Annotated in this window: 48 protein-coding genes and 3 pseudogenes (1 of these 51 only partly in view); 28 read left to right on the top strand and 23 right to left on the bottom strand. The window is 73.2% G+C overall.

Annotation, left to right across the window (positions count from 1 at the left end):
• Positions 1 to 1,276 carry the 5' portion of a DEAD/DEAH box helicase gene (locus tag HCJ93_RS17655; protein ID WP_167996685.1) on the bottom strand. The gene continues 248 nt to the left of window position 1, outside the view, so only the first 1,276 of its 1,524 coding nucleotides appear in the window; the start codon lies at positions 1,274 to 1,276; its stop codon lies beyond the left edge, outside the window.
• Between the two features lie 177 nt (positions 1,277 to 1,453).
• The gene (locus HCJ93_RS17650) at positions 1,454 to 1,657 is read right to left on the bottom strand and encodes a cold-shock protein (RefSeq protein WP_167996684.1); all 204 of its coding nucleotides are present in this window, start codon (positions 1,655 to 1,657) and stop codon (positions 1,454 to 1,456) included.
• A gap of 452 nt (positions 1,658 to 2,109) precedes the next feature.
• On the opposite strand from HCJ93_RS17650, the gene HCJ93_RS17645 reads away from it, so the two are divergent.
• Positions 2,110 to 2,472 (top strand): MerR family transcriptional regulator, encoded by a 363-nt coding sequence (locus HCJ93_RS17645; protein ID WP_167996683.1) that lies wholly within the window; start codon positions 2,110 to 2,112, stop codon positions 2,470 to 2,472.
• 196 nt (positions 2,473 to 2,668) lie between these two features.
• Positions 2,669 to 2,872, top strand: a complete 204-nt coding sequence (locus HCJ93_RS17640) for a cold-shock protein (RefSeq protein ID WP_167996682.1) — start codon at positions 2,669 to 2,671, stop codon at positions 2,870 to 2,872.
• Positions 2,873 to 2,982: 110 nt separating this feature from the next.
• Here HCJ93_RS17640 and HCJ93_RS17635 read toward each other — a convergent pair whose 3' ends face one another.
• Positions 2,983 to 3,573 (bottom strand): sugar O-acetyltransferase, encoded by a 591-nt coding sequence (locus HCJ93_RS17635; RefSeq protein WP_167996681.1) that lies wholly within the window; start codon positions 3,571 to 3,573, stop codon positions 2,983 to 2,985.
• Positions 3,574 to 3,640: 67 nt separating this feature from the next.
• A complete protein-coding gene (locus HCJ93_RS17630) occupies positions 3,641 to 5,062 on the bottom strand; it encodes a Gfo/Idh/MocA family protein (protein WP_167996680.1) in 1,422 nt (473 codons plus the stop codon).
• 272 nt (positions 5,063 to 5,334) lie between these two features.
• Here HCJ93_RS17630 and HCJ93_RS17625 point away from each other — a divergent pair.
• The 4 genes and pseudogenes from HCJ93_RS17625 (at position 5,335) to HCJ93_RS17610 (ending at position 9,723) form a co-directional block, all read left to right on the top strand.
• A pseudogene (locus HCJ93_RS17625) lies at positions 5,335 to 6,026 on the top strand (SOS response-associated peptidase).
• A 122-nt stretch (positions 6,027 to 6,148) separates the two neighbouring features.
• On the top strand, positions 6,149 to 7,384 hold the full coding sequence (locus tag HCJ93_RS17620; protein ID WP_309141431.1) for an FAD-dependent oxidoreductase: 1,236 nt from the start codon (positions 6,149 to 6,151) through the stop codon (positions 7,382 to 7,384).
• Positions 7,381 to 8,019: pseudogene (locus HCJ93_RS29545) on the top strand (class I SAM-dependent methyltransferase); the annotation flags it as partial. The gene HCJ93_RS17620 and the pseudogene HCJ93_RS29545, both read left to right, overlap by 4 nt.
• A 123-nt stretch (positions 8,020 to 8,142) precedes the next feature.
• Entirely contained in the window at positions 8,143 to 9,723 is a 1,581-nt protein-coding gene (locus HCJ93_RS17610) for an FAD-dependent oxidoreductase (RefSeq protein WP_167996749.1), read from the top strand.
• A gap of 54 nt (positions 9,724 to 9,777) precedes the next feature.
• Here the strand turns inward: HCJ93_RS17610 and HCJ93_RS17605 are convergent, their stop codons facing one another.
• From HCJ93_RS17605 to HCJ93_RS17580, 6 genes are all read right to left on the bottom strand, one after another.
• Positions 9,778 to 10,818 (bottom strand): DUF5914 domain-containing protein, encoded by a 1,041-nt coding sequence (locus tag HCJ93_RS17605; protein WP_373563589.1) that lies wholly within the window; start codon positions 10,816 to 10,818, stop codon positions 9,778 to 9,780.
• A gap of 4 nt (positions 10,819 to 10,822) precedes the next feature.
• Positions 10,823 to 11,839, bottom strand: coding sequence for a phytoene/squalene synthase family protein (locus HCJ93_RS17600; RefSeq protein ID WP_167996678.1), 1,017 nt, complete (start codon positions 11,837 to 11,839; stop codon positions 10,823 to 10,825).
• On the bottom strand, positions 11,826 to 13,466 hold the full coding sequence (crtI, locus tag HCJ93_RS17595; protein WP_167996677.1) for a phytoene desaturase family protein: 1,641 nt from the start codon (positions 13,464 to 13,466) through the stop codon (positions 11,826 to 11,828). Before crtI ends, HCJ93_RS17600 begins: the two co-directional genes overlap by 14 nt.
• Entirely contained in the window at positions 13,463 to 14,635 is a 1,173-nt protein-coding gene (locus tag HCJ93_RS17590) for a polyprenyl synthetase family protein (protein ID WP_167996676.1), read from the bottom strand. Before HCJ93_RS17590 ends, crtI begins: the two co-directional genes overlap by 4 nt.
• Before the next feature lie 198 nt (positions 14,636 to 14,833).
• On the bottom strand, positions 14,834 to 16,207 hold the full coding sequence (locus HCJ93_RS17585) for a cryptochrome/photolyase family protein (RefSeq protein ID WP_167996675.1): 1,374 nt from the start codon (positions 16,205 to 16,207) through the stop codon (positions 14,834 to 14,836).
• A 75-nt stretch (positions 16,208 to 16,282) separates the two neighbouring features.
• The gene (locus HCJ93_RS17580; protein WP_167996674.1) at positions 16,283 to 17,836 is read right to left on the bottom strand and encodes an SDR family oxidoreductase; all 1,554 of its coding nucleotides are present in this window, start codon (positions 17,834 to 17,836) and stop codon (positions 16,283 to 16,285) included.
• 365 nt (positions 17,837 to 18,201) lie between these two features.
• Between HCJ93_RS17580 and HCJ93_RS17575 the strand changes: the two genes are divergently transcribed.
• The 3 genes from HCJ93_RS17575 to HCJ93_RS17565 all read left to right on the top strand — a co-directional run bounded on the left by HCJ93_RS17575 (position 18,202) and on the right by HCJ93_RS17565 (position 20,580).
• Positions 18,202 to 18,747, top strand: coding sequence for a DUF2243 domain-containing protein (locus HCJ93_RS17575; protein WP_167996673.1), 546 nt, complete (start codon positions 18,202 to 18,204; stop codon positions 18,745 to 18,747).
• Positions 18,744 to 19,571, top strand: coding sequence for a cytochrome c oxidase assembly protein (locus tag HCJ93_RS17570; protein WP_167996672.1), 828 nt, complete (start codon positions 18,744 to 18,746; stop codon positions 19,569 to 19,571). Before HCJ93_RS17575 ends, HCJ93_RS17570 begins: the two co-directional genes overlap by 4 nt.
• 115 nt (positions 19,572 to 19,686) lie before the next feature.
• Positions 19,687 to 20,580 carry a DMT family transporter gene (locus tag HCJ93_RS17565; RefSeq protein ID WP_167996671.1) on the top strand — a complete coding sequence of 298 codons (894 nt, stop codon included), beginning with the start codon at positions 19,687 to 19,689 and terminating at the stop codon, positions 20,578 to 20,580.
• A gap of 33 nt (positions 20,581 to 20,613) precedes the next feature.
• Here HCJ93_RS17565 and HCJ93_RS17560 read toward each other — a convergent pair.
• The 3 genes and pseudogenes from HCJ93_RS17560 to HCJ93_RS17550 all read right to left on the bottom strand — a co-directional run bounded on the left by HCJ93_RS17560 (position 20,614) and on the right by HCJ93_RS17550 (position 25,477).
• A pseudogene (locus tag HCJ93_RS17560) lies at positions 20,614 to 22,102 on the bottom strand (MFS transporter).
• 481 nt (positions 22,103 to 22,583) lie between these two features.
• Positions 22,584 to 23,405 carry a class I SAM-dependent methyltransferase gene (locus tag HCJ93_RS17555; protein WP_167996670.1) on the bottom strand — a complete coding sequence of 274 codons (822 nt, stop codon included), beginning with the start codon at positions 23,403 to 23,405 and terminating at the stop codon, positions 22,584 to 22,586.
• 41 nt (positions 23,406 to 23,446) lie between these two features.
• Entirely contained in the window at positions 23,447 to 25,477 is a 2,031-nt protein-coding gene (locus tag HCJ93_RS17550; protein WP_167996669.1) for an ATP-binding SpoIIE family protein phosphatase, read from the bottom strand.
• Between the two features lie 222 nt (positions 25,478 to 25,699).
• On the opposite strand from HCJ93_RS17550, the gene HCJ93_RS17545 reads away from it, so the two are divergent.
• The 3 genes from HCJ93_RS17545 to HCJ93_RS17535 are packed head-to-tail and all read left to right on the top strand — an operon-like array spanning position 25,700 to position 28,186.
• The gene (locus HCJ93_RS17545; RefSeq protein ID WP_167996668.1) at positions 25,700 to 27,193 is read left to right on the top strand and encodes an APC family permease; all 1,494 of its coding nucleotides are present in this window, start codon (positions 25,700 to 25,702) and stop codon (positions 27,191 to 27,193) included.
• Between the two features lies 1 nt (position 27,194).
• On the top strand, positions 27,195 to 27,620 hold the full coding sequence (locus HCJ93_RS17540; protein WP_167996667.1) for a universal stress protein: 426 nt from the start codon (positions 27,195 to 27,197) through the stop codon (positions 27,618 to 27,620).
• A 56-nt stretch (positions 27,621 to 27,676) separates the two neighbouring features.
• Positions 27,677 to 28,186 carry a hypothetical protein gene (locus HCJ93_RS17535; protein WP_167996666.1) on the top strand — a complete coding sequence of 170 codons (510 nt, stop codon included), beginning with the start codon at positions 27,677 to 27,679 and terminating at the stop codon, positions 28,184 to 28,186.
• 73 nt (positions 28,187 to 28,259) lie between these two features.
• On the opposite strand, the gene HCJ93_RS17530 is transcribed toward HCJ93_RS17535, so the two are convergent.
• Positions 28,260 to 28,445: a hypothetical protein gene (locus HCJ93_RS17530; RefSeq protein ID WP_167996665.1), complete on the bottom strand. Its 186-nt coding sequence runs from the start codon at positions 28,443 to 28,445 to the stop codon at positions 28,260 to 28,262.
• A 76-nt stretch (positions 28,446 to 28,521) separates the two neighbouring features.
• Between HCJ93_RS17530 and HCJ93_RS17525 the strand changes: the two genes are divergently transcribed.
• From HCJ93_RS17525 to HCJ93_RS17515, 3 genes are all read left to right on the top strand, one after another.
• Positions 28,522 to 28,905: a hypothetical protein gene (locus HCJ93_RS17525; protein ID WP_167996664.1), complete on the top strand. Its 384-nt coding sequence runs from the start codon at positions 28,522 to 28,524 to the stop codon at positions 28,903 to 28,905.
• 726 nt (positions 28,906 to 29,631) lie between these two features.
• On the top strand, positions 29,632 to 30,852 hold the full coding sequence (locus tag HCJ93_RS17520; protein WP_167996663.1) for a glycoside hydrolase family 64 protein: 1,221 nt from the start codon (positions 29,632 to 29,634) through the stop codon (positions 30,850 to 30,852).
• A 436-nt stretch (positions 30,853 to 31,288) separates the two neighbouring features.
• Positions 31,289 to 31,933, top strand: coding sequence for a hypothetical protein (locus HCJ93_RS17515; protein WP_240967667.1), 645 nt, complete (start codon positions 31,289 to 31,291; stop codon positions 31,931 to 31,933).
• Positions 31,934 to 32,047: 114 nt separating this feature from the next.
• Here HCJ93_RS17515 and HCJ93_RS17510 read toward each other — a convergent pair whose 3' ends face one another.
• On the bottom strand, positions 32,048 to 32,905 hold the full coding sequence (locus tag HCJ93_RS17510; protein ID WP_167996661.1) for an NAD(P)H-binding protein: 858 nt from the start codon (positions 32,903 to 32,905) through the stop codon (positions 32,048 to 32,050).
• 227 nt (positions 32,906 to 33,132) lie between these two features.
• Complete coding sequence (locus HCJ93_RS17505) at positions 33,133 to 33,345, bottom strand: hypothetical protein (RefSeq protein WP_167996660.1); 213 nt, start codon at positions 33,343 to 33,345, stop codon at positions 33,133 to 33,135.
• A 158-nt stretch (positions 33,346 to 33,503) separates the two neighbouring features.
• Between HCJ93_RS17505 and HCJ93_RS17500 the strand changes: the two genes are divergently transcribed.
• The 6 genes from HCJ93_RS17500 to HCJ93_RS17475 all read left to right on the top strand — a co-directional run bounded on the left by HCJ93_RS17500 (position 33,504) and on the right by HCJ93_RS17475 (position 39,916).
• Positions 33,504 to 33,827: a J domain-containing protein gene (locus HCJ93_RS17500; protein WP_167996659.1), complete on the top strand. Its 324-nt coding sequence runs from the start codon at positions 33,504 to 33,506 to the stop codon at positions 33,825 to 33,827.
• 57 nt (positions 33,828 to 33,884) lie between these two features.
• Positions 33,885 to 35,753: a molecular chaperone DnaK gene (dnaK, locus tag HCJ93_RS17495; protein ID WP_167996658.1), complete on the top strand. Its 1,869-nt coding sequence runs from the start codon at positions 33,885 to 33,887 to the stop codon at positions 35,751 to 35,753.
• A 2-nt stretch (positions 35,754 to 35,755) separates the two neighbouring features.
• Complete coding sequence (gene grpE, locus HCJ93_RS17490; RefSeq protein WP_167996657.1) at positions 35,756 to 36,694, top strand: nucleotide exchange factor GrpE; 939 nt, start codon at positions 35,756 to 35,758, stop codon at positions 36,692 to 36,694.
• Positions 36,695 to 36,803: 109 nt separating this feature from the next.
• Complete coding sequence (locus HCJ93_RS17485; protein ID WP_167996656.1) at positions 36,804 to 37,268, top strand: PPOX class F420-dependent oxidoreductase; 465 nt, start codon at positions 36,804 to 36,806, stop codon at positions 37,266 to 37,268.
• Between the two features lie 76 nt (positions 37,269 to 37,344).
• Complete coding sequence (locus tag HCJ93_RS17480; RefSeq protein ID WP_167996655.1) at positions 37,345 to 38,874, top strand: MFS transporter; 1,530 nt, start codon at positions 37,345 to 37,347, stop codon at positions 38,872 to 38,874.
• Positions 38,875 to 39,025: 151 nt separating this feature from the next.
• Complete coding sequence (locus HCJ93_RS17475) at positions 39,026 to 39,916, top strand: endonuclease/exonuclease/phosphatase family protein (protein WP_167996654.1); 891 nt, start codon at positions 39,026 to 39,028, stop codon at positions 39,914 to 39,916.
• Between the two features lie 39 nt (positions 39,917 to 39,955).
• On the opposite strand, the gene HCJ93_RS17470 is transcribed toward HCJ93_RS17475, so the two are convergent.
• The 4 genes from HCJ93_RS17470 to HCJ93_RS17455 all read right to left on the bottom strand — a co-directional run bounded on the left by HCJ93_RS17470 (position 39,956) and on the right by HCJ93_RS17455 (position 43,711).
• On the bottom strand, positions 39,956 to 40,288 hold the full coding sequence (locus HCJ93_RS17470) for a putative quinol monooxygenase (RefSeq protein ID WP_167996653.1): 333 nt from the start codon (positions 40,286 to 40,288) through the stop codon (positions 39,956 to 39,958).
• 64 nt (positions 40,289 to 40,352) lie between these two features.
• Positions 40,353 to 41,525, bottom strand: coding sequence for an anhydro-N-acetylmuramic acid kinase (locus HCJ93_RS17465; protein ID WP_167996652.1), 1,173 nt, complete (start codon positions 41,523 to 41,525; stop codon positions 40,353 to 40,355).
• Positions 41,526 to 41,554: 29 nt separating this feature from the next.
• Positions 41,555 to 42,997 carry an MFS transporter gene (locus tag HCJ93_RS17460; protein ID WP_167996651.1) on the bottom strand — a complete coding sequence of 481 codons (1,443 nt, stop codon included), beginning with the start codon at positions 42,995 to 42,997 and terminating at the stop codon, positions 41,555 to 41,557.
• Positions 42,998 to 43,129: 132 nt separating this feature from the next.
• On the bottom strand, positions 43,130 to 43,711 hold the full coding sequence (locus tag HCJ93_RS17455) for a dihydrofolate reductase family protein (protein ID WP_167996650.1): 582 nt from the start codon (positions 43,709 to 43,711) through the stop codon (positions 43,130 to 43,132).
• Positions 43,712 to 43,899: 188 nt separating this feature from the next.
• Here HCJ93_RS17455 and HCJ93_RS17450 point away from each other — a divergent pair, with 188 nt between their 5' ends.
• Both HCJ93_RS17450 and HCJ93_RS17445 read left to right on the top strand, forming a co-directional pair.
• A complete protein-coding gene (locus HCJ93_RS17450) occupies positions 43,900 to 45,939 on the top strand; it encodes a SpoIIE family protein phosphatase (protein WP_309141429.1) in 2,040 nt (679 codons plus the stop codon).
• A 133-nt stretch (positions 45,940 to 46,072) separates the two neighbouring features.
• Positions 46,073 to 46,867 (top strand): NAD-dependent epimerase/dehydratase family protein, encoded by a 795-nt coding sequence (locus HCJ93_RS17445; RefSeq protein ID WP_206317584.1) that lies wholly within the window; start codon positions 46,073 to 46,075, stop codon positions 46,865 to 46,867.
• A 119-nt stretch (positions 46,868 to 46,986) separates the two neighbouring features.
• Here the strand turns inward: HCJ93_RS17445 and HCJ93_RS17440 are convergent, their stop codons facing one another.
• Complete coding sequence (locus HCJ93_RS17440) at positions 46,987 to 47,871, bottom strand: LysR family transcriptional regulator (protein ID WP_167996648.1); 885 nt, start codon at positions 47,869 to 47,871, stop codon at positions 46,987 to 46,989.
• 96 nt (positions 47,872 to 47,967) lie between these two features.
• Between HCJ93_RS17440 and HCJ93_RS17435 the strand changes: the two genes are divergently transcribed.
• The 4 genes from HCJ93_RS17435 to HCJ93_RS17420 all read left to right on the top strand — a co-directional run bounded on the left by HCJ93_RS17435 (position 47,968) and on the right by HCJ93_RS17420 (position 53,219).
• Positions 47,968 to 49,296: a nuclear transport factor 2 family protein gene (locus HCJ93_RS17435; protein WP_167996647.1), complete on the top strand. Its 1,329-nt coding sequence runs from the start codon at positions 47,968 to 47,970 to the stop codon at positions 49,294 to 49,296.
• A gap of 188 nt (positions 49,297 to 49,484) precedes the next feature.
• Entirely contained in the window at positions 49,485 to 50,822 is a 1,338-nt protein-coding gene (locus HCJ93_RS17430) for a ferredoxin reductase family protein (protein ID WP_206317594.1), read from the top strand.
• A gap of 216 nt (positions 50,823 to 51,038) precedes the next feature.
• On the top strand, positions 51,039 to 52,046 hold the full coding sequence (locus HCJ93_RS17425; protein ID WP_206317579.1) for an NADP-dependent oxidoreductase: 1,008 nt from the start codon (positions 51,039 to 51,041) through the stop codon (positions 52,044 to 52,046).
• Positions 52,047 to 52,115: 69 nt separating this feature from the next.
• Positions 52,116 to 53,219, top strand: a complete 1,104-nt coding sequence (locus tag HCJ93_RS17420; protein WP_167996646.1) for an AI-2E family transporter — start codon at positions 52,116 to 52,118, stop codon at positions 53,217 to 53,219.
• Positions 53,220 to 53,294: 75 nt separating this feature from the next.
• Here the strand turns inward: HCJ93_RS17420 and HCJ93_RS17415 are convergent, their stop codons facing one another.
• The gene (locus tag HCJ93_RS17415; RefSeq protein ID WP_167996645.1) at positions 53,295 to 53,993 is read right to left on the bottom strand and encodes a hypothetical protein; all 699 of its coding nucleotides are present in this window, start codon (positions 53,991 to 53,993) and stop codon (positions 53,295 to 53,297) included.
• Between the two features lie 86 nt (positions 53,994 to 54,079).
• On the bottom strand, positions 54,080 to 54,820 hold the full coding sequence (locus HCJ93_RS17410) for a class I SAM-dependent methyltransferase (protein WP_167996644.1): 741 nt from the start codon (positions 54,818 to 54,820) through the stop codon (positions 54,080 to 54,082).
• A 244-nt stretch (positions 54,821 to 55,064) separates the two neighbouring features.
• Here HCJ93_RS17410 and HCJ93_RS17405 point away from each other — a divergent pair, with 244 nt between their 5' ends.
• Positions 55,065 to 55,811: a dienelactone hydrolase family protein gene (locus HCJ93_RS17405; RefSeq protein WP_167996744.1), complete on the top strand. Its 747-nt coding sequence runs from the start codon at positions 55,065 to 55,067 to the stop codon at positions 55,809 to 55,811.
• The last annotated feature ends 70 nt before the right edge of the window (positions 55,812 to 55,881 follow it).

Genomic DNA, 55,881 nt, shown 5'->3' with positions numbered 1-55,881 from the left:
CCATGGCCATCAGACGGCTCATGTCGCGCTGCTGATCCGGTGTCACCAGAGTGACCACGCTGCCGGACTCGCCGGCACGAGCGGTGCGGCCGCCCCGGTGCAGATAGTCCTTGGGGTCGGTGGGCGGATCGACGTTGACCACCAGGTCCAGGTTGTCGATGTGGATGCCGCGGGCCGCCACATCGGTGGCCACCAGCACGGTGACCTGTCCGCTCTTGAACTGGGTGAGCGTGCGGGTGCGCTGGGGCTGGGACTTGCCGCCGTGCAGGGCCGCGGCGCGCACTCCGCTGCTCAGCAGGTGCTTGGTCAGCCGGTCGGCCGCCCGCTTGGTGTCCAGGAACATGATGACCCGGCCGTCCCGCGCCGCGATCTCGGTGGTGGTGCGCCGCTTGTCGGTGTCCTGCACGTGCAGCACGTGGTGCTCCATCGTGGTGACCGCGCCCGCGGACGGGTCCACCGAGTGCACCACGGGGTCGTGCAGGTAGCGGCGGACCAGCCGGTCGACGTTGCGGTCGAGGGTCGCCGAGAACAGCATGCGCTGCCCGCCGGGCCGAACCTGGTCGAGAAGCGCGGTGACCTGCGGCATGAAGCCCATGTCGGTCATCTGGTCGGCCTCGTCGAGCACGGTGACGGCGACCTCGTCCAGCCGGCAGTCGCCCCGGTCGATCAGATCCTTCAGCCGTCCCGGCGTGGCCACCACGACCTCGGCCCCGGCGCGCAGCGCGTCGGCCTGCCTGCCGATCGACATGCCGCCGACCACGGTCGTCATCCGCAGGCGCGTGGCGCGGGCGTAGGGCGTGAGGGATTCGGTGACCTGCTGGGCCAGCTCACGGGTGGGTACCAGGACCAGTGCCAGGGGCTGCCGGGCCTCGGCGCGACGGCCCGCGGTGCGGGCCAGCAGCGCCAGGCCGAAGGCGAGCGTCTTGCCCGAGCCGGTGCGGCCCCGTCCGAGGACGTCACGACCGGCCAGCGAGTTGGGCAGGGTCGCGGCCTGGATCGGGAACGGGACGGTCACGCCCTCGTGGCCCAGGGCGTCGAGCAACGGGGCGGGCAGGTCGAGTGCCGCGAACGACTCGACGGCGGGCAGGGCCGGTGTCTTGGTGACCGGCTGGGCGAACTCCGCCTGCGGTGCGGTGCGCTGACGTCCGACGCCGCCTGCGCGGCGTGGCGCGCCGGACCGGCCGGTGCGGCCGGATGCGCTGCTGCCGGCCGCGGTGCGGCGGCCTGCGAAGCCCCCGGAGGGGGCGGATGTGCGGGATGTGCGTGCTCGGCTCATGCGAGACCTTCAGACTTCCTCGATGCGGCACGTATCAAGGAAGTCGCGCGTGAGGCCGCGCGGAGACTCGCGAGAACGAACCGGGGTGAAGGGCGCCCTCGGGGCGCCCGAAAAGGGATCGAGCCGGGGTCCGCACCCGAAGGTGCGGCCCGGCTGCGATGTGCGTGTGCGGGTGGATCAGGCGGGAACGATGTTCTCGGCCGCGGGACCCTTCTGGCCCTGCGCGATGTCGAAGCTCACCTTCTGGCCCTCGTGAAGCTCACGGAAGCCCTGCGCGGCGATGGCCGAGTAGTGGGCGAAGACGTCGGCGCCGCCGCCGTCCTGCTCGATGAAACCGAAGCCCTTTTCCGCGTTGAACCACTTGACGGTACCGGTTGCCATTTTTTCTCCTTCGGAACGGTGTCGGGACTCCTCTGAGTACGGAACCCCGGTCGCCGTGATGATCACCCGTCGGAAAACGTTTCCGGCAACCACTACTGCAACTGATCCCGACACTATCACGCGGTAATCGATGTGGCACGGTCGGCAATGTCACTGCCGACCGGCGCAGATCGAGGACGCCGCGCGGGAATATTCCGGAGTCCGGCCGGAAATTCCGCCGCCAGGCGGCCGGATATTTCCGGTCCGGTCCTCGCCGGGGGTTCGGAGGTCCGCCGGGCGCGCAGGCGCGTACGGACCGATCACCGGGCAGGTCGCCGGGCCGGAGCGGGCGGTCGCGCCCCGGTCCCGCCCGCCCCGGCAGAAAAGCTGCAGCCGCGACTAGAGTTGTCGTGCGGGAGGGAACCGCCCTCCCGCGGCGGGCCACAGACCCCGTGGCCCGCGGAAAGGCGCGCATGCCCTCGGAGCACAGGCCGGACACCGACGCCCGGCCGCCGGCCGGCGACCGGCTCGACGACGACCACTACCCGGCGTACACGATGGGCAGGGCCGCCGAACTGATCGGTGCCACGCCCGCCTTCCTGCGCGCCCTCGGCGAGACGGGTCTGATCACTCCCAGCAGGTCGGGAGGCGGTCACCGCCGCTATTCGCGTCACCAGCTGCGCATCGCGGCACGGGTCCGCGAACTCGTCGACCAGGGCACGCCGATCGAGGCCGCCGGCCGCATCGTCGACCTCGAGGACCAGCTGGAGGCTGCCCGCCGGGCGCAGGGGCGGCCGCGGGACGCGGCGGACAGCCGCGACGGAACGCGCGAGTGAGAAATCTGTACTCGCCGGACCAGAAATGTGCCGCCGCCGCCGCGGAAAACGGCGGCACGGAAATTCGTGCTAGGCTCGACCCCGTTGCAGTTGTGGTTGCCCTTTGCGTCAGCGGTTTCATCCCGGGCAGGTAATCATCGACAGCGATGTGAGGGCCCGCACGGTGTGGGCCTGAAACTGTCTAGGAGTATGAATTATGGCCACCGGTACTGTGAAGTGGTTCAACGCGGAAAAGGGCTTCGGCTTCATCGCGCAGGACGGCGGCGGCGCCGACGTCTTCGCCCACTACTCGAACATCGCCACCCAGGGCTTCCGTGAGCTGCACGAGGGCCAGAAGGTGAGCTTCGACGTCACCCAGGGCCAGAAGGGCCCCCAGGCGGAGAACATCGTTCCCGCCTGACACACGTCGCGCTCCCGCACGGAGCACTCAGGAGGCCCGCACCCGCGACCGGGGTGCGGGCCTCCTGCCGTTCACGGCCCCGCCGGTGAAGCGGCGAAACGCTCCCTCCCTCAAAGGGTGCGGACCGGGCGTGCGGGGTTGCCGACCGCGACCACGCCCGAGGGAACGTCCTTGGTCACCACCGCACCGGCTCCGATGACGGAGTCCTCGCCGATGGTCACACCGGGCAGGACGATGGCCCCGCCGCCCAGCCAGACGTTGTCGCCGATGGTGATGGGCCGGGCGGCCTCCAGCTTGTCCCGCCGGGGCCGGGGCTCCAGCGGATGCGTCGGGGTGAGCAACTGCACGCCCGGCCCGATCTGGCAGTCCTCGCCGATGGTGATGGCCGCGACGTCGAGCGCGGTCAGGTTGTAGTTGACGAAGGTGCGCGCCCCGATGGTGATGTTGCTGCCGTAGTCGACATGCAGCGGGGGCCGCACATGCGCCTGATCACCCAGCCGGCCGAGCAGCTCCGCGAGGATCGGGCGCGCCGCCTCCGCGTCCTCGGCGTAGGCGGCCTGGTAGCGGGCGGCCAGCCGGACGGCCCGCTGCTGTCTGCGGGCGATCTCAGGATCGTCGGCGATGTAGAGATCGCCCGCCAGCATGCGCTCGAGTTGTGTGCGCGGGTCGCCCGCGAAGTGGTCCGTGTCGTCCGTCGCCATGCCCGGCACGCTACCGACAAGCGCACCGGGAGGGCCTCGGCGGGCCCGGGGGGAGCGCTGGACGTCCTCAGCCGACGGGCGGCATCTCTGCGGGCTCCGAGTCGAGCCCCGGCCGGCGCTCGCGCCAGGCGCCGCGGGTGAAGTCCGGGATCGCGACCGGCCTGCCGCCCCCGGCCAGTGAGGCGGCGCTCAGCGGCACCGCCGAGCACCAGGCCGCCGAGTCGTACACATCGATGTCCGGTACGAGTCCCGCACGCATCAGCTGCACGGTGCGCCACTGCAGGATGTAGTCCATGCCGCCGTGGCCGCCGTTGTTCGCCGCGTCGTCCCCCACCTTCTGCCACAGCCAGTGGTCGAACTCCTTGCGGTAGCTCTCGAAGTCCCGCCAGGTGTGCCCGCTGTGATCCGGCTCGAGGTAGATCCGGGCACCCGTCGGCGCCGGGCCGGCGTAGTCCTCGACGATCCCCCGGCTCCCGGCGAGCGAGTTGATCCGGCTGTAGGGGCGCGGCGAACTCACATCGTGCTCCGCTCGGATGATCCGGCCCTGCGCCGTCTCGATCAGGCAGGTGATCAGATCGCCGTTGATGTACGTCTCCCTCCAGGACGGATGCCCCTTCGGAACGAAGCGTTCGCGGTAGTCGGCGAGGCCGCGCGGCTCGGTCGCGGTGGCTCGCAGGGTGACCATGCGGTCGCCCCGGTTGACGTCCATCGCCGCCGCGATGGGGGCCAGCCCGTGCATGGGGTAGAGGGACGCGGTACTGCGGGTGTGCCACAGCCGCCGCCAGGAGTCGGTGTAGTACGTGTCGGAGAACAGCAGTTCGCGCAGGTCGTGCAGATAGCCCCCGTGCCCGTTGGTGATCTCGCCGAAGAGACCGGCGTGCGCCATCCGCAGCATGGCCAGCTCGTTGCGCCCGTAGCTGCAGTTCTCCGCCAGCAGCAGATGCCTGCGGGTGCGCTCCGAGGTGTCCACCAGGTCCCACAGCTGGCGCAGCTCGGTGGCGATGGGCAGTTCCACCACCGCGTGCCGGCCGCTCAGCAGAGCCGCCCGGCCGTGCTCGTAGTGGAACTCCCACGGCGTGGCCACGTACACCAGGTCGATGTCGTCCCGCTGCAGCATGCGCGAGTACGAGTCGGCCGATCCGCCGTACTCGGCGGGGCGCGGCTCTCCCTTGCTCTCCAGCCGGTCGGCGGCGCGCGTCGCCCGGTCGGCGCGGATGTCGCAGACGGCGGTGACCGTGCAGCCCGGCACGGCCGCCCAGCCCGTCACCATGCCCGAGCCCCGGTTGCCCAGACCGATCATGGCGACCCGGACGGTCCGGTGGACGTCGAACGGCACGCCGATCATCGACTTCTGGCCCGGTCTGCGGCCCGGTGCCGCGCCGGTCGCGGCCGCGGCGGCCGGAGCGGCGGAGACACCGGCCGCGAGCGCGCCGGTGGCGACGGCGCCGCCCAGCAGAAGCCGGCGGGAGACAGCGGCGATCTCGGACATGACGGCAACACTCCTCGATGGGCGGCCTGCATCACTGTCGGTGGAAGACTCTGCGGGCTTGGTGATGTCATGTCAATATGTGCTCGATAGGAAGCCGTTTCGCGCACAACTGAGCAACCAGAGGAGGTGAGCGGGCGTCACTTCGGTTGCGGAGGACGGTCCGGGCACCGGCGCGGGTGTCCGAGGGCGACCCGCCGGAGCAACGGTGAACCGATCGCCTGACACGGCCGCCGTGCCGCGGCGACGGGCCGCGCCGGTGGCACAGTGACCGTATGTGCGGCCGATACGTAGCCACCCGCAGCCCCGAGGACCTCGTCCAGCTGTTCCAGGTCACCGACTGGCGCGCCGAGGAGAGACTCGAGCCGAGCTGGAACGTCGCCCCGACCGACCAGGTCTACGGTGTGCTCGAACGCCGCCCCCGGCACGACGACGACGGCGAGGTGCGCAGGCAGCTGCGCGCCCTGCGCTGGGGACTGGTCCCGTCCTGGGCCGACGACCTGAAGATCGGCGCCCGCCTGATCAACGCCCGGGTGGAGACCGTGCACGAGAAGCCCGCCTTCCGCCGGGCCTTCGTCAAGCGCCGCTGCCTGCTGCCGGCCGACGGCTTCTACGAGTGGCGCCGCATCGACGACCCGGCCACCGGCGGGAAGCGCAAACAGCCCTACTTCATCCACGCCGAGGACGACGAGGTGATGGCGCTCGCCGGTCTGTACGAGTACTGGCGCAACCCGGACGTGGAACGCGACGACGACCCCGCCGCATCCATCCGCGCATGCCGCTCGCCCTCACCCCCGACCACTACGACGCCTGGCTCGACCCCGCCCACCAGGACCCCGACCGGCTGCGCGAGCTGCTGACCACACCCGCCGGCGGCCACCTGCACGCCCGCCCCGTCTCCCCGGCCGTCAACAACGTGCGCAACAACGGGCCCGAACTGCTCGAGGAGGTGCCGGAGCAGCCATGAACCGGAGAGGGGAGAGACGGAGCCGGCGGACCGGAACCGCCGGCGGCCGCATCCGGGGGCCGGACGGGGGCACAAGAGCCGACACGACGAACGACCAGGACCGATCCACGCCGGGGGCACAGGTGCGAGGCGGACAGGACCACGACGGCACACGCCCGCTGGACGTGATCGTCGTGGGCGGCGGTGCGGCCGGGCTGAGCCTCGCCCACCGACTGGCCCGCCGCGGCGACCTCACCGTCACCGTCGTCGAGCCGCCCGACGGACCGCTCCGGCCACCCGAACGCACCTGGTGCTACTGGGCGGCGGGACCCGACGACTTCGCCGGGGCCCTCGAAGCCACCTGGTCCCGCCTACGGATCCACGGCCGCGACGGCACCGGCATCACCGTCGACCCGGCCCCGCTGCAGTACCGCATGCTGCGCTCCGCGCCGTTCGAGCGGCTGGTGCACTCCGCCCTCGGCCGCAACCCCCGCACCACGCTGCTCCGGGCCACCGCCGAGACCGTGCGCGAGGTACCCGGCGGCGCGGAGGTCCGCTGCACGGCACCCGGCGGCGGAACCCGGATCCTGCGCGCCGCGAGGGTCTTCGACTCCCGCCCGCCGCGCGTCCTCCCGCCGGCCAGGACCCTGCTGCTGCAGCACTTCCGCGGCTGGTTCGTGCGCACCGCGGCGGACCGCTTCGACCCGGCGGTCGCCGACCTGATGGACTTCCGGGTGCCGCAGCCCCGCCACGGCCTCGCCTTCGGCTACGTCCTCCCGCTCGCCGCCGACCACGCCCTCGTCGAGTACACCGAGTTCTCCCGCACACCGCTGAGCCGGCCCGAGTACGAGGCGGCCCTGGAGCACTACTGCCGCAGCGTCCTGCGCCTCGGCCTGTACACCGTGGAGGCCGCCGAGCAGGGCGTCATCCCCATGACCGACGCCCGCTTCCCCCGCCGCGCCGGAAGAGCCGTGTTCCGCATCGGCACCGCGGGCGGTGCCACCCGCCCCTCGACCGGCTACACCTTCGCCGCCGTGCAGCGGCAGAGCCGTGCCATCGCCGCCGCGCTGGCCGAGGGCCGCGACCGGGTGCCGCCCCCGCACGGCCGCCGGGCGCTGGCCATGGACGCGGTACTGCTGCGCGCCCTGGACACCGGACGGATCGACGGGCCCGACTTCTTCACCCGGCTCTTCGGCCGCACACCCGCCGAGCGCCTGCTGCGTTTCCTCGACGGCGCCACCACGCCACGGGAGGATCTCGGCATCGGACTGCACACCCCCGTCGGTCCGATGCTGCGGACCGCGCTCGAACTCCCCTTCCTGCCCCGCCGCTCCCGGCCCGCGCCGAGCGTCACCCCCCGAGACGAAGAGAGCCGATGATGACCCTGCTGCGCGACCACGACCTGGCCCGCGCCTTCGACCACGCCTCGCGGACCTACGACCGCCTCACCGCACTCAACCCCGGCTACCGCTCCGAGCTGCTGCGCTCGGCACGGCGGCTGCGGCTGCCGGACGACGGCGCCGGACTGCGTGTGGCCGACCTCGGCTGCGGCACCGGCGCCTCCACCCGAGCCCTGCTGCGGGCCGCGCCCCGCGCGCACATCACCGCCGTGGACGCCTCCTCCGGCATGCTGCACCGCGCCCTGGACAAACCCTGGCCCCCGCAGGTGCGCTTCCTGCACATGACCGCCGAGGAGTTCGCGGCCGGCGACGAAGGCCCCTTCGACGCGGTGTTCGCCGCCTACCTCTTCCGCAACGTCACCGGACCCGACCAGCTCCTCACCGCCGTGCGGACCCTGCTGCGACCGGGCGGACGGCTCGCCGTCCACGAGTACAGCCTCAGCGGCTCGCCCGTGCACCGGGCGCTGTGGAACACCCTGTGCCGGGGAGTGATCATCCCGGCGGGCACGCTCGGCGGGGACCGGGCGCTCTACCGGCATCTGCGGGCCAGCGTCCTCCGTTTCGACACCGCCCCCGCCTTCACCGACCGGCTGCGCCGCGCGGGCTTCACCGGCGTGCGCGTCGCCCCCGTGGCCGGGTGGCAGACGGGCATCGTGCACACCTTCCTGGCCCGTAACGGTTCCGCGGCGACGGGGGCGGCGGCCACGGCCACCGCGCGCGACCACCGGGGAGGCGCGATGAGCGCCCCTGAGCGCGGCCCTCGGCGGGGGTCCGCCCCGCGCGCCGCCCGGCGCGGCCGCGACCGGCGGGCGGAGATCGTGATGCCCGCCCCCGGCAGGGACCGGTTCGAGCCCGCCGACGCCCCGCACATCGCGGTGGCCGGCGCCGGGATCGCCGGGATCGCCGCCGCCACTCTGCTGGCCGAACGCGGCGCCCGGGTGACCCTCTACGAGCGCGGACCCGCGCTCGGCGGACGGCTCACCGGAGCACCCACCCGGCTGGCCGACGGCTCCACGGCGACCATGACCCGCGGGTTCCACGCCTTCTTCCGCCAGTACTACAACCTGCGGGGCCTGCTGCGGCGCACCGACCCCGCTCTGACGCGGCTCACCGCGCTCCCCGACTACCCGCTCCGTCACAGCGCGGGCCTCGCCGACAGCTTCGCCCGCGTCCCGCGCACCCCGCCGCTCAGCGCGCTCGGCTTCGTCGCACTGAGCCCCACCTTCGGCTGGCGCGACCTCGCCGCCCTGGATGCCCGCGCGGCGCTGCCCCTCCTCGACGTGCGCGTGCCCGAGGTCTACGACCGCTACGACTCCCTCAGCGCCGCGGCGTTCCTGGAGAGCGTCCGCTTCCCCGAGGCCGCCCACCACCTCGCCTTCGAGGTGTTCTCCCGCAGCTTCTTCGCCGACCCGCGGGAGCTGTCCGCCGCCGAACTGCTGCTGATGTTCCACATCTACTTCCTCGGCTCCGCCGAGGGGCTGCTCTTCGACGTGCCCGGCGAACCCTTCCCGCAAGCCCTCTGGGAGCCGCTCGGCACCTACCTCGAGCGTCTCGGAGCGACGCTGCGCACCGGCACACCCGTGCACGCCGTACGGCCTCTCGACGGCGGGGGAGTGGAGCTGCGCACCGGCACCGGCGCCCACCGCCACGACGCCGCGGTCCTCGCACTCGACCCCGAAGGACTGCGCCGGCTCGTCGCCGGCTCTCCGCAGCTCGGAACCCCGTCCTGGCGGGACGACATCGCCGCGCTGCGCACCGCCCCGCCGTTCCTGGTCTCCCGGCTCTGGCTCGACCGCCCGGTGCGCCCGGACCGGCCCGGCTTCCTCGGCACCAGCGGCTACGACGGCCTGGACAACATCAGCGTCCTGGAACGCTACGAGGGCGAGGCCGCCCGCTGGGCCGCCCGCACCGGGGGCTCGGTCGTCGAACTGCACGCCTACGCGGTGCCCGACGGCACCGAACGGGAGAAGACGCAGCGGCTGCTGCTCGAGCAGCTGCACCGGGTGTACCCCGAGACCCGCCGGGCGCGGATCGTCGACGCCCGCCACGAGTGGCACGACGACTGCCCGCTGTTCGAAGCCGGCACCTACCGGCGGCGCCCGGCCGTGCGGACACCCGACCCCCGGATCACCCTGGCCGGCGACGCGATCCGCTGCGACCTGCCCGTGGCGCTGATGGAGCGGGCGGCCACCACCGGCTTCCTCGCGGCGGGCGCGCTGCTCGCCCGGTGGAACGTCAAGGGCCAGGTCCTGTGGACGGTGCCCCGAGCGGGCCGCTCCCGGCTCCTGCGGGCCCTGAACGCCATGGCCGGCCGCTGATCCCTCCCGCGCTCGGCCGGGAAGGCGCCCCGCACCCGGGCGAGCGCCCCGCACTCACCCCGGAAAACGCCCCGTGCCGCGCAGCTCCCAGCGGCGCTCCGCGTAGGCGAGGTCGTCGCGCCACAGCCTGCCGGACGCACGACGGATCAGCGGGCGCAGCACGGGTGCGGCAGCGGCGGCCAGGGCGAAGCCCCGCCGGTCCGAGGCGGCGACGACCGCCTCCACCACGGCGGTCCGGGGCTGTGCGGCACCCTCGGGGGTCAGTGGCGTGGCGTGGGTCTCCACCACGGACCCGGCCCCCTCGCCCTCGGTGATCCGCATGACCACGGTGCGCGGCTCCGGCGCGGTGAACTCGGCCCGCACCGGCACCACCAGACGGCCCGCCACCCGGAACGACACCTCCACCACGAACCTGTCGTCCACCTCGCCGCCGGAGGCGGCCTCCGGCGCCCGCACCACCTGCAGATCGACGAACGAGTAGGGGTGGAACCAGGCGCCGTGCCACGGGTCCAGCCGGTTGGCGACCACGTCCTGCGGCTCGCACCGCCCCACCGCCGTGTGCACCGCGTCCACGATCCGGCCCGGCGCCGGCCGCACCGGCACCACCGGGCGCTCCAGCGGATCCTCCCCGCCGACCGCGTCCAGCCGCACCCACACCAGCACCCCGTCGTCATGGACCGGGAACGGCTCCCAGCCGGCGAACGGGGCACCGTCCAGGGCGAGTCCGTGCCAGCGGCAGACCAGCTCCCCGCACACCACCGCCCCGGACCGCAGCGGAGCGCCCAGATGCGGGCACGCTCCCGGGCCCGCGCGCAGCTCCCCGGTGTCCGAGCGCCACAGCACCACTTCCACGCCGCCCACCGTCCGCCCGCGCGGCGGGCCGCCCGTCCGCACCTCCCGCGAGGCGCCCACGACGAACCAGTTCCCGGACGGCCGGGCACCGGCACGCTTCAGCGCGTCGGCGATCAGGGCCGGACGCGCCGCACGCCAGGTCGGCTCCTGCCCCGCCCATCCCGGCCCCTTGCGTCTCCGGCGCAGCGGAGGCGTCCAACGGGCCCTGCCCGCCCGCTCCCTGCCCGTACGCTCGCCGTTCACCCGGTTACTCACGGCCCGCACTCCCTCCGCCGAACGCCTCCGCCTCTCGCCCGACCCCGGCCGAGGGACGCACCGGCGTCCCCGCCAGCCGCCCCCGGCACCGCGCTCCGAGCACCTGCGCGACCCCCGCCGCGGCCGTCGCCGCACGGCGTCCGCGGGAGACCACGGCACGGGAGTGCAGCACCCGGTAGTCGTGGCGGGCGATGGCGTCGAGGATGCCGCCGTAGAGGACGAACGCGGTGCGGATGCAGGGCCTGACCCTCGGGTCGAGCATCGCGATGCCCGGTTCCGCCTCCCGGTACACCCGCCGCGTCAGAGCCTCGGCGGCCATGAACGCCGCCCGGATGCGCGAGTCGTGACGCCCCGTGCGCCGGCTCCACTCCAGCAGCGGCCGGTCCACGCCGTGGGCGGCCAGCAGGTCCCCGGGCAGATAGACCCGGCCCCGGTCCAGGTCCTCGCCCACGTCCCGCAGGAAGTTGGTGAGCTGGAACGCCACTCCGAGCGCCGCCGCGTGCGGCGCGGCCTCCTCCCGGGGGACGACCGTGCCGAGCACCGGCAGCATCTGCAGGCCGATCACCGCCGCCGACCCGTGCATGTAGGCGCGCAGATCGGCGTAGGTCGGGTAGTCCGTGACGCTGAGGTCGCTGCGCATCGAGGCCAGGAAGTCGGCGAACAGCGTCGGGTCGATGGCGTACCGCTCGGCGGTGTCCGCCACCGCCCGCACCACGGGTTCGTCCCCGCCGCCGGCGCGCAGTCCGCGCGCCAGATCGCCCTCCAGGCGGCGCAGCATGCGGTCGCGCTCGGCGGGCGTCAGCCTCCGGTCCAGATCGTCGACGATGTCGTCCGCCCAGCGGGCGAAACCGTAGAGCGCGTGCACCGCGCTGCGGCGCTCCAGCGGCAGCAGGCGGGTGGCCAGGAAGTAGGTCCTGCCGTGCCGGGCGTTCAGGCTGCGGCAGCACCGGTAGTCGGCGCGCAGCCGGGGATCCGTGATGCCCGCGGCGTCCAGTTCACGCCTGCTCATCGCTGCCCTCCCGGGTGGAAACGGCGGCGGCCTCCCCGGCGCCGGGTACGGCGGACGGGCGGTACGGCGCGCTCCGGACGGGGACTTGACCGGGCCCCGGCGCCATCGCTGAGGCGCCCGTCCGAGCGGTTCCGCGCCGTGCCGGGACGCCGCCGGTGATCCGGGCGGCCGCCAGCTTGCCGCTGAGCAGCACCGTCGGCACCCCGACGCCCGGCGTCGTGCCGCACCCGGCGAGCACCACGTTCTCCACGCCCCGCACCAGGTTGCGCGGCCGGAACGGCCCGGTCTGAGCGAAGGTGTGGGAGACCGAGAAGGGGCTGCCGGCAGCGTGGCCCTGCGCCGTCCAGTCCCACGGGGTCACCAGCATCTCCCGTTCGACGGAGTCCGCGAACCCGTCGAGCCCCCGCCGCTCGAGCTCCCCGACCAGCCGGTCCCGGTAGCGGGGACCCAGATCCCGCCAGGCCGTTGCGGAGGGGCCCACCGTGGTGTTGGGGCAGGGCGCGAGGACGTAGTGCAGATGCCGGCCCGGCGGCGCCAGTGCGGGATCGTGCGTGGTGGGCCGGGTGATGAGCAGGGACGGATCGCTCATCGGCTCCCCTTTTCGGGTCAGTTCGTCGAAGGTGCTCTCCCAGGCCGCCCCGAACGACAGCGTGTGATGCGCCAGATGGGACCAGGTGCGGTCGGTCCCGGCGTGCAGGATCACCGCGGACGGCGAGTGCCGCAGCCGCACAGGACGCCGCGGCGCGCCGCCCAGCAGCCGGTGGGCGGCGGAGAGTTCGCAGGTCAGCACCACCGCGTCACAGGCGATGCGCTCACCGGATGCCAGCCGTACGGCCCGCACCCGTCCGGCCGAGCGCTCCAGCGACACCACCGCGTCCGACCAGCGGAAGGCACCACCGGCGTCCCCCGCCGCGTCCGCCATGGCCCGCGGCAGGGCGTGCATGCCGCCCTTGGGGAACCACACGCCCGCCACCGTGTCCATGTAGGCGATGACCGCGTACGCGGCGAGGGCACGGGCGGGGGCGACACCGGCGTACAGGGCCTGGAAGGAGAACACCCGGCGCAGCCGCGGGTCGGACAGGAACCGGCCGATCCGCCGGTCGAGGCGTCCGAAGCCGCCCAGCGCGGCCAGGCGTGCCAGGTCCGTGTGCAGCAGCTGCAGCGGCGAGTCGAAGTTGGTGTCGATGAAGTGCCGCAGCTGCGCCTGGTACAGCCGCCGCAGCCAGCGGCGCAGCCGGCGGTAGCCCGCCGCCTCCTCCGGACCGGCGAAGCGCCGCACCTCCTCCTCCATCGCCTCGCCGTCGGTGTGGACGTCGAGCCGGGACCCGTCGGCGAACTGCGCCCGGTACGCCGGGTGCAGCCCCAGCAGCTCGACCCGCCGGCCGAGGCTGTCGCCGACGGCGGCGAGGGCCTCGTCGGCGAACTCGGGCATCGTCAGCACCGTCGGACCGGTGTCCACCTGATAGCCGCCGAGCCGCACCCGGCCCGCACGGCCGCCCGGACCCGGATCGCGCTCGACCACCGTCACCCGGCGCCCGGAGCCCAGCAGATGCAGCGCACAGGCCAGCCCGGACAGCCCGGCGCCCACCACGACGACATGATCGGTGCGTCCGGGTACCGTCCTCATGCCTCCCCCTCGGCGCCCGTGAGGGGCACGCCCGAGGCGCGCCGGACCAGTGCCGCGAACTCCCGCCGCACGGCCTCGGGCGCGCCGGTACGGGCGAAGTGCTCCACACCGGCGGCCGCCAGCTCGGCGATCCTCGCCTCCATCACGGCACGGGCGCCGGTGCGTTCCAGCGCTGCCCGCATCCGCGCCACGTCGGCGTCCGGCCCGGGGCGCGGGCCGGGCGCGAGTACCTCGGCGGCCTCCGCGTCCCCGGACGCCTCCGCGAGCCGCAGGGCGACGGCCAGCAGGCAGGTGAGCTTGCGGCCGCGCAGATCGTCGTCGGCCGGCTTGCCGGTCACCGCCGGATCACCGAAGGCGCCGAGCAGATCGTCCCGGAACTGGAAGGCCAGGCCCGCGCAGCGCCCGGCCCGGCGCAGCGCCTCCAGGGTCTGCGGCTCGGCGGCGGTCAGCGCCGCGCCCAGCGCCAGCGGCCGTTCCACCGAGTACAGAGCGCTCTTCAGCGTGGCGATCGACACCGCCTCGTCCACACCGCCCTCACCGGTCGCCTGCGCGTGCAGGTCGCGGTACTGGCCGGCCACCATCTCGCCGCGCATGGCCCGCCATTCGCCGTGCAGCCGGGTTCCGTACGGCGACTGAAGCGCCGTCTCGGTGAGCAGATCGTCCGCCCAGGCCAGCGCCAGATCGCCGGCCAGCACCGCGGCGGCCGCGCCGAACGACTCCGGCGCGCCGGCCATCCGGGCGGCGCGGTGCATCCGGGCGAGGTCCACGTGCACCGCCGGGGCGCCCCGGCGCAGCGGCGAGCCGTCCATCACGTCGTCGTGCATGAGGGCGCAGGCCTGGAGCAGCTCCAGGGCCGCGCCGGTGCGCAGCACCGCCGTGGCGTCCCCGGCCCCGCCCGCCGCCCGCCAGCCGCACCAGACGAACGCGGTGCGCAGCCGCTTCCCGCCGCGCCGCACCAGCGCACCCACCCGCCCGGCCACGTCCCGGGCGAACACCGGGTCGAGGTCTTCGGCCTGCCGCATCGCCGCGTCGAGGACCTCGTCGAGGAGCGCCTCCACATGCCGCACCGCGTCCAGCGCCGAGCGCGGCCGGCCGTGATCGGTGCCCCCGGTGCGCGGCACGGTGGCGCGTCCGCCCGCGTCCGCCGTGGTCGTCCGCAGTTGCAGCATGGGCAAGCCCCTCTCGCTCCCGGTCACCTGCACCCCGTTGTTCTGTCGCAGAGCCGTTCCCGGATGCGCCGATTCCTGCCCGATGCGCCGGGGTCGCCCGACACACCTCACTCCACCGGCCCAACCCCGCTCCGGCGGCACCGGCCCGGGGGCCGCCACGGCAGGGCACGGCCACGCGAGCCGGAGGTCCGCTCGCGGTCAGTCCCGGTCGCGGGCCCGCCGGAACCGTGCCAGTCCCTCACCGAGGCCGATGAGCGGCGACGGGTACCCCAGGGCCGCCCGCTCACGCTCGGGGAGTTTCCACGGCTCGTGCACCAGCGGGCCCCGAACGGCCCGCAGCTCCGGTACCCAGCGGCGCACATACACGCCCTCCGGGTCGAAGCGCTTGCCCTGCACGACCGGATTGAGCACCCGGTGCGGCCGGGTGTCGGTGCCGGTCCCGGCGGCCCACTGCCAGTTGAGCTGGTTGTTGACGATGTCGCCGTCCACCAGCCAGTCCAGGAAGTGCCGGGCACCGATCCGCCAGTCCACGTACAGGGTCTTGGTGAGGAAACTCGCCGTCAGCAGCCGCGCCCGGTTGTGCATCCAGCCCTCCTCGCGCAGCTGCCGCATCGCCGCGTCGACCATCGGATAGCCGGTGCGCCCGGTACGCCAGGCCTCGATGTCCCGCGCCGCGTCCTCCTCGGTGCGCCAGTGGTCGCCCCGGCTGCGGTAGTCGCTCACCGAGGCATCCGGGCGCGCCGCCAGCACCTGGTGGTGGAAGTCCCGCCAGCACAGCTGCCGCACGAACGCCTCGGCCCCCGGACCGCCCGCGGAGCGGGCCCGCCGCACCAGTTCCACCGCGGACAGCGCGCCGAAGTGAAGATACGGGGAGAGGCGTGACGTGGCGTCACCGGCCAGGTCGTCCTGCCGGTCCGCGTAGGCGGACAGGCCGGACCGCGCCCAGCGCGCGAACCGGTCCCGGCCCGCCGACTCGCCCCCGGCCGGCAGACCGGGCGACACACCGGACACCCCGGCGCGGCCCGGCGGCTCCTCGCCCCGCACGGAACCGGGCACGCGCACGGCGCGCGGCGCCGGGCACACGTCCCGCAGCCGCTCCGCCGACCAGCGGCGCAGATACGGCGTGAAGACCGCGTAGTGGTCGCCGCTCGCCGGGGTCACCGCACCGGGCGGGACCGCGGTCACCACCGCGTCGTGCACCCGCAGCGCCACCCCGCGTTCCCCGAGCGCCTTGCGCAGCAGCTCCTCCCGCCGGTGCGCGAACCGGGTCACTCCGCCCGCCACATGCACCTCGGCCGCATCGCACTCGGCGACGACCGAGCAGACCTCCCGCACCACCGGGCCGCCGCGCACCACCAGCCGGCCGCCGCGTTCGCGCAGTCCGGCGTCCAGGTCGGTGAGGCAGTCGGCGAGGAACGCGGCCCGGTTCGGCACGTCGAAGCCCGCGGCGTGCACCGCGGGGTCGCGCACGAACAGCGGCACCACCTCGTCCGCGGCCGCCAGCGCGGCCCGCAGCGGAGGATGGTCGTGCAGACGCAGGTCGGAGGTGAACAGGACGACCGCGACGGTCATGGTGGGACTCCGGTCATGGTGCGACTTCCGATGGTGCGTGGGGGAGGGGAGCGGGCGGCCGTGAGCCGGGCGCCCCTATCGTCTGCTTCTCGTTCGGCGCGCCTGCCGGATGCGCCCGGGCTGCTCGCGGGCGGCCGTGCCCTTCGCCGCCGCCCGCGTGATGTTGCGGGCCATGCCGCCGAACACCACGGCGTGGAAGGGGGAGACGGCCCACCAGTAGGCGTGCCCCAGCAGCCCCCGCGGATGGAACAGAGCGCGCTGCCGGTAGCGGGTGCGGCCCTCCTCGTCCGTTTCGGCGTGCATCTCCAGCCAGGCCAGACCCGGCAGCCGCATCTCCGCGCGCAGCCGTAGCAGCCGGCCCGGCTCGATCTCCTCGACCCGCCAGAAGTCCAGCGCCTCGCCCGCCCGCAGATGCTGGGCGTCGCGCCGGCCACGGCGCAGCCCCACCCCGCCGGCGAACCGGTCCAGCCAGCCGCGCACCGCCCACGCCGGCGGGAACGAGTACCAGCCGTTGTCGCCGCCGATGCCCTCGATCACCCGCCACAGCGCCTGGCGCGGCGCGTCCACCGTCGCCTGCCGTTCGTCCTGGTAGAGGCTGCCGCCCGCCCAGTCCGGGTCCGTCGGCAGCGGATCGCTGGGCGCCCCCGGCACCGCGGCCGAGGACCAGCGGGTGGCGACCTCCGCCTGGCGCACCCGGCGCAGAGCCAGCGCCAGGGCCTCGTCGAACGGCAGCGGCCGGCCCGGCAGGTCGGGGACATGGCGGGCGATGTCGTGCTCGTGGCAGACCACCTCGTGCCGCAGCGACTCCGTCAGCGGCCGGGCCAGACCGGCCGGCACCGGGGTGACGAGCCCCACCCACAGACTGGACAGCTTCGGGGAGAGCACCGGCACGGGCACGATGATCCGCCGCCGCAGACCGGCGACCGCGGCGTAGCGCTGCATCATCTCCTGGTACGTCAGCACGTCGGGACCGCCGATGTCGAAGGCCCGGTTCACCTCGGCCGGCATGGCGGCCGAGCCGACCAGATACCGCAGCACGTCCCGCACCCCGATCGGCTGCACCCGGGTGCGCACCCAGCCGGGGGTCACCATCACCGGCAAGCGCTCGGTCAGATAGCGCAGCATCTCGAAGGAGGCCGAACCGGAGCCGATCACCACCGCCGCACGCAGCACGGTCGCCGGCACCGGCCCGTCCAGGAAGATCCGCCCGACCTCGGCCCGGGACCGCAGATGCGGCGACAGCTCCTCCTCCGGCACGCCCCGCGGGGTGAGCCCGCCGAGGTACACGATCCGGCGGACGCCGGCCGCCTGCGCCTGCCCGGCGAAGATCCGCGCCGCCCGCCGGTCGGTGTCCTCGAAGGACGAGCCGCTGCCGAGCGCGTGCACCAGGTAGTAGGCGACGTCGACACCGAGCATGGCCTGCGCGACGTCCCCGGCGTCCGTCACGTCGCCGCGCACCGTCTCGACCTGGTCCGCCCAGGGATGATCGCGGAGTTTGCCGGGGGAGCGGGCCAGGCACCGCACCCGGTGACCGGCCTCCAGCAGTTCCGGCACCAGCCGTCCGCCGATGTACCCGGACGCGCCGGTCACCAGGCAGTGCAGTCCCTCCGGGTGAGGCTGTCCGTCCATGTCCACCTGTCTGCCTTCCGGATCGTCGCCGACGGCCCTGGTCCGCCTGCCGGACTGCGGCCGTGGGCCCCTGGTCCGATCATCTCCGCGGAGCCGCGACCCCGCCCGTCGGCGGCGCGGCCGGACCACACGGTGCGCCGGCCCACCGACGGGCCCTCATACGGGGCAGAACGGCCGAGAACGGGGCGGCGGCCGTCGCCGCGCCCTGATAGTCCGTAAGGGGCGGCGCCCGCAGCGGCACCGCGGCGAGACGCAGGCGAAGCCTGGAAGCGACCGGACGACATGAGCACCACCGCGGAGGGCACACGAGTCACCCGCACGGGCGGTCGTCGAACCGGCCGTGCCCGAGGGACGGAGACGCACCGATGGCACACACGGACACCTCTGGTGAGCACACCGGCGTGCTGCGGCTGCCGGGGATCGTGCTGGGCGTGGGCCTCGGCGGATTCGCCGACGGCATCCTGCTGCACCAGCTGCTGCAGTGGCACCACATGCTCACCAGCACCGACCAGGACCGCATCGCCGTGAAGTACTACGACCCCGACACCGTGCCCGGACTGCGGATGAACACCGTGTGGGACGGCGTCTTCCACACCGTGTGCTGGCTGGCGGTCCTCACCGGGCTCGCGATCCTGTACGCCCGGGTCACCCAGGACCGGCGCCGGGTGTGGACCTCCCGGGTGCTGTGGGGCTGGATGCTCGTCGGCTGGGGCCTGTTCAACCTCGTCGAGGGGGTCCTGGACCACCACGTCCTCGGCATCCACCACGTCTACGCCGGTGACGGACAGCTCTGGTGGGATCTCGCGTTCCTCCTCCTGGGCGTTCTGCTGGTGGCCGGCGGTCTGCTGCTGCGACGCGGCGGCCGCCCCCTCGCAGTCCCCGCCCGCGCACCGGGGCCCGGCACCCGATGAACCACCCCGCCCACCACCATGCGCCGGAATCCGGCATCGGGCCGCTCGAGACACTGCTGCCCGTGCCGGCCCTGCTGATCTGCGCCGCCGGCTACCTGCTGCTCGCCCGCACCGCCCGCCGCCGCAACCCGGTCCTCGGCTGGAGCACCCGGCGCACCGCCGCCTTCACCACCGGCCTGCTCCTGCTGGCCGCGGGCCTCCTGCCACCCCTCGCACCCTTCGCGGGCGCCGACTTCCGCGGCCACATGGTCCAGCACCTGCTCGTCGGCATGTACGCCCCGCTGCTGCTGGTCCTCGGCGCCCCGGTCACCCTCCTGCTGCGGACCCTGCCCGCCGCCTCGGCCCGCCGGCTCACCGCGGTGCTGCACAGCCGGCCCGCCCGCGTCCTGACCCACCCGGCCGTGGCCCTGCTGCTGTCCACCGGCAGCCTCGCCCTCCTCTACTTCACCCCGCTGCACGACGCCGCCGCGGCCCACCCCGCCGGGACCTGGCTGATCCTCCTCCACTTCCTGCTGTCCGGCTGCCTCTTCGCCCACGCCATCGCCGGCCCCGACCCGGCCCCCGCCCGGCCCGGCGTGCCCGCCCGCCTGGTCGTCCTCGGCCTCGCCATCGCCGGGCACGCCGTGATGTCGCAGCTGATGTACGGCGGCTACTGGGTCCAGGTGCACGCACCCGCCGCCGAGGTCAGGGGCGGCGCGGAGATCATGTATTACGGCGGGGACATCGCCGAACTGCTGCTCGCCGCGGCCCTGGTGGCCACGTGGCGCCCCGCCCGCCGCCCCCGCCCGGGTCTCCGGGCCGGCACCAGCCCCTCGTCCGCCTGATCCGGCGATTGCCGTGCCCGCGCTGGCGACGGCGCGGCACCGGGGTGACCATGGCGAAAGCGCGAACCGGGGGAGGGGCGAGCCGTCTGGTCATCTCCGGAGGAACACGGTGGACATGCTGGTGCCGGTCCTGTTCGCTCTGGGCGCCGCTCTCAGCAACGCCCTGGCCACCGTCCTGCAGCGCAAGGCCGCCCTGAGCGTCCCCCGCTCCGACCAGCTGCGCGCCGGGCTGCTGCTGGACCTGCTGCGCCGCCCCGTCTGGCTCGCCGGGATCGCCGCCGTGGTGCTGGCGGCCGTCTGCCAGGCGGTGGCCCTGGCCACCGGCCCGCTCACCGTCGTGCAGCCGCTGTTCGTGCTGGAACTGCCGCTCGCCCTGATGATCGCCGCCGTGCTGCTGGACGGACGCCTGCCCCCGGCCGGCTGGGCCGCCGTCGCCGCCGTGGTGACCGGGCTCGCCGTGGCCCTCGCCGCCGCGGCCCCGGCCGGCAACCGCACCCAGGTGCCGATGAGCCACTGGATCCCCGCACTCGCGGTCTGCACGGCCGCCCTCGTCGGCCTGGTGGCCGCCGGCCTGCGCCGGCCCGAGGGCAGGGCACGCGCCGCCTGCTTCGGACTGGCCACCGCCATCGCCTACGCGACGACCGCGGCGCTGATGAAGACCTCCATGCACACCCTCGACGACGGCGGCATCACCGCCTTCCTCACCACCTGGCAGACCTACGGCTTCGCGCTGTACGGCGCGGCGGCGCTGTTCCTGCTCGAGCACGCCATGCAGGCCGGCCCGCTGGTCGCCTCCCAGCCCGCCCTCACCCTCGGCGACGCGGGCCTCAGCCTGGTCCTGGGCATCGTCGTGTACGCCGAGACGGTCCGCACCGGCTGGTGGCTGCTGCCCCAGCTGCTCGGCGTCGCCCTCGTCGCCACCGGAGTCCTGGCGCTCGCCGCCCTCCCTCTCGCCCGCACCCTGACCAGCGAGGATCAGCCCGCCCAGGTCCGCGACGAGGCACCGTGAGGTGCTGCCCGTGGCCGCCCGGCCGGCGCCCCCTCAGGCTGGACCGCCGGGGCTCGCCCCGTTCCCCTGCAGGCGCTCCAGGTCGGACGGGCGGACCTGGATGGCGACCAGCGCGATCAACGCGGCCAGCGCGGTGAAGATTGCGGCCATGATGAACGCGGCCGACACCCCGGCGGTGAGGATCTCGTCGGCGAAGGGTGGTGGCAGCTCCCCGGTGCGCTGGAACCGCACCCGCTCGGCCGGCGTCGCCTGCTGCAGGAAGCGCGGGATCTGCTGCTCGGCCTCGTTCGCGCTGGCCGTGCCGTACATGGTCACCAGGATGGACAGCCCGAGCGAACCGCCCACCTGCTGAGTGGCGTTGAGCAGCCCCGAGGCGGCGCCGGTCTCCGCCGTGGTGACGTTGGACAGTGCCATCAGCGTCAGCGACACGAACTCCATGCCCATGCCGAGGCTGAACACCAGCATCGGCCCGAGCACACTGCCCGCGTAGGTGGAGTGCACATCGGTGAGCGTCAGCCAGGCCAGCCCGGCCGCGGCGAGCAGGCCACCCAGCACCATGAACGGCTTGGGCCCGAACACCGGCAGGAACCGCGAGGCCAGCCCGGCCCCGATCGCGATGACCGCACTCACCGGCAGGAACGCCAGCCCGGCCTGCAACGGACTGAAGTCCAGCACGTTCTGCACGAAGAGGGTCAGGAAGAAGAACATGCCGAACATCGCCGCGGCCAGGCCACAGCATGACCCCGTACGTCCCCGCCCGGTTGCGGTCGGCGAACATGTGCAGCGGCGTGATCGGCTGCCGGGACCTGCGCTCGATCGCGATGAACACCGTCAGCACGACGGCTGCCGCACCGAACGAGGCCAGGGTCAGGGGGTCCCGCCAGCCTTCCTGCGCGGCCCTGATGAAGCCGTAGACCAGCAGCACCATCCCGGCCGTCGAGGTGAGCGCACCGGCCAGGTCGAAGCGGCCCGGGTGCCGCTCGGACTCCTTGATCCAGCGCGGTGCGGCGAAGGCGATCAGCAGGCCGATCGGCACATTGACGAACAGCACCCACCGCCAGTTCAGCCACTCCACCAGCATTCCGCCGGCCAGCAGCCCGATGGCGCCGCCGCCGGCCGAGACCGCGGCGAACACGCCGAAGGCCCGGTTGCGTTGCGGGCCCTCCCGGAACGTGGTGCTGATCAGGGCGAGCGCGGTCGGCGAGGCGATGGCACCGCCGACGCCCTGCAGGGCGCGCGCGGCCAGGAGCTGACCGCCGTTCTGGGCCAGCCCGCCCAGCAGGGAGGCGAGCACGAACAGCAGCACGCCGAAGACGAACACCCGCCGCCTGCCGAGGATGTCACCGGCCCGCCCGCCGAGCAGCAGCAGCCCGCCGAAGGTGAGCGTGTAGGCGTTCACCACCCACGACAGGCTGGTGGTGGAAAAGTCCAGGGAGCGCTGGATGTGCGGCAGCGCGATGTTCACGATGGTGATGTCGAGCACCACCATCAGCTGGCACGAGGCGATGACCAGGAGGGCCATCGCGTTCCCGCCGCCGGACCTCTTGGCGGTGGTCTGCTGGGCTGCGGGTGCCGGGCGCGGTCCACCGGTCATGCGGAGTCGCCCCTTCGGAAGTCCACCCGTCCGACGCTACGCCCGGCTGGTGCACCCCACCACTCGATCGCACCAAGGCCCCGCCGCCCCCGGGCGGCCGCCGTTTCCACCCCACGCATGCAGATCGTCGCACCCCCAGGGCGCCCTCGCTCTCGTGTCAGGCATGGCGCCCCCTGCCGTCTCCGGGCGACCGGCCCAGGACACGCATGCCCGCCCCGCCGTCACTGGGCCGGCCGACGTCTCCGCGCCGCGCGTGCCCGGCCCCGGCTGTCGCCCGGGGCCCCGCCCCGCTCACGCGTGCCTGGCCGCCGTCGTCGTCCGGGCGAACGCTGTCTCCGCGCCGCGCGTGCCCGGCCCCACCGTCCCCTGGACGGGCCCTCGCCCCTGCCGCCCGTGCCCGGCCCCGTCCTCATCCGGGCGGCCGGCGGCCCCACGCCATCGCCATGCCCGGCCCCAGTTCGGCGAGGAGCGGCGAGGCCAGACAGGCCAGGGCCTCGTCGATCACCGCGTCGTCGACCCGGCCCGTCGCCACCAGTTCGGGCCGCATCCGGCTCCAGGTCTCCGACCAGAAACGGGCCAGCGGCCCGCCCGCGACCAGCGGCGGGCAGTACACCTCGGCGCCCACCTCCCGCAGGCCCTCCTCGCGCAGCATGTGCGGGTAGCCGGGCACACCGGAGATGTCCGTGCCGATGGTCGCCCGCAGCGCCTGCCACATCGCGTCCATGGTGCGCCGGTAGGCGGAGGACGTGTCCAGCACATCCGGCAGCTCCACCGCGTCGGCCAGCACCAGCCGCCCGCCCGGCGCGAGCCACCCGGCCAGGCGGGAGACGATCCGGCGCCGCTCCGGCAGATGCATCAGCACGAACCGGGCGTGGATCAGGTCGAAGACCCCCGGTTCCAGCCCCTCGTCGGTGAGGTCCCCCGCCATCACCCGCAGCCGGGGACCGGCGAGACCGTCCAGCGCACCGGTGTCCCGGTCCAGCGCGACCACCTCGTCGACCCCCGCCTCCTCCACCAGCCGGCGCGCCACCGTGCCGGTGCCCGCGCCCACCTCCAGGCAGCGCATGCCGGGTCCCGCACCCAGGGCGCGCAGCCGGGCCGTGGTGACCGGGTCGTACACCAGGGCGGCGGCATCGATCCGGTCGGCCTCGCCCGCCCGCTCCGGCTCGAACAGCCCTTCTCCGTACCGGCCGCCGGCCGGTGCCTCACCCGGACACGGGGAACTGGTCATGGTGGTACCTCCTGACGGGGAACGCCCGTTGCCGTGCGCGCTCACAGACGCTGCTCGGCCCAGATGGTCTTGTCCCGGCGGCTGTGGCGGACTCCCCAGCGGGAGCTGACCTGCATCACGATGAACAGGCCACGGCCGCCCTCGTCGCTCTCGCGCGCCTGCCGGATGTACGGGCTGGCGCTGCTGGCGTCGGTGACCTCGGTCAGCAGCCGGCCGGTGTCGTGGATGAGCCGCAGCCGGATCGGCCCCTTGCCGTAGCGGACGGAGTTGGTGACGAGTTCGCTGGCGACCAGTTCGGTGGTGAACGCCTGCTCGCCCAGGTCCCAGGCCTGGAGCTGCTGCTCCACCAGCCGCCGGGCGGTGCCGACGACCGACGGGTCGGCGGGCAGGGTCCAGTCCGCGACCCGCTCGTCCGGCAGCTCCTTGGTGCGGGCCACCAGCAGCACCGCGTCGTCGTCGCGAGAGGGCGCCAGACGGTACAGGGCCGCGTCGCACAGCTCCCGCAGCGGCAGCGTGGTGGCGGCGAGGACCCGCGCGAGGACCTGCCGGGCGTCGCCGGACTCCTCGTCCCGGCTGGCGACCAGCCCGTTGGTGTAGAGGGCGAGGACACTGCCCGAGGCCAGGGTCACGCAGGCGGGCGTATAGGCGCGCCCCCCGCCCCCACCGAGCGGGGGCCCCTTGGGCACGTCCAGCTCGAGGGGCACACCCTCGGGGTCCACGAGGACGGGCGCGGGATGTCCCGCGCGTACCGCCGTGCACAGCCGGGACACCGGGTCGTAGACGGCGATGGCACAGGTCGCCACGTGGGAACCGCAGGTCGGCGAGGGGGGGGCGAGCAGGGAGGCGACCTCGTCCAGATGAGTGAGCAGCTCGTCGGGCTCCAGGTCCCGCAGCGCCAGGGCGCGCAGCGAGAGCCGCAGCTGCCCCATCGTCGCCGCCGCCTCGATGCCGTGCCCGTTGACGTCGCCGACGACCAGAGCGACCCGCGCGCCGGACAGCGGGATCACGTCGTACCAGTCGCCGCCGGCGCTCTCCGGCAGATACACATGCGCGGCCTCGGCGGCGGAGAGCTGCGGCAGCGTGCCCGGCTGCAGCCTGCGCTGCAGCGCGGAGGCCACCATGTGCTCCCGCCGGTAGCTGCGCGCATTGGCCAGGTGCGCGGCCCCGGCGGACGCGGCCTGCCGCGCCACCTCCAGATCCTCCTCGGTGAACGGATCGGGGCGGTGCCGGTACAGGGTCAGCAGCCCCAGCACCGCCTCCTGCGCCACCAGCGGGGCCACGATCATGGAGTGCACCCCGGCCTCCACCAGCGGCGCCAGTCCGTCGGGATCGGCACCCAGCCACGACATGCCCGGCTCCACCGGGACCACCCGGGCCTCGCCGTCGCCCAACGCCTGGGTGTACGGGGTCGGGTAGGGGAAGGCTTTGCTGTCGCCCTTCTCCCGGAGGGTGCGCGAGGCGGTCGCGGGGGCGTAGGCGACGCGCCGCAGCGGTGTGTCCGACGGCACCGGCCCCGGCTCCCGGCGCCCCGACCCGGCGGGCGGCTCGTCGATCAGATCGACACCGGCCGCGTCCGCGAAATCCGGCACCAGCGCCGTGACCAGTTCGTCCGCCGTCGTGTCCACGTCCAGAGTCGTCCCGACGGTGCGGTGCACCCGGCTCAGGACCGCGAGCCGTTCGGCGGCCGCCTGCCGCTCGCTCACGTCCTCCAGCACCGCCACCACGGCCGCCGTGCCGTCCTGCGGCTCGCGCAGCGGGAACAGCGAGATCTCCACGGTCACGGGGTGATCCGGACCCGAAGGCGCACGCCCCCGCACCAGACGGTTCCGCAGCGGTTGCCCGGTGGAGAGGGCCTCGTCCACCAGCGCCTTGATCTCGTCCGGTGCGAACTCGGGGGCGAACTCGTCGACGGTGTGCCCGATGATGTCCTCCGGAGCGAGGCCCTGCACCCCGCGCCCGGCGGAGTTGTACCTCAGAACCCGGTGCTCGGAGTCGAGGACGTACAACCCCTGAGGCGAATTGCCGAACAGCGCGTCGAGTACGAGCGAGTCGTCCACGGCATCGAGGCCCATCACGTCCTCCCTTCACCACCACCCCCTCACCACCGCCCCGCACTCACCCTCTCGCATCGTCCCGCCACGGCAACTCGGCCGCCGCCCCGCCCCGCCTGCGCCCGGCGCCCGGGAACGGTGCGTGCACTCGGGTGACACACGGCGCGCAACGGCTCCCGCGACGCGGAAAGCCCCCGCCCGACCGGTTGGATTCATCCCGACGTACGACCGAAGTGAGGGCGCATGGCGAACGCGACGGCTCAGGCGGACCGGCCGGAGGGACTGAAGCCCGACGCGATCGGGTTCCTCGACGCACTCGTCATCGGGCTCAACGCCACCTCGCCCGCCTACTCCCTGGCCGCCGTCGTCGGTCCCATCGCGGTGCTCGTCGGCGTCCACGCCCCCGGCGTGATGCTGGCGTCGTTCGTCCCGATGCTCCTGATCGCCTCGGCGTTCTACTACCTCAACCGCGTCGACCAGGACTGCGGCACCACCTTCTCCTGGGTCACCCGCGCCATGGGCCCCTGGGCGGGCTGGCTGGGCGGCTGGGCGATCACCATGACCGGCGTCCTGGTGGTCGGCTCGCTGGCCGACGTCGCCGTCACCTTCGCCCTGCTCGCGTTCGGCCTGGACAGCTGGGTGGAGAACCAGGCCGTCCGGCAGATCCTCGCCGTGCTGCTGATCATCGTCATGACGGCCCTGTGCGTGATCGGCACCGAGGTGTCCGCCCGGGTGCAGAACGTGCTCATCCTGGCCCAGGTGGTCTGCCTGCTGATCTTCGCCGTGGTCGCCCTGTACCGCGTGTACGCAGGCACCGGCTCCCTGGAATCCACCGAACCGGCCCTCGGCTGGCTGAACCCCTTCGGCTCCGGAGGCGCCTCACTCACCGGCGCGCTGCTGCTCGGTGTGTTCATCTACTGGGGCTGGGAATCGGCGGTCAACCTCACCGAGGAGACCGAGGACTCCGCCAGCGCTCCCGGCAAGGCCGGCGTCTGGTCGACCGTCGTCCTCCTGGTGACCTATCTGTCGGTGGCCATCGCCGTGGTCGCCTACGCCGGAACCGCCTTCCTCACCGAGAACGCCGACGAGGAGGAGTTCATCTTCTCCCTCCTCGCCGACGAGGCGATGGGCGGCTGGGACTGGATCGTCCTGCTCGCCGTCTCCACCTCCGCGATCGCCTCCACCCAGACCACGATCATCCCCGCCTCCCGCACCGCCCTGTCCATGGCCCGCCGGCACGCGCTGCCCCATCACTTCGCGCGCATCCACCCGCGGTTCCGCACCCCCGACGTCAGCACCTGGTGGGTGGCCGTCATCGCCATCGTCTGGTACGTGGTCGTCGCCCAGCTCAGCGAGAACGCCCTGTTCGACTCGCTCACCGCCCTGTCGCTGCTGATCGCCTTCTACTACGCACTCACCGGACTGGCCTGCGCCGTCTTCTACCGCCGCCATCTCACCGAGAGCGTCAAGCAGTTCCTCCTGATCGGCGTCGGCCCCGTGGTGGGCGCCGGGCTGCTCGCCTGGCTGCTGGTGGAGTCGGTCATCGACATGGCCGACCCGGCGAACTCCTACAGCGGAGTCTCCTGGTTCGGTCTCGGCCCGCCCCTGGTCATCGGCATCGGCATCTCCCTCGCCGGAGTCGTCATCATGATCGTGATGCGGTTCGTGTCACCCGTCTTCTGGTCGGAACGCCCCACGGTCGCCGACCCGGAACTCGTCCACCGCAAGGAGTCCTGAGATGTCCCTGGTCCTCGGCTACGACGAGTCACCCGGGGCCGTCCGCGCCCTGCACGTCGCGATCGAACTGGCGGCCGCGCTGCACGAGCCCCTGGTGCTGGTCTACGGCGCCGCCGCGCCGGGTGCGCTGGGCGAGGAGTACCGCACCCATCTGGAGGCCCTGCACGAGGCCGGCCGCACAGTGCTCGACCACGCGGTCGGCGTGGCCGAGGGGGCGGGCGTGCCGACGACCGTGGAGGTGCTCGACGAGAAACCCGCCCAGGCCCTGCTGGACGCCGCCCTGCGCCACGGCGCCCGCTTCATCGTGGTGGGCAGCTGGGGGGAGAGCCCGGTCCGCGGTGCCCTCCTCGGCTCCACACCCCACAAGCTGCTCCACCTGTCGCCCGTGCCGGTCATCTGCGTGCCGATGGACGAGGGAGAGCAGTGAGAAGAGGGGAGTGAACGGGCGGCATCCCCACCGCCGCGGCCGGGCAGGCTTGCCTCATGCAAACGAACGCGAACGCCGAATCCGGCGTCCACGTCTGCTCCCTGAAGTCCGACACGCCCCAGCTGATCCGGCCCGGCACGACCTACCAGATCGTCAGATTCCCGTTCGGGTCGGCGGAGCCCTTCGACCGCTTCGGGATGCACCAGGTGGAACAGCCCGACGGCCACGTGGTGGACGACTGGGCGGCCGACGACCGCAGCGGACTGATATGGCCGTCCAAGCCGGGCTGGGGCCACCTGTACGCCATGATCCAGTGGGAGTCCGGCGACTACACCGAGCTGCGTGACCAGTTCGTCCGCGATCCGCTGGGCCTGACCTCCGAGCCCGAGGACACGACGGCCACCGAGCACCGCGGGCCCACGCCGGGCGGCCAGTACTACGTGAAGAGCCACGGCATCTTCGTCCACCCGGGCACCCCGCTGGCCCTGCGCGTCACCCACAACGCCTCGGGCCCCCGGCGGCTGACCCTCGCCGAGTTCAAACTCGTCATCCACGACGCGGCCTAGGAACCGCCCGCGCGGCCGCAGTCTCCGCCGCGGCTTTCCGGTGACGGGCGGGGGCCGGACTGCCGCGTCCGGCCTACCAGATGAGACACCAGTAGCCGCCGTGCTCGCCGATCCCGACACGGCCGCCGTGCGGGACCAGCCGGGGATCCACCCCGCCCACCGAGGCCAGCGAGCACACCGGGTCGCCGACCACCGCGTTCCCGGCCATCCGCCGGGCGGCAGCCGTGGCCGCGGCCGAGGTGTACCAGCTGGTGGTCACGCCGGGCGGGCGGTCACCGGGGGGCGGTGCCACCGGCGGTGGGGGAGTGGCCGAGGGGCGCGGGCGGTGCGGGTGCGTGGTCGTCGCGGCCGGCGGCCGGGAGGGCCGGGCCGGGGAAGTGCGTTGCGGGGACCGGTCCGGCTGGGCGGTCGGCTTCCCGGGCTTCCCGGGCTCGGCGGTCGGCTCCGGGGTACGGGCGGCGGTGGGCGGCGTGCCCGGGGGACTCGTGCGCCGGGTCGGGGCGGCGGTCGCCGGGCGGCTCGGCGCCTGCGGGGTGCGGACGGAGGCCGTGGCCGGCCTGCTGGGGGTCACCGGTCGCCGGGATGCCTCCGTGGCGGCCGGGCGGTCGCTGGGCCGGGCCGGGCGCTGTGTACCACCGGTCGCGGTGGGCCGACTGCTGGCGGCGGACGTCCGGGACGGAGCCGTGCCCGTGTCCCGGGTACCCGGCGGCCGCTGCTGAGGGGTCCGCGCCCCGGCGGTCGGCCGGCCGCTCGGTGGTGCCTGCTCCTGCGTGCGGGAGGTGGACGTGGGGCGCCGGCCGGTCGGGGACGGCCGGGAGGTGCGGTCCGTGGCCGTCGGCCGGGCCGACCGCGAGTCCGTCGGGGCCGGGCGCCCGGTGCCTGTCTCCTCGGGTCCGATCGTCCAGGTCGGCAGCGGATCGAGCGTGGGCAGGGCGATGTCGGTCGTGGAGGTCGGCTCCGGCCGTGGTCCGTCCCCGTCCTGGGACACCAGCGCCCACACGCCGACGCCCCCCAGGGCGAGCACGACGGCGCCCCCCGCGATCCAGGGGGCGCGCCGGGGAGGGCGTCGGTGACGGTTCATGGTTCTTACTGTGCTCCGCGATCACGACGGCCGCTCGTCGCCGCCCGCGGATCCGGTGAGGCCTCGCGTCCGCTGGACGAGCGCGACGCCCCGGCGGCTCCCGCCTGCTGACCAGGGCTCAGCGGGGGTGCGGCGTCCGGGCGGGACGTCCGCCGAGGGCCGTACGGCACCACAGTTCATCCTCCGGGGCGTCCTCCGGACAGGTCAGGGCCCGCCCGGACGAGCGGGCCGGGCGCCGGATCGGCAGTACCCCCGTTCCCGTGTGACGGTTGCCTCCCGAACAGTTGACAGGTGCACAACACGGCGGGACTTTGAGAGCGCTCTCAAGGCCTGATACCGGCCATCACCGAAACGGAGACAGAGCATGTTCCGACTCATCAGACGCGCCCTCGAACGAAGGGCGGCCGCGGCGGCCCCGGCCGTCGCCGCGCTCCTCGCGGGCTCCCTCATGGCGGCCGGAAGCCCGGCCGCGGCCGACGAGGCAGCCGTCCCGGCGACCATCCCGCTGAAGATCACCAACAACTCCGGCCGCGCCGAGCCGCTGTACGTCTACAACCTCGGCACGGACCTCGCCTCCGGCCGCCAGGGCTGGGCCGACGCGAGCGGCACCTTCCATCCCTGGCCCGCGGGCGGCAACCCGCCGACGCCCGCCCCCGATGCCTCCATCCCGGGACCGGCGCCCGGGCAGACGGTGACCATCCGCCTGCCGAAGTTCTCGGGCCGGGTCTACTTCTCGTACGGCCAGAAGCTGGTGTTCAAGCTGGCCACCGGCGGACTGGTGCAGCCCGCCGTGCAGAACCCCTCCGACCCCAACCGCGACATCCTGTTCAACTGGTCGGAGTACACGCTCAACGACGACGGGCTGTGGCTCAACAGCACCCAGGTGGACATGTTCTCGGCGCCCTACAGTGTCGGCGTCCTGCGGGGCGACGGCAGCTCCGCGACCACGGGCAAGCTCGATCCGGGCGGCTACCAGGGTGTCCTCGACGCCCTGCGCGCCCAGCCCGGCGGCTGGGGCGACCTGATCCAGACCCGGTCCGACGGCACCGTGCTGCGGGCCCTGGCGCCGCTGTACGGGCTGGAGACCGGCGCGCTCCCGGCCTCCGTCATGGACGACTACATCGACCGCGTCTGGCAGAAGTACACCACCGAGACCCTCACGGTGACCCCCTTCGCCGACCGGCCCGGAACCAAGTTCTACGGACGCGTCTCCGACGGCGTCATGAACTTCACCGACGGATCGGGTGCCGTCGTCACCAGCTTCCAGAAGCCCGACGCCTCCTCGGTGTTCGGCTGTCACGGCAAGCTCGACGCGCCCAACGACCAGGTGCGCGGCCCCATCTCCCGCACCCTGTGCGCCGGCTTCAACCGCACCACCCTGCTGGTCAACCCCGACCAGCCCGACCCGGACGCCGGCGCCTTCTACAAGGACGGCGTCACCAACCACTACGCCCGGGTCGTCCACGCCCACATGGCCGACGGCAAGGCCTACGCCTTCGCCTTCGACGACGTGGGCAACCACGAGTCCCTGGTGCACGACGGAAACCCGCAGGAGGCACGCATCACTCTCGAGCCCATGAACTGACCCGCCCCCTCTGATGCGACCGGCACATCCTCGGGAACCGGCGCGCGCCCCACTCTCGCCGTCCGCCCGGCGCATGTGCCGCAGCGTCACCGGCCCGCCGTGCGCCGCGGGCCCCCGACCGGGGCGGCGCGCGGCGGGCCGTCGTCACGGTCGGAAGCGAACCGGTGACGACGCGTCGATGCGGTCCGACGGGGCGACGCCCAATTCCCGTGTACAGAGCATGTATTGACGATCCATCAGTCAACGAATCAACCACAACTTTGCCTTTCCTTGGTGTAGCTCATCAGCTGTTTACGTGAGCCTCAGGAGCACAGGACGGTGAACTCCAGTCCCATCAGCACCACCTGGCACTGGTGTCACCGCTCCCCCCACGTAGGTGAAAGGCAACAACGAACAGATGACAGTGAATCGCTTGCTGCGTCACGGCGGTCGCGCCATGGCACTGACGGCCGCCGTGCTCGGCACGGTGGCCGCGACGGCCGTGCCCGCCGCGGCCGACGACGACCAGCCCACCAAGGAGCAGATCCTCGCCGACTGCGCCTCCGGCGAGGGCCAATGCACCTTCAACGACCCGAAGATCGGCGAGGCCTTCCTCGGCGAGGCCCGCCAGGTGTCCGACCTGCTCTACAACTGCTCCTCCTCGCCCGCCTCCCAGACCCTGAGCTGGGCCGACACCGTAGGCTCCAGCCACTCGGTCGGGGGCTCGGTCACGGTGAGCGGCGGCCTGGAGGGCATCATCAGCGCCAGCCTGACCGCGACGTACAACTACACCTGGCAGAGCAGCCACACGGAGACCAGCAGCGCCACGGTCACCGTGGCGCCGGGCGAGGTGGGCTGGATCTCCCGCGCCCAGGTCATGCAGCGCATATCCGGTACCTGGCAGACGCACTACGAGGACCGGAAGTGGGACCACTACTACTGGTTCGTGGACGACGTCATCACCAGCCCCGCGCCCAACGGCACCGACGGCAAGCGCAGCGCGGTGATGGTCAAGTCCCGCAAGATGACCGCGGAGGAGAAGAAGGCCTGCGCCGCCGAGAAGGCCGCCTCCGGGGACCGGGTGTTCACCCGCGCCTCCTGACGGCGGCCGGACCCCGCCCCTGCGGGCGGGGTCCGCTTCCGCCGTCCCGGCCACCTCGCTCTCGGAGCGAACGGCGGACGTCCCCTCGGCCGGCCCATCGGGGCCGGGGGCGTCTCACCCCGTGGCGGCGGGACGTGCCCGGAAGGCGTCCGCGTGCTCGGCCGCCCACTGGGCGAAGCTGCGGGCGGGACGGCCGGTGACCTTCTCGACCGTGCCGGTCACCGTGCGCCCCACCTCGGGCGTGTTCCCGTAGGCCTCCAGCAGGAAGCCGATCACCTCCTCGGAGTGGCCGGACGCCCGCCACTGCGCCACGGCCTCCTCCTTGGTCAGCTCGACCAAGGTGATGTCCCGGCCGCGCGCGGCGGCGATGGTGCTCACCTTGTCGCCGACGGTCAGCACCTCCGGGCCGGTGATCACGTACGTCCGGCGGCCGTGCCCCTCCTCGGTGAGCGCGACCGCCGCGACCGCGCCGATGTCGCCCTCGTGGACCATGGCGCTCAGCCGCGTCACGAACGGCTCGCGCACCTCGTCCGAGTGCACCACCGAGTCCGCCCACTCCAGGGCGTTGGCCATGAACTCCACCGGCATGAGCACCGTCCAGTCCACACGCTCGTCGGCGCGCACCGCGTCCTCCAGCGGGGTCGGCCCGCCGCCGTGCAGCACCGTGATCCTTTGCACCCCGGCGGCGCGCGCCAGTTCCAGGATCCGGGGGCCGGTCTCCAGCGGAGCGAAGTAGGGGCCGCCGAAGGTGATCAGATGGAGGCCGGTGATCCCCTCGAGGGCGGCGGTGAGGCTCTCCGGTTCGGTGAGGTCGCCCTGGACGACCTCGACGCCGGCCGGGAAGCCGCCGGCCCGCGCGGCGTCCCGGGTGAGGGCGCGCACCGCGTGGCCGCGGGCGAGCAGCTCCGAGACGACCTGGCGGCCGACGGTTCCGGTGGCTCCGGTGACAAGAATCTTCTGCGTCTGCGTCATGCCCCGACCGTAGGAACCCTTGCGGTCAGCTCCTGTCCGCAAGGGCGGCCGGGTGCGTCATGCCGTGCGGCCCACGCCGCCGGACAGGCTCCGGGGTGCGCTGGGTGAGCTCCGGGGTGCTGCAGGCGTTCCAGGAACGCGACCGTGGCGTCCAGGGGCGGCGAGCGCGCGGGGGAGAGGCGACGGCGCCGTCCTGCTCCGGGCCCGTCGTGCGCTGTCACCTCATGTCATCGAGCGCAGCCCACATCCAGAACTTCGATCACATCACCGTGCCGCGTGTACACCAGCCAGCACCAGTCGCCGAACGCGGCGGCCAGATCCGAGGCCTGGGTCTCCCGGTCCCCGGCCACGGCCCCGATCAGCGTGATGATCTCCTCGTGCACCTCGTCCGGGACGTCGGACAGGACGCTCGCGGCCTGCTGGACCATTTCCACTTTCATCGCGCCTCCCGCGCACAGCAGGGGCAGTTCAAGAGGTCTGACCAGCATAGTCCTCCGGGCGAACCATCCTCCTTGACAAGCCAGGACTCAAGTTTTATTCAGTTGATGTAGGCAACCCAGGTCCGTGGTCGCAGTGCGCAGGGGCAGGAGGTGGCCTGATGAACGTGCCGGACCTGTACGCGGTGCTGGGGGTGGAGCCCTCGGCGACGGTCGAGGTGATCACCTCCGCCTACCGCCGCCGGGTGCGGGAGCTGCGCCCCGACACCAGGGTGGACACCGTGACGGCCGAGGAGTTCGGGCAGGTCCGGGCGGCCTACGAGACACTGCGCGACCCGGCGCGGCGCGCGGCCTACGACCGCACCCGACGGGAGACGCGCCCCGGGCCACCGGCCCCGCCCCGCCGCCGCTCCGGCCTCTTCGGTGTCCCGCAGGCAGAGCCGCCCCTGCGTGCGGGACCGGTCCGCCATGTGCCCGGCCGGTGACCCGACGGACCGGTCCGCAGGACGTACACAGGGCATGCGCGAGGAAGGAGAGTCCAGATGGCCCGTTCGGTCGGTATCGATCTCGGTACGACGAACTCGGTGGTCTCCGTCCTGGAAGGCGGCGAGCCCACCGTCATCACGAACACGGAGGGCGCCCGCACCACCCCGTCGGTCGTGGCGTTCGCCAAGAACGGCGAGGTGCTCACCGGCGAGGTCGCCAAGCGGCAGGCCGTGACGAACGTGGAACGCACCGCGCGGTCGGTCAAGCGGCACATGGGCGACCACGACTGGCGGTTCCCGGAGCACGGGGACATCGACGGCAAGCGCTACACCGCGCAGGAGATCTCCGCCCGCGTGCTGCAGAAGCTGAAGCGGGACGCCGAGGCGTACCTGGGCGAGGACGTCACCGACGCCGTGATCACCGTCCCGGCGTACTTCGACGACACCCAGCGGCAGGCCACCAAGGAGGCCGGTGAGATCGCGGGGCTGAACGTCCTGCGGATCATCAACGAGCCGACGGCCGCCGCCCTGGCGTACGGCCTGGACAAGGAGAACGACCAGACGGTCCTCGTCTTCGACCTCGGCGGCGGCACCTTCGACGTGTCCCTGCTGGAGATGGGCGAGGGCGTCATCGAGGTGAAGGCCACCAACGGTGACACCCACCTCGGCGGTGACGACTGGGACCAGCGGATCGTCGACCACCTGGTCAAGCAGTTCAAGAACAACTACGGCGTCGACCTGTCCAAGGACAAGATGGCCGTGCAGCGGCTGCGGGAGGCGGCGGAGAAGGCGAAGATCGAGCTCTCCAGCTCGACCGAGACGACCATCAACCTCCCCTACATCACCGCCTCCGCCGAGGGGCCGCTGCACCTGGACGAGAAGCTGACCCGCGCCCAGTTCCAGCAGCTGACCGCCGATCTGCTGGAGCGCTGCAAGGCCCCCTTCCACAACGCGATCAAGGACGCCGGGATCAAGGTGTCCGACATCGATCACGTCGTTCTGGTGGGCGGCTCCACGCGCATGCCCGCCGTCACCGACCTGGTGCGCGAGCTGACCGGCAAGGAGCCGCACAAGGGCGTCAACCCGGACGAGGTCGTCGCCGTCGGCGCCTCTCTGCAGGCCGGTGTGCTCAAGGGCGAGGTGAAGGACGTCCTGCTGCTGGACGTCACCCCGCTGTCTCTCGGCATCGAGACCAAGGGCGGCATCATGACCAAGCTCATCGAGCGCAACACCACGATCCCGACCCGCCGTTCGGAGATCTTCAGCACGGCCGAGGACAACCAGCCGTCGGTGACCATCCAGGTCTACCAGGGCGAGCGGGAGATCGCGGCCTACAACAAGAAGCTCGGCAGCTTCGAGCTGACCGGTATTCCGCCGGCGCCGCGCGGCGTGCCGCAGATCGAGGTCGCCTTCGACATCGACGCCAACGGCATCATGCACGTCTCCGCCAAGGACCTCGGCACCGGCAAGGAACAGAAGATGACGGTGACCGGTGGCTCGGCGCTGCCGAAGGAGGAGATCGACCGCATGATGCGGGAGGCCGAGCAGCACGCCGAGGAGGACCGCAAGCGCCGCGAGGCCGCCGAGACCCGCAACCAGGCCGAACAGCTCGTCTACCAGACCGAGAAGCTCCTGAAGGACAACGAGGGCAAGATCCCCGCCGACGCCAAGAGCGAGACGGAGGCGGCCCTGAACGACCTGAAGGAGAAGCTCAAGGACGAGAAGACGGACACGGCGACGATCCGGCAGGCGGTCGACCACGTGGCGCAGACGGCCCAGAAGATCGGCTCGGCGCTGTACGCGCAGGCCCGCCCCGAGGGCGCGGCCACCGGAACCTCCTCCGCCTCCGGGGGCGGTGCCTCCGGCGGTGACGACGAGGTGGTGGACGCCGAGATCGTCGACGACGACAAGTCGGAGGCGAGCTGACGATGGACCGGGACGGGCTGCGGACCCAGGACACCGCCGAACTGCGGCGGCTCCTCGAGGAGCGCACGGCCGACCTGCAACGGGTCAAGGCCGAGTACGACAACTACCGCAAGCGGGTGGCCCGCGACCGCATGGCCGTCCGCACCGTGGCGGCGGCCAACGTTCTCCGCGCGCTGCTGCCCGTCCTCGACGCCGTCGACCGCGCCTGCGCGCACGAGGAGATGACGCCCGGCCTCAAGGAGATCAGCGACACGCTGCGGGACCGCACGGGAGCGCTGGGCCTGCGGGCGTTCGGCGAGGTGGGCGACCCCTTCGACCCCGCCCGCCACGAGGCCGCGGCCTTCCACGCCGATCCGGCCGCCACCGGCATGAGCTGCAGCAAGATCCTGCGCCCCGGCTACCGCCTCGGCGGCGAACTCCTGCGCCCCGCCTTCGTGGAGGTGACGGGCCCGCCGTCGGAGCAGAACGGCTCGCGCGGCGGGGAGAGCGAGCAGACGCCCCCCGCCGCCGACGACACCGGGACGGACCGGACGCAGGAGCCGGACCGTGCCGACGGCGGGCGCTCCGCCGCGCGGGCGCGGCCCGGCGCGGGGCGACCCCGTGCGCGGGAGCGTTCCGGCGGAGGGCCGGCCGATGTGCGGGACCGGCCCGGTGAACGGCCGGCGGCCGGGCAGGAGCGACCGGACGGCGATCGGGAGGACCTGCGGGACCGGCCGGGCGAGAAGCCGCGGGAGGACGGCTCCGGCCCTGCCGTGCGGGACCGGTCCGGCGCAGAGCCGGCCGGCGCGCAGAAGCGTTCCGGCGGACGACGGACGGATGCGGAGGACCGTCCGGCGGGGGACGGGCCGGTCCCGCAGAAGCGTTCCGGCGGGCGGCAGCCGGTCCGCCCGGGACGGAACCGGCCGCAGCAGGTCATCCACGGACCGTGGCCGGACTCCTGAGCGGGCCGCGGGCGTCCGGCGTGACACCCGTCCGGAGGCGGGGCAGGATCGTGGCCGACCGAGCATCAGGTACCCCTTTGCCCCTCGACAACGGAAGGCCGAGCCGCCCATGCCCCGCCCCGTCGCCACCAGCACCCGCGTCGGCCTCGACGGCCTGCTCGCGTTCGTCCGCCCGCGCCACCGCGCCCTGATCATCACCCGCCGCTCCGACGGCACGCCCCAGGCGTCCCCGGTGACCTGCGGGGTGGACGACGCCGGGCGCCTGGTCGTGTCCACCTACCCCGAACGAGCCAAGACCCGCAACGCGCGCCGCGACCCCTCGGTCAGCCTGGTCGTCCTGTCCGACGAGTGGAACGGCCCCTGGGTGCAGGTCGACGGTGAGGCCGAGGTGCTCGACGTCCCCGAGTCCGTGGAGCCGCTGGTGGAGTACTACCGCAACATCTCCGGCGAGCATCCCGACTGGGACGAGTACCGCACGGCGATGGTCGAACAGGGCAAGTCACTCATCCGGGTCACCCCGCGCCGCTGGGGGCCGATCGCCACGGGCGGATTCCCCGCCCGTCTCGCCGGCTGACCGCACACGACCGCGCGCTTACGGGCATCCCCGCACAACCGCTGCTACGTTCCTTTCCGGTTCAATTCGGACCACGTTGTTCGGTTCATCAGCGGAAAGGAACGCAGCCACGTCTCCCGTCGATCCCGAGCACGCGCCCGACCCCGCCGCGGTCAGGCGCCACCCGGTCCTCTTCCGCGCGGTCCGGCGCCGGCGGAACCCGCGGCTGCGCCGGTCGGACATCACCGTGACGGACGAGCGGGCGGTCAGACGCGCCGTCAAGGCCGCCTCGCTCGGCAACGCCATGGAGTGGTTCGACTTCGGCATCTACGCCTACCTGGCCGGCACCATCGGCCGGGTCTTCTTCCCCTCCGGGAACGACACCGTCCAACTGCTGTCGTCGTTCGCCACCTTCGCGGTCGCCTTCCTCGTGCGCCCGCTCGGCGGCATGGTGTTCGGGCCGATGGGCGACAAGGTCGGCCGCAAGAAGGTCCTCGCGCTGACGATGATCCTCATGGCGGTCGGCACCGCCGCCATCGGCATGCTCCCCACCTACGCCGCCGTGGGCTTCTGGTCGCCGCTGCTGCTGATCGTCTTCCGGCTGCTGCAGGGCTTCTCCACCGGCGGTGAGTACGGCGGCGCCTCCACCTTCATCGCCGAGTACGCCCCCGACAAGCGGCGCGGCTACTTCGGCAGCTTCCTGGAGCTGGGCACGCTGGCCGGCTACACTGGCGCGGCTGGCCTGGTGACCGCCCTCACCACCTGGCTCGGGACCGACACCATGGACGACTGGGGCTGGCGCATCCCCTTCCTCCTGGCCGGGCCGCTGGGCATCGTCGGCATCTACCTGCGACTCAAGCTGGACGACACCCCGGCGTATCTCAAGCTGGAGGAGGGCACCGTCCACATCTCCGAGGCCGCCGACAAGGTGGAGACGACCGCCACCGGCGACCTGGCGAAGATCTTCCGGCAGCACTGGCGGACCCTGCTGCTGTGCATCGCGCTGGTCGGCGCCTACAACATCACCGACTACATGGTCCTGTCGTACATGCCGACCTACCTCTCCGACGAGATGGACTACAGCGAGACCCACGGTCTGCTCATCCTGGTGGGCACCATGGTGATCCTGATGCTGATCATCAATCAGGTCGGCCGGCTCAACGACCGCGTGGGCCGCAAGCCCGTGCTGATGGCCGGGATGCTGGGCTTCTTCGTCCTGTCCGCCCCGGCGTTCCTGCTGGTCAAACAGGGCAGCCTGGTCGCGGTCTCGGGAGGCATGCTGCTCCTCGGCCTGTCCCTCGTCTGCCTCCTGGGCACCATGTCGGCGGCGCTGCCGGCGATGTTCCCCACCTCGGTGCGCTACGGCTCCCTCTCCGTCGGCTACAACCTCTCCGCCTCCCTGTTCGGCGGCACCACCCCGCTGGTCATCACCGCCCTGATCAGCGTCACCGGCTCGGACATGATGCCGGCGTACTACTCGATGGGCGCCGCCCTGGTCGGCGTCATCGCGGTCGCCTGCATGAAGGAGACGGCGCAGCGCCCCCTGGAGGGTTCGCCGCCCTCGGTCCAGACACCCGAGGAGGCGGCGGAGATCGTCGAATCGCAGGTACCGGCGCCGAAGTTCTGAGCCCGCGCCGGTGCCGCAGCGGACTGCCGCCACGGTGGCGTGAGTGAGAGGTCCCCGGGCGGAGCAGAATGCCGGTGCGTGAGTCGGTGTCAGGAACCCGACAAGCGCGCGTGGTTCGTTCCGTCCGTCCGCAGCCGACCCTGGAGATGGCATGCAGACCAGTTCCCGGCGCGCCACCGGCGCCAGACGCGCCCTCGCCGCCGTCGTCACCGCGCTGGCCCTCGCCGCGGCAGCCCCGTCACCCGCCTCCGCCCGAGACACCGAGGACACCCACGAAGTGAAGGGGCGCCAGGTCCCGCTGCGGGTGGCGACCTACAACATCCACGCCGGAGCCGGCCAGGACGACGTCTTCGACCTCGACCGCACCGCCCGGGCGCTGCGCGATCTGCGCGCCGACGTCATCGGCCTGCAGGAGGTCGACGTCCACTGGGGCGCCCGCAGCGACTTCGTCGACGAGGCCCGCGCCCTGGCCGAGAAGCTGCGGATGCGGGTCTTCTTCGCCCCGATCTACGACCTGGACCCGGTGACCGAGGGCGGCGAGCGCCGGCAGTACGGCGTGGCGATACTCAGCCGCCACCCGGTGCTGGACGCCGAGAACCACGAGATCACCCGCCTCTCCACCCAGACGCCGGACCCGGTGCCCGAGCCGATGCCCGGATTCGCCGAGGTGGTGGTCGGAGTGCGGGGCGTGCCGGTCCATGTCTACTCGACGCACCTGGACTACCGGTCCGACCCGTCGGTGCGTGCCGCCCAGGTGAAGGACATGCTGGGGGTACTGGCCGAGGACCGGGGCCCGAAGATCCTGGTCGGCGACTTCAACGCCGAGCCCTCGGCCCCCGAACTGGCCCCGCTGTGGCGGCGGCTGCGGGACGCGGCAGAGGACGGCGGCCTCACCTACCCGGCCGTCGACCCGGTCAAGCGCATCGACCTGGTGACCGTCTCACCCGGTGTGACCGTGGCCGGTGCCCGCACGGTGGCGACCGACGCATCGGACCACCGCCCGGTCGTCGCCGATCTGAGACTTGGCCGGCACCACCCCTGACACCCCGCGGCGCGAGGACCCCGGGCGAGCAGCCCGGGGTCAGTCCTGGCCGGAGACGCTCATCTCGCCCAGCGGCGACCAGTCGTCCTGCGGCACGGTCGTGTTGACGATGCGGGGCGTCTCGGCCAGGTGGGGCGGCAGCGTCTGCTGCGCCTTGCGGAAGTGCTCCGACTGCACATGGGCCGCCCCCGCCTCGTCGTCCCGGAAGGCCTCGACGAGCACGTACTCCGTGGGATCCTCCACGCTGCGGGACCAGTCGAACCACAGACAGCCCGGCTCCTGCCGCGTCGCCCTGGTGAACTCGGCGGTGATCTCGGGCCACTGGTCGGCGTACTCGGGACGGACACGGAACTTTGCGGTGATGAAGATCATCGTTCTCCCTGGTCGTTCGCGGTTCACCATGATCGTAACCGGCCGGCACCGCCGGGCCGCTGCATCAGGCCGGCAGGATGCGCAGGCGCCGGGGCTGCTCCGCCGCGGCCAGGGGCCGGGGCAGACCCCGGCTGCCGGGTGTGACCGATCCCAGGATGCTGGGCCGGCGGGCCCCGGTGCACGCCGGGACGGTGCCGCTGAGTCCGTGCACGGTGAGGAACCCCAGGACGGCGAAGGCGTAGGCCTCCTTGGCGGCCGACGGCAGCCCCAGCTCGTCCGAGGTGTGCAGCGGGACGCCGCCCAGCTCGGCGCGCAGCATGGCCATCAGCGTGGGATTGCGCGTGCCGCCGCCCGAGGCGACGACCTCGCCGGCCCTCGCCGAGCGGACCGCGTCGGCCACCGTGCGGGCGGTGAGCCGGGTGACGGTGGCCACCACGTCCTCCAGCGGGAGCGGACCGCAGGCGGCCAGCGCGTCGCGCAGATAGGGCCAGTGGAACAGCTCCTTGCCGGTCGTCTTCGGCGGCGGCTTCGCGTAGTAGGGCTCGTCGAGGAGCCGGCCGAGCAGGGCCTCGTCCACTCGGCCGCGCGCCGCCAGCAGCCCGTCCTCGTCGTAGTCCATCCGGCCCTCGGTGAGGGCGTGCACGGCCGCGTCGGCGAGGGCGTTGGCCGGACCGGTGTCGAAGGCGACCGGGTCTCCCGCCGCGCCCGCCACGGTGAGGTTGGCGATGCCGCCGAGGTTCAGCGCGGCGGACACCCCGGCCCTGCCGCGCAGCCACAGCACGTCGACGATGCTCACCAGGGGAGCGCCCTGGCCGCCCGCGGCGACGTCGCGGCTGCGCAGGTCGGACACGACCGGGCAGCCGGTGGCCTCCGCGATCCAGGCGGGCGCCCCGATCTGCAGCGTGCCGTGCACCCGGCCCTCCTCGACCCAGTGGTAGACCGTCTGGCCGTGCGAGACGACGAGTTCGGCGCGCCCCTCGCACAGCTCCCGGTCGGCCCGGACGGCCAGCTCCGCGAAGACCTGGCCGATCCGGGTGTCGAGCCGGCACACCTCGGCCAGCGTGGTCGCCGCCGGCGGCAGCGCACCGGTCAGCGCCCTCCGCAGCTTCCTCGGATACGGCTCGCTCACCATGCCCAGCGGCCTCAGCAGCAGACAGTCGCCGTCCAGGGCGAGGTCCGCCGCGGCGGCGTCCACCGCGTCGTGCGAGGTCCCCGACATCAGCCCGACGACCCGCATGCCCGCCCCCGGCCCCGTGCGGCCGGCCATCAGGCGCGCAGCGCCCGGCGGTGGTCGTCGCCGCGCAGGGTCAGCAGGGCGACGGTGCTCACGGCACAGGTGACCACCACATAGTGCGCGGGGATGTCGATGTTGCCGGTGCGCTTGATCACCTCGGTGATGATCAGGCCCGCGCAGCCGGAGAACACCGCGTTGGACAGCGCGTAGGCCAGCCCCAGACCGGTGTAGCGGACGCGGGTCGGGAACATCTCGGCGAGCATCGCGGGACCGGGACCGGCCATCAGGCCGACGACGGCACCGGCGACGAACACCGCGGTGCCCTTCGAGGCCGTGGAGGACCCGGCGTCCTGCAGCAGATCCAGCAGCGGGAACGCGAGGACGGCCACCAGCACGGCCCCGGCCACCATCACCGCGCGCCGCCCGACCCGGTCGCTGAGCGCGCCCGCCGGGATGATGGAGGCGGCGAAGCCCAGATTGGCCAGCACGGTCGCGACCAGCGCCTGCTGGAAGCTCGCGTTCAGGGTGCTCTGCAGGTAGGACGGCATCACGACCAGGAACGTGTACCCGGCCGCCGACCAGCCCATCAGCCGTCCGGCACCCAGCGCGATGGCCTTGGCGACCTCGCGGGCCGGGGCGGCGGTCACCGTCTCCGCCCGCGGAGTGTCCGGGGCGTTTGTCGTCCGCCGGGCCCCGTGCGGCTGCGGGCCGTCGTTCTTCTGCGGGGCGTCCTCCGTCTCCGGCGACCGGCCCTGCGCGGACCGCTCGCCCGTCCCGCTGCTCCGCTCCCGGGCGGCCCGCTCGAAGGAGGGTGTCTCCTCGAGCCGGAGGCGCAGCCACAGGGCGGCGAGCCCGAGCGGCAGGGTCAGCAGGAACGGCAGCCGCCACCCCCACCCGTTCAGCTGCGACTCGCTCAGCACCGTGGCGAGCAGCGCGGCCATGCCCGCCCCGCCGAGCAGGCCCAGCGCCACCGTGAAGGACTGCCACGCCCCGTACAGACCGCGCCGCCCGGGCGGGGCGAACTCCGTCATCACCGAGACGGCGCCGCCGAACTCCCCGCCGGCGGACAGGCCTTGGACGATCCGCAGCAGGGTGAGCAGCCAGGGCGCGGCGGCCCCCACCGTGGCGTAGGTGGGCAGCAGTCCGATCAGGGTGGTGGCCACCGTCATCATCAGCACCACCAGGATCAGCGTGGGCCGTCGGCCGATCCGGTCGCCCAGCCGTCCGAACAGGGCGGCACCGACGGGCCGGAAGAAGAAGGCGAGCGCGAACGAGGCGTACGTCTTGACCAGCGCCTCGATCTCGCTGCCGCCGTCCGGGGTGAAGAAGTTGGCGGCGATGATCGTGGCGAAGTAGCCGTAGACCCCGAACTCGTACCACTCGATGAAGTTGCCGACCGACCCGGCGACCAGCGCCCGTCGTGCCCGCGGGGGCCGGGCGGTTCCCTCGGCGGTGTCGTGCACGGGGGTGGTCATACGGCGCGCCCCTTCGAGGTCTGGGTGATGCGGAGGGAAAGATTCCCCGGGCTGGCAGTAAGTTTCAGCAGTCCGTGCCAGGCTGTCAATAACTTTCACCGGGGGTGCTGCCCGCTCACCGGGCTTCTTCGGTCACCGGCTCGACCGTGCCTGCCGGGACACGCGGTAGCGCAGATACACGGCCCGGGAGGAGAACGTCCGGCACTCCGCCAGCTCGAGATCCACCCGGCGCTCGTGCCGGGGGAAGCAGGGCGTGCCGCCGCCGATCAGGACGGGGTGCACCACGGCCCGGTACTCGTCGATCAGCCCGGCCTTCGCCGCCTCGGCCGCCAGCGTCGCGCCGCCGATCGCGATCTCGCCCTCCCCGGGCTCCGCCCGCAGCCGCTCGATCTCCTCCGCCACGCCGCCGGAGGCGAGGCGGGCGTTGCCCCGCACCTCGGACAGGGTCCGGGAGAACACCACCTTGGGCAGTGGATTCCACAGGGAGATCCACTCGCGCTGCGCCTCGTCCAGCGAGGGGTCCTCTGCCGCCGTCTCCCAGTACAGCATCGTCTCGTACAGCCGCCGGCCCAGCAGATGCACGCCGACCCCGCGGATCTCGTCGATCCAGAACCGGAAGATCTCGTCGTCGGGCTCCGTCCAGTCGAAGCCGCCGTCCGGGCCGGCGATGTAGCCGTCGAGGGACATGCTCATCGAATAGGTCACGCTGCGCATCGGGGGTCTCCTCGGTGACGGTTCCGCCGTATGACCGCCCACGGTGACGGAACTCATCGCAGGCCGCACGTCCGGAGGTGACGGCACAATGGGACGCAACGGTATGGGGTTGTCTGTCCCATCATGGTTGTTTGTTCATCGTGTCGAGGGCGCAGCGGATGTCGATAGATCACAAGGAGAACCGGAGCGTGCGGGAACGGCTGAGTCCGGAGCCCGGGACGCTGCTGGAGCACGTCTCCGTCGCCGTCCTCGGGATCGACGGGCGCGACCGGATCTGCTTCTGGGGGCCGGGCGCGCGGGATCTCTTCGGCCACGACGAAGCGGCCCTCACCCAGCCCGTCGACCTCCTCTTCGACCAGCGCGAGCCGGGCCCCGGCCCACCCGGGACACCGGTCGGCACCTACCTCGCCGACCAGGGCCGCACCCGCGGCTACTGGCGCGGCCGGCTCCCCGTGCGGCACCGGGACGGCAGCGTCTTCGACTGCGGCTTCCGCGTCTTCACCATCACCGGCGTCGACGGCGGCACCGTGGTGATGGCCCTGGCCAGCAGAAGCGCGGAGCTGGACCGGGTCAAGACCAACCTGGCCTTCGTCGACGCCCTCTTCGACTCCTGCCCGATCGGCCTCGTCCAGCTGGACGAGGACCTGCGGTACACGCACCTCAACCGGGTGCTCGCCGACATGGACGGCATCACCGTCGAGGAGCACATCGGCCGCCGCATGCCGGACGTCATGGCCCCGCGCGACCCCGCCGGACTGGAGCGGCTGCTGCGCGGTGTGGCCGAACACGGCCGCTCCGTCGTCGGCCACCTGGTCCCCGTCCGGCATGCCGAGGAGGAACGGGTCAGGTCGCTGAGCCTGTTCCCGCTCAGCCGGGCCATCGGCACCCCGGCGGGCATCGGCGGAGTCGTCATCGACGTCACCGACCGGGAGGCCGCCCTCGTGGAGGCCGCCGAGTCACGCGCCCGGCTCGAACTGCTGGACCGGGCCACCGCCCGGATCGGCACCACCCTGGACGTCGGGGTGACGGCCGGCGAACTCGTCGAGGCCGCGGTCCCCGACTTCGCCGACGCGGCCGTGGTGGAACTCGTCGACTGGAAGAACGAACCCGAGATCTTCGACCCGGCCCTGCCGCTGACCACCCGGCGGATCGCCTCCGGGACGGTGCTGCCGCCGCCCGCCGGCGAGCTCGTCGGCGGAGTCGACACCGTCCAGTACCCGCCCGGCTCCAGCATCCACCGCATGCTGCGCACCGGCCGCCCGATCGCCGTCCCGGTGGACTCCGACTTCCTGACCAGCACGGTCCTGCGCGAGGACCGCACCCGGGTCCTCCTCGAGAGCGGCCTGTCCGGCCTGCTCATCGCACCGCTGATCGCCCGCGGGACGGTCCAGGGACTCACCGTGTTCGGCCGCTCCGCCGCCCGGCTGCCCTTCACCGAGCAGGATCTGCGGCTCGCCGCCGAACTGTCCGCACGCGCCGCACTCTGCCTGGACAACGCGCGCCTGTACACCAGGGTCCAGGACATCAGCCTCACTCTTCAGCGCGCCCTGCTGCCCACCAGCCTCGCGACCGGCCCCTACGTCGAGATCGCCCACCGCTACGTCCCGGGCAGCCACGTCAGCCTGGTCGGCGGCGACTGGTACGACGCGATCAACGTCCCCGGCGGCCGGGTCGCCCTGGTCGTCGGCGACGTGATGGGCCACGGGGTGCCCGCGGCGGCGGCCATGGGCAGCCTGCGCATCACCGCCCGGACCCTGGCCCGCAGCGGCCCGGACCCCTCCGAACTGCTGGCCGAACTGGACGTCTCCGCCCAGGAGGCGGGCATCGAGCTCGCCACCTGCCTCTACATCGACTACGACCCCGGCACGGGTCGCGCCCGCATCGCCAGCGCCGGCCACCCGCCCCTGCTCGTCCGCTCCCCGGACGGCCGCGTGGAGACCGTCGGCGACATCCCCGGGGTGCCGCTCGGCGTGGGCGGGCACCCCTTTCACACCACCGAGATCACCCTGCCCGACGGCGCCGTGCTCGCCCTCTACACCGACGGCCTGGTGGAGACGCGCGACCGCGGCATCGACGAGGGCGTGGCGGCGGCCGCCGCCGTGCTGGGCAGCGCCACGGACGGCCTGGAGGAGACGGCGGACCATCTCCTCTTCCAGCTGCTGCACGGCCCGCCCGGCGACGACACCGTCCTGGTGCTGGCCCGGGTCCGCCACCGCCGCGGACGGTGACGTCCCAGCCGGTGCCGCCCCGGTCTGGCGGTTCCGCGACTTCACTGACGTCCCAGGGATCCGTCAGGCTGGGACGGGGCGTCCCGGACGAGAGGCTGCGCAAGGCAGTGGGGGAGGAGCCACGGTGGAGAAGATGACGGTGGCCGTCACGGGGGCCGCGGGGACCATCGGCTCCGCCGTACGGGCCGCGCTGCGCGACGAGGTCGCCCGCCTCGTCCTGCTCGACCGCGTGCCCCTGCGGCAGGAGACCGGCAACGAGACCGTCCACACCGTCGACCTGCGGGACGCGGCCGCCGTTCGGTCGGCGCTCGCGGGCGCCGACCGCGTCCTGCACCTGGGCGGCATCCCCGACGAGGCACCCCTCGCCGACCTGCTCGAGGCCAATGTGCTCGGCACGCACCACGTCCTGGAGGCCGCACGACGCACCGGCATCCCGCGCGTCGTCCTGGCCGGCAGCAACCGCGTGACCGGCTTCTACCCCACCGGGACCCGCACGGACCCGAGCCTGCCGGTACGCCCCGACGGGCTCTACGGAGTCAGCAAGGCCGCCGTCGAGGCGCTCGGACAGCTGTACGCCGACAAGTTCGGCCTCTCCGTCATCTGCCTGCGCATCGGCAGCTTCGAGCAGAGGCCCAGCGAGCCCCGCCACCTGGCGACCTGGCTGAGCCCGCGTGACGCGCTCGGCTTCATCCGGGCCGCGCTGACCGCACCGCTCTCCGTCCGCTTCGCCACGGCGTACGCGGTCTCCGCCAACACCCGCCGCTTCTGGGAACTTCCCGACCCGGCCGTGCTCGACTACACCCCCGTCGACAACGCCGAGCACCACGCCCCGGACATCCCCGGCGCGGACCGGCCGGCCGACCCGGACGCACCACAGGGCGGCCCCTACGCCCTGCCCGAGTTCACCCTCCGCCACCTTGGGTCCTGAACGCGGCGCGGCAGCCTTCCTCCGCCGCACGGGCGGCGGCCTCGACCCACCCGCGCACGGCCAGCCCTGCTCCGGGACGCGCGCCGTCCTGACGACCGGCCTCGCAACGGGCCGAGGTCTCACGGGGCGAAGGAGTCCGCCAGCCGGTCGATCAGGGCCGGCGCCGACGGGTGGGGATCGCGGCGCGGGGTGACCGCGTAGATCCCGCGGGTCGGGGGATCCACCAGCGGCACCGTGACGACGTCGGGCCGCAGGGCGCCCCTGAGCACCCCGGGGATCAGCGCGATGGCATGACCGGCCGCCACCAGGGCCAGCTTGCCGTGCAGATCGGCCGCCGCGAGGTCGATCCGGGGACTGATCCCGGCGCGCGCGGCCTGCCGGCGCAGCAGGGTGGCCGAGCCGTCGTTGTCCTCGACCCAGGTCTCGTCGGCCAGCGCCTCGACGGGCAGCCGTCCGTCCCGCGCCCGCGGATGACCGGCGGGCACCACGACGACCATCTCGTCCAGGCCGAGGAACCGCCGCTCGAACCGCCCGTCCTCCGGCAGCCCCGGCGGCGCATCCGTCACCACCGCGACATCGAGATCCCCGGCCACCAGACGGTCGTGCAGCTGCGCGCTCAGCCCGGGCAGCAGGCTCCACCGCAGCGGGCCGCTCGACCGCAGCACCTCCCGGACCGCCTCGGGAACGATGCCCGCCGCCAGCGACGGCGTCGCGCCGATGGCAAGAGACCGGTCGACCGCGCCGTCACCGGCATCACGCGCCGCACGCACCGCACGGTCGGCCTCGTTCAGCGTGGCCAGCGCGTGCCGCCGGAACACCTCGCCGGCTGCGGTGGGCCGCACGCCGCGTGCGTGGCGCTCGATCAGGGCCACCCCGAGCTGCCGCTCGAGACCGGCGATCTGCCGGGACACCGCCGACTGCGTGTGATGCAGCTCGGCCGCCGCGGCCGAGAACGAACCCAGACGGCAGACGGTCACGAAGGTGCGCCACACGGTGAGATCCATGACCCCCAGTATGACCGGGAGCTATGCGTGTCCAGCAGGGCAGACCTGCGGAATCGTCGCTTGTCGCATACCTGCTGCCGAAGCAGGCTGACGTCCATGAGCACACCACCCGCGCACACCGTCGCCGTCCTCGGCCTGGGCCGCCTGGGCGCGAGCATTGCCGCCCGCCTCGCCGCACAGGGCCGGGACGTGATCGGCTGGACCCGCTCCGGACGCCCCGCCGACGCCGTGCGGACGACCGCCGACCCGAAGGACGCCGTCGCGCAGGCCCGCCTGGTACTGCTGGCCCTCTTCGACGGCCCGGCCTGCCGGCAGGTCCTCGACGAGGCCGGCGACTCCCTCGCAGCGGACACGATCGTCGTCAACGTCAGCACCGTCGCTCACGCCGAGGCGACGCGACTGGCCCAGGAACTCGGCCCGTGCTACGTCCACGCCCCCGTGATCGGCTCCGTGCCCGCCGTCACCACGGGCACCCTGCAGATCCTCGCCGCCGCCTCCGACGCCACCGCCCTCGAGCGGGCCCGCCCCGTGCTGGAAGCACTGGGCACGGTACGCCCCGCCCCGGACGCCGCCACCGCGGCCGCACTCAAGCTGATCGCCAACCAGGGCCTGGCCGGCACGGTCCTCGCCCTGCGAGACACGCTGCGGCAGGCCGACGCCCTCGGCCTGCCCCGCGCCCAGGTACTGGACGTCCTCGAACTCGGCCATCTCGGCGGCCTCGTGGCGAGCAGACGCCACGCCCTCGAGGCTCCCCCCTCCGATGCCGCAGCGGCCGGCGCCGGCCGGGCCACCTTCACGATCGGCGCTCTCGCCAAGGACCTGGCCCTGCTGGCAGCCGCGTCCGGCACACCCCTGCGCGGCGCCTCCGGCGTGGGTGACACCCCGGCGGACCCCGAGGCCGACATCGCCGCAGCCGCCACGGCCCCGGCCCCCGGCGACGCCGTACTCCGACCCCTCCGTTCCTACATCCGCGGCCACGCCACCGGCGACGCGCGCCACTTCCGGGACGCCTTCCTGCCCACCGCCCGCATCGAGGGCATCCGGGACGGCGCCTTCACCTCCTGGACCCTGGACGAGTACTGCGCCCTGTTCCCGGGCCGTCCGGCGCCCGACGAGCCGAGCCGGTCCCGCCGCATCGACGCCGTCGACGTCCACGGCACCGTCGCCACGGCCACCATGACGCTCCATCACGGACCGGACACGTTCACCGACATCTTCCTGCTGGTCCGCGTCGGCGAGGAATGGCGCATCGCCAACAAGGCCTATCACCGCCGCGGCACCTCCCGACGCGGAGACCACCACCGCCCCGCCCAGGACCCCGGAGCGGACGATCACCGCCCCGCCGGGGAGGCCGCACCCGGCCCGGGAACCTCCGCCTCGGACACCCGCGGCCCCGACCCGGAGTCCGGCGACCAGGAGACCTGACCCCCGGCCCGACCGGAGGCGGACTGTCGCGATTCTGTTTCCTTTCCGCGGGGGACGTGAAGACGCCGTGCGCGTACTCTGTGCCCAGTTCTACGGCGTCACCGCACCGCGACCGAGACGAGGCCGGCCCCTGCCCTGCGCACGGCCGGCCGCCGGTGACCGCTCCGCGGTGCGAGGGGGGAGCAGACTTGACGGACACCACTTCCCGCATCCGGACGGGTTCCGTCCCGCCGGCGGTCGCGGCGCGGTGGGCGCTGGGCACCTTCGTCGTGCTCAACCTGCTCATCGTCGAGACCCTCTTCATCACCGAGGGCAGCGGCAAGAACGGCACGCTCACCGTCGCCAAGTTCTTCGGCCTCCACGCCGCACTGCTGATGCTGTTGCAACTGCTGCTGATCGCCCGGATACCGTGGCTGGACCGGCGCATCGGCATGGACCGGCTGACCGTGTGGCACCGCTGGACGGGCTTCACCCTGCTCTGGCTCGTCCTCACGCACGCCTTCCTGGTCGTGCTCGGCTACGCGCGACTCGACGACGCGTCGATGACCAAGACCTTCCTCGCACTGGCAGGCGTGCCCGCCTCGCTCCTCGGGATGCTGGCCGCCGCCGTCTTCGTCGCGATCGCGGTCGTCTCCACCCGGGCGCTGCGCAGGCGGCTGCCCTACGAGGTCTGGCACGGCCTGCACCTGCTGATCTACCTCGCTCTGGGGCTGGCGTTCGTCCACCAGCTCCAGGAGACGACCACCTTCACCTCCTCCGCCTTCGCCGAGCTGTACTGGTGGGCGCTGTGGCTGCTGGCCTTCGGCGCGCTCGTCGCCGGCCGCATCGCGATCCCCGTGTGGCGCAACGCCTACCACCGCTTCCAGGTCTCGGCCGTGACACCGGAGTCGCACGACGTGGTCTCGGTGTACGTCACCGGCCGCCACCTCGACCGGTTCCCCGCCCGGGCCGGGCAGTTCTGCATCTGGCGCTTCCCCGGACACCGCAACTGGTGGCTGGCGAACCCGTTCTCCCTGTCGGCGGCCCCGGACGGCCGCTCGCTGCGCCTGACCGCCAGGGCCGTCGGCAGCGGAAGCGCCGGACTGCGCCATCTGGCGGCCGGGACACGGGTGTTCGTCGAGGGCCCCTACGGCGCGTTCACCTCCCTGCACCGCACGCGGCCCGGCTCCGTGCTGATCGCCGGAGGTGTGGGCATCACCCCCGTCCGGGCCCTCCTCGAGGAGCAGAGCGGCGGCGACGTCGTGGTCCTCTACCGGGTGCGCACCGAGCAGGACGCCGTACTGGTCGAGGAGATCCGCCGGCTGCTCGCGGTACGCGGCGGACGGCTCCATCTGCTCACCGGCCGCACCGGGGAGGGCGCCCGGCCGTTCGAGCCGCAGAACCTGCACGCCCTGGTGCCCGACATCACCGAACGCGACATCTACGTCTGCGGCCCGCCCGCCATGACCTCCGCGGTCCTCGGCACCCTGCGCCACCTCGGCGTCCCCGGCCGACAGGTGCACGCCGAGAAGTTCGGCATGGCCTGAGACCGGCCACCGCACATCACACCGGAGAGGCGTCCCCGGCCCCTGCCCCGCAGCCCGGGGACGCCTCTTTGCTGCGGCCGAGGCTCCGGCCGGTACGGCCGCTCGCTCCACCCGGCTCCACAGCGAGCCGTCTGTGCCCCCTGTGACGGACCTCACCGTCCACGCCATACCTACCGGTCGGTACCCTCGTCGTCATCCGGAACGACAGGAGCCGTCATGTCTGCGACCAACCGTCAGATCCGCCTGGCCGCCCGTCCCGTCGGCGAGGTCAGGCCCGAGGACTGGGAGCACCGCTCCGTCCCCGTGGAGCAGCCCGGGCCCGGCCAGTTCGCCGGCCGCACGCTGGTCATCTCCCTGGACCCCGCCATGCGCGGCTGGCTCGACGACCGCCCCTCCTACCTGCCCCCGGTCGGCCTCGGCGAGGTGATGCGCGCCGGATCGGTCGTCGAGGTCACCGCCTCCAACCACCCCGACTACCGGCCCGGCGACCACGTCGTCGGCACCTTCGGCGTCCAGGAGTACGTGGTCTCCGACGGCAAGGGCGCGATGAAGGCCGACACCAGCCTCGCCCCGCCCTCCACCTACCTCGGCGCGCTGGGCATGCCCGGCATGACCGCCTACTTCGGCCTCCTCGACGTCGGCGCCCTCGAGGACGGCGAGACCGTCGTGGTGTCCGGCGCCGCGGGCGCCGTCGGCAGCCTCGTGGGCCAGATCGCCAAGGCCAAGGGCTGCCGCGTCGTCGGCATCGCCGGAGGACCCGAGAAGTGCGCCTTGCTCACCGGCGAACTGGGCTTCGACGCGGCGATCGACTACCGCGCCGAGGACGTGCGCAAGGCACTGCGCCGCGAGGTGCCCGACGGCATCGACGTCTACTTCGACAACGTCGGCGGCGACATCCTCGACGCCGCCCTGACCCGGCTCGCCATGCACGCCCGCGTGGTGATCTGCGGCGCCATCAGCCAGTACAACAACTCCACACCGGTCCAGGGACCCTCCCACTACCTCACGCTGCTGGTGCGCAGGGCCCGCATGGAGGGCTTCGTCGTCTTCGACTACGCCGAGCGGTACGCCGAGGCCGCCCGCGCCATCATGAGCTGGATCCAGGACGGCCGCATCAAGGTCAAGGAGCACGTCGTCAAGGGGACCGTGGACGACTTCCCCGACACCCTGCAGATGCTCTTCCGCGGCGAGAACATCGGCAAGCTCGTGCTCGAACTGACCTGAACACCCACGAGACCGGCGGCGCCGGACCCGCGACGACAGCGGGCGGCGCGGCCCCCATAGGGTGCCCTCATGTCTGCCCGCCTGAACTCCGCGAGAACCCGCGCCGCCCTGCACACCTCGGCGCGCGTGTCCGGGGAACTGCTGCTCGTCGTGGCACTGTCGGTGGCCGTCCTCTGGCTCCTGGGACGGATGTGGCCCGTGGTCTGGCCGCTCGTCATCGGCCTGCTCCTGACCACGCTCACCTGGCCGCCGACCCGCTTCCTGCTGCGTCGCGGCCTGCCGCCCGCCCTGGCCGCGTCGCTGGTGACCGTGCTCTTCCTGCTGGTCGCCGCCGGCACGGCCGCGCTGATCGCCGTGCCGGTGGCGTCCCAGTCGGGAGAGCTGGCCGACGGCGTGGTCGCCGGCATCGACCGGCTGCGCGCGTGGGCGGCAGGACCCCCGCTGAACATCGGCGAGGACCAGATCGCGGACGCCCTCGACTCGGCGGCCGCCCGCGTCCAGGACAGCGCGGGAAGCATCGCCACCACCGCCGTCACCGGCGTGACCACCGTGTTCAACGGCGTGGTCACCGCCGTCCTCGCGCTGTTCCTGATGTTCTTCTTCCTCAAGGACGGCCCGCGCTTCCTGCCCTGGCTGGAGCGCCAGCTGCCCGGCCGCCTCGCCACCGACGTCCCGGCCGTCGCCGCACGCTGCTGGAACACCCTGGGCGCCTTCGTCCGCTCCCAGGCACTCGTCGGCCTGATCGACGCCGTCCTCATCGGCCTCGGCCTGTGGTTCCTGGGCGTGCCGCTGGTCCTGCCGCTCGCGGTCCTCACCTTCGTGTCCGCTTTCGTGCCGATCGTGGGCGCCCTGTTCGCCGGCCTCGTCGCCGTACTGATCGCGCTGGTCTCCAACGGCCTCACCGACGCGCTGATCGTGCTCGCCATCATCGTGGTCGTGCAGCAGGTGGAGGGCAACGTCCTCCAGCCCATGATCCAGAGCCGCGGGCTCGGCCTGCACGCCGCCGTGGTCCTGCTGGCCGTCACCCTGGGCGGCAGCCTGGCCGGCATCGTCGGCAGTCTCCTCGCCGTCCCCGTCGCCGCACTGATCGCCGTGATCTGGGGCTACCTCCGCGAACAGCTCAGCGACCCGGGCGAGGAACCGGACCTCGCCGCGGCGGACGACACCGCCTGACCCACGCCCTTCCCTTCCGTCCGGGCGCCCGCCCGCTCTGCTCCCCGTGTGCGCCCGGACGGGGCGGACGGCGCACTACACGCCCTGCCGGCGCCGCCCCACCCTGCGCACCGCCACCCCGTACACCACGGCGAACACCACCACCGGCTCGAAACCGGCCGCCTGCAACACCCACGGGACGTCGTCCGCGCCCCACTCCGCCGCGTATCCGACCGCCAGCCCGCAGCCCAGCGTCAGGAGGAACGCACCCGCGCTCACCAGCAGAGCCCACACGACCGCCGACTCCCGCCCCCGAGCCCGCTGCCGCGCCGCCTGAGCGAAGGCCGCGGACGGAGGAGCCCACTCCGCACCGCGCGACCGCTCCCACACCGCCACGATCTCCCGCACCGCATCGCTCCCGGCCCCCACGCCCCCGGGCAGCGCGAACAGCCTGCCCTCCCGGTCCAGCAGCAGGGTCCTGGCCGACGCCGGATCGCGGTCCCGTTCGATGCTCAGCACATCGCACCACGCGGTCCTGCGCGTCCGGAACAACTGCCGCACCGCGATGTGGTCCTCGCACACCACGGTCGCCGCCCGCCAGAACCAGACCACCCCGGCACACACCAGCCCCACCAGCATGAGCAGGCTTGCCTTGAACAGCACCGGAAGCCCGTCATCCGGCACGACCGACCGCACGAAGAGAACCGCCGGCCACCCCAGCATCAGCGTCACGAACGCCAACGGTCCCGCCCCCAGCCGGTACGTGCGCACCACCCGCCGGTCGCTCCCTGCCACCACCGCTCCTCCAGCCGGGGTCCAGCGTCCGAGAGAACCACGGTAGCGCGCAGCCAGGTGCGCGCCACCGGACCGGAGTTGCGACTCTACTCGGAGGGCAGCCGGTACACCGACACATGGGACGTCGACTCGGCGGTGAACTCGGACCCCAGCCAGTCCGCGTGCCTGGACTCCAGCTCGAAGCCTGCCAGTCGGCCCATGAGGTCGAGTTCGGACGGCCAGATGTAGCGATGCGGGCTGCGGTACAACCGGGCCTGCCCGGACTCGTCGTAGTGGAAGTGGTGCGAGACCAGCTGCTGGTTCAGGGTGTCGTACGTGTCCAGGCCGATGTAGCCGTCCTCGGCGTGCCACACGGTCGCCTTCCGTCCCGGCGGAAGCCGGCGCAGGTCCGGCACCCCGAGCTCGATCACGAACCGCCCGCCGGGACGGAGATGCCGGGCGGCGTTGCGGAAGCACTGGACCTGCTCCTCCTGGGTGAGGAGGTTGGAGATCGTGTTGTAGACGAGGTACACCAGGCTGTACTCGCCGGGGGCGGCCGTGGTCGCCATGTCACCGATGATCACGGGGATCGTCGCCTCGTCGGCCTTGGTGCGCAAGCGCTCCACCATCGGAGCCGACAGCTCGATGCCCGTCACCGGAACACCGCGTTCGGCGAGCGGGACGGCAACCCGGCCCGTGCCGATCGCGAACTCGAGTGCGGGTCCGCCGTCCGCGAGACGGGCGAGACGGTCGACGGTCGGTCCCAGAACGTCGGGTGCGAACATGCCGGTCCCGGGCGTGTCGTACCGCCGGGCGGCCTCGGAGTCCCAGATCTGCTCCTGCTGCATGCCTTCAACGTGCCCCGGCGCCGCCGGCGTTGTCCAACGACTTATCGCGTGCCCCGGCGCGGCGGGCCGAAATCGCGTTGGCCGCCCGCCCGAACCCTGCTACGTTCACCAGGGCCGTGCCCGGCAGAACGAGGAGGTGGTACCCGTGAACACGACCGACATGGGTGCTCCCCTCGGAGTCACGGCCGGGCGACGCCTCGCCCGGGAGCGCCGCAGCTGAGCACTCCCGAAAGGCATGACGACCATGCTCTTCATCTCCGAACAGCAGCTTCCCGACGGCGTCCTCGAGCGTGAGTTCACCCTCGGCGACATCCCCGGCACCCTGTGGACGCCCGGCTCCGCCGCGCCGGCCCCGCTGATCCTCACCGCCCACAACAACGGTCTGCCCCGGCGCGAGGCCCGGCTGGTCGCCCGGGCCCGCCACACCGCGGCCCGCGGCTACGCGGTGGCGACCATCGACGGCCCCGGATGCGGCGACCGGCCCCGCCCCGCCGCCCACGACCGGATCCGCGCCGAACTCCGCGAGGCCCTGCGGGCAGGCAGGCCCGCCGACGAACTCCTGGAGTCACTGGCGGGCCCCCTCGTCGAGGAGGGAGCCCCGGAATGGCGGACGGTCCTGGACGCCCTGCTGGAGCTGCCCGAGCTCGACGGCCCGGTCGGCTACTCGGGGTGGGCCGCCCTCGGCATCCGCCTCGCGGTCACCGAGCCGCGCATCGCGGTGGCCGGCCTCTTCGCCGGCGGCTACGTGCCCCGCGCCCAGCGCGAGGAGGCCCGGAAGATCAGCATTCCGTTGCTGATGCTGCTGCAGTGGAACGACGAGGGGAACCCGAGGCAGCGGGCCCTTGACCTGTTCGACGCCATCGGCAGCACCGAGAAGACCCTGCACGCCAACATGGGCGGCCACACCGGCACCCCGTGGTTCGAGCAGGAGGACGCGGGCCGGTTCTTCGACCGGCACCTGGGGCGAACCCAGGAGCTGAGCCCGAGGTGAGTGTGACGCCGTAGGACGCCGAGGCCGTCCCCGGACCCGGAGCTCGCACACACCCACCGGGCCCTGCTCC

Source organism: Streptomyces composti (assembly GCF_012034205.1).
In the GTDB taxonomy this organism is placed as follows: Bacteria; Actinomycetota; Actinomycetes; order Streptomycetales; family Streptomycetaceae; genus Streptomyces; species Streptomyces composti.
Note: the sequence above shows the minus strand (reverse complement) of the source record. Positions and strands in the feature narration are given on the sequence as shown.

What these genes read in the sequence shown, in the direction of transcription:
- HCJ93_RS17425 (WP_206317579.1), top strand. Translation starts at nt 51,039, where the DNA reads ATGTCTGCGACCAACCGTCAGATCCGCCTGGCCGCCCGTCCCGTCGGC.
- HCJ93_RS17475 (WP_167996654.1), top strand. Translation starts at nt 39,026, where the DNA reads ATGCAGACCAGTTCCCGGCGCGCCACCGGCGCCAGACGCGCCCTCGCC.
- HCJ93_RS17550 (WP_167996669.1), bottom strand. Translation starts at nt 25,477, where the DNA reads ATGGGCCTCGATGCCGTGGACGACTCGCTCGTACTCGACGCGCTGTTC.
- HCJ93_RS17535 (WP_167996666.1), top strand. Translation starts at nt 27,677, where the DNA reads ATGCAAACGAACGCGAACGCCGAATCCGGCGTCCACGTCTGCTCCCTG.
- HCJ93_RS17590 (WP_167996676.1), bottom strand. Translation starts at nt 14,635, where the DNA reads ATGCTGCAACTGCGGACGACCACGGCGGACGCGGGCGGACGCGCCACC.
- HCJ93_RS17630 (WP_167996680.1), bottom strand. Translation starts at nt 5,062, where the DNA reads ATGTCCGAGATCGCCGCTGTCTCCCGCCGGCTTCTGCTGGGCGGCGCC.
- HCJ93_RS17485 (WP_167996656.1), top strand. Translation starts at nt 36,804, where the DNA reads ATGCCCCGCCCCGTCGCCACCAGCACCCGCGTCGGCCTCGACGGCCTG.
- HCJ93_RS17470 (WP_167996653.1), bottom strand. Translation starts at nt 40,288, where the DNA reads ATGATCTTCATCACCGCAAAGTTCCGTGTCCGTCCCGAGTACGCCGAC.
- HCJ93_RS17635 (WP_167996681.1), bottom strand. Translation starts at nt 3,573, where the DNA reads ATGGCGACGGACGACACGGACCACTTCGCGGGCGACCCGCGCACACAA.
- HCJ93_RS17440 (WP_167996648.1), bottom strand. Translation starts at nt 47,871, where the DNA reads ATGGATCTCACCGTGTGGCGCACCTTCGTGACCGTCTGCCGTCTGGGT.
- HCJ93_RS17510 (WP_167996661.1), bottom strand. Translation starts at nt 32,905, where the DNA reads ATGACGCAGACGCAGAAGATTCTTGTCACCGGAGCCACCGGAACCGTC.
- HCJ93_RS17575 (WP_167996673.1), top strand. Translation starts at nt 18,202, where the DNA reads ATGGCACACACGGACACCTCTGGTGAGCACACCGGCGTGCTGCGGCTG.
- HCJ93_RS17520 (WP_167996663.1), top strand. Translation starts at nt 29,632, where the DNA reads ATGTTCCGACTCATCAGACGCGCCCTCGAACGAAGGGCGGCCGCGGCG.
- HCJ93_RS17435 (WP_167996647.1), top strand. Translation starts at nt 47,968, where the DNA reads ATGAGCACACCACCCGCGCACACCGTCGCCGTCCTCGGCCTGGGCCGC.
- HCJ93_RS17650 (WP_167996684.1), bottom strand. Translation starts at nt 1,657, where the DNA reads ATGGCAACCGGTACCGTCAAGTGGTTCAACGCGGAAAAGGGCTTCGGT.
- HCJ93_RS17410 (WP_167996644.1), bottom strand. Translation starts at nt 54,820, where the DNA reads ATGCAGCAGGAGCAGATCTGGGACTCCGAGGCCGCCCGGCGGTACGAC.
- HCJ93_RS17540 (WP_167996667.1), top strand. Translation starts at nt 27,195, where the DNA reads ATGTCCCTGGTCCTCGGCTACGACGAGTCACCCGGGGCCGTCCGCGCC.
- grpE (WP_167996657.1), top strand. Translation starts at nt 35,756, where the DNA reads ATGGACCGGGACGGGCTGCGGACCCAGGACACCGCCGAACTGCGGCGG.
- HCJ93_RS17515 (WP_240967667.1), top strand. Translation starts at nt 31,289, where the DNA reads ATGGCACTGACGGCCGCCGTGCTCGGCACGGTGGCCGCGACGGCCGTG.
- HCJ93_RS17545 (WP_167996668.1), top strand. Translation starts at nt 25,700, where the DNA reads ATGGCGAACGCGACGGCTCAGGCGGACCGGCCGGAGGGACTGAAGCCC.
- HCJ93_RS17555 (WP_167996670.1), bottom strand. Translation starts at nt 23,405, where the DNA reads ATGACCAGTTCCCCGTGTCCGGGTGAGGCACCGGCCGGCGGCCGGTAC.
- dnaK (WP_167996658.1), top strand. Translation starts at nt 33,885, where the DNA reads ATGGCCCGTTCGGTCGGTATCGATCTCGGTACGACGAACTCGGTGGTC.
- HCJ93_RS17565 (WP_167996671.1), top strand. Translation starts at nt 19,687, where the DNA reads ATGCTGGTGCCGGTCCTGTTCGCTCTGGGCGCCGCTCTCAGCAACGCC.
- HCJ93_RS17610 (WP_167996749.1), top strand. Translation starts at nt 8,143, where the DNA reads ATGAGCGCCCCTGAGCGCGGCCCTCGGCGGGGGTCCGCCCCGCGCGCC.
- HCJ93_RS17460 (WP_167996651.1), bottom strand. Translation starts at nt 42,997, where the DNA reads ATGACCACCCCCGTGCACGACACCGCCGAGGGAACCGCCCGGCCCCCG.
- HCJ93_RS17500 (WP_167996659.1), top strand. Translation starts at nt 33,504, where the DNA reads ATGAACGTGCCGGACCTGTACGCGGTGCTGGGGGTGGAGCCCTCGGCG.
- HCJ93_RS17600 (WP_167996678.1), bottom strand. Translation starts at nt 11,839, where the DNA reads ATGAGCAGGCGTGAACTGGACGCCGCGGGCATCACGGATCCCCGGCTG.
- crtI (WP_167996677.1), bottom strand. Translation starts at nt 13,466, where the DNA reads ATGAGGACGGTACCCGGACGCACCGATCATGTCGTCGTGGTGGGCGCC.
- HCJ93_RS17405 (WP_167996744.1), top strand. Translation starts at nt 55,065, where the DNA reads ATGCTCTTCATCTCCGAACAGCAGCTTCCCGACGGCGTCCTCGAGCGT.
- HCJ93_RS17420 (WP_167996646.1), top strand. Translation starts at nt 52,116, where the DNA reads ATGTCTGCCCGCCTGAACTCCGCGAGAACCCGCGCCGCCCTGCACACC.
- HCJ93_RS17570 (WP_167996672.1), top strand. Translation starts at nt 18,744, where the DNA reads ATGAACCACCCCGCCCACCACCATGCGCCGGAATCCGGCATCGGGCCG.
- HCJ93_RS17445 (WP_206317584.1), top strand. Translation starts at nt 46,073, where the DNA reads ATGACGGTGGCCGTCACGGGGGCCGCGGGGACCATCGGCTCCGCCGTA.
- HCJ93_RS17585 (WP_167996675.1), bottom strand. Translation starts at nt 16,207, where the DNA reads ATGACCGTCGCGGTCGTCCTGTTCACCTCCGACCTGCGTCTGCACGAC.
- HCJ93_RS17465 (WP_167996652.1), bottom strand. Translation starts at nt 41,525, where the DNA reads ATGCGGGTCGTCGGGCTGATGTCGGGGACCTCGCACGACGCGGTGGAC.
- HCJ93_RS17455 (WP_167996650.1), bottom strand. Translation starts at nt 43,711, where the DNA reads ATGCGCAGCGTGACCTATTCGATGAGCATGTCCCTCGACGGCTACATC.
- HCJ93_RS17645 (WP_167996683.1), top strand. Translation starts at nt 2,110, where the DNA reads ATGCCCTCGGAGCACAGGCCGGACACCGACGCCCGGCCGCCGGCCGGC.
- HCJ93_RS17505 (WP_167996660.1), bottom strand. Translation starts at nt 33,345, where the DNA reads ATGAAAGTGGAAATGGTCCAGCAGGCCGCGAGCGTCCTGTCCGACGTC.
- HCJ93_RS17640 (WP_167996682.1), top strand. Translation starts at nt 2,669, where the DNA reads ATGGCCACCGGTACTGTGAAGTGGTTCAACGCGGAAAAGGGCTTCGGC.
- HCJ93_RS17580 (WP_167996674.1), bottom strand. Translation starts at nt 17,836, where the DNA reads ATGGACGGACAGCCTCACCCGGAGGGACTGCACTGCCTGGTGACCGGC.